At 56.6% G+C, this 56,959-nt stretch carries 54 protein-coding genes and 1 pseudogene (2 of these 55 running past the window's edge); 39 read left to right on the top strand and 16 right to left on the bottom strand.

What is annotated here, in order from left to right; genetic code table 11:
* Positions 1-97: the 3' portion of a small membrane protein YniD gene (gene yniD, locus Q3H59_RS15790; RefSeq protein ID WP_021507251.1), read on the top strand. It extends 11 nt beyond the left edge of the window; 97 of the gene's 108 nt are visible here — the last part of the coding sequence; its start codon lies off the left edge, out of view; it ends in the stop codon at positions 95-97.
* 114 nt (positions 98-211) lie between these two features.
* Here the strand turns inward: yniD and Q3H59_RS15785 are convergent, their stop codons facing one another.
* Positions 212-445 (bottom strand): hypothetical protein, encoded by a 234-nt coding sequence (locus tag Q3H59_RS15785; RefSeq protein WP_110867781.1) that lies wholly within the window; start codon positions 443-445, stop codon positions 212-214.
* Positions 446-556: 111 nt separating this feature from the next.
* The gene (locus tag Q3H59_RS15780; RefSeq protein WP_007887091.1) at positions 557-727 is read right to left on the bottom strand and encodes a hypothetical protein; all 171 of its coding nucleotides are present in this window, start codon (positions 725-727) and stop codon (positions 557-559) included.
* A gap of 212 nt (positions 728-939) precedes the next feature.
* Here Q3H59_RS15780 and Q3H59_RS15775 point away from each other — a divergent pair, with 212 nt between their 5' ends.
* Complete coding sequence (locus Q3H59_RS15775; protein WP_167391189.1) at positions 940-1,107, top strand: hypothetical protein; 168 nt, start codon at positions 940-942, stop codon at positions 1,105-1,107.
* Between the two features lie 33 nt (positions 1,108-1,140).
* Here Q3H59_RS15775 and Q3H59_RS15770 read toward each other — a convergent pair whose 3' ends face one another.
* Positions 1,141-1,521, bottom strand: coding sequence for a helix-turn-helix domain-containing protein (locus Q3H59_RS15770; RefSeq protein WP_309835764.1), 381 nt, complete (start codon positions 1,519-1,521; stop codon positions 1,141-1,143).
* Positions 1,522-1,620: 99 nt separating this feature from the next.
* Between Q3H59_RS15770 and Q3H59_RS15765 the strand changes: the two genes are divergently transcribed.
* Positions 1,621-2,352, top strand: coding sequence for an SDR family oxidoreductase (locus tag Q3H59_RS15765; protein ID WP_309835761.1), 732 nt, complete (start codon positions 1,621-1,623; stop codon positions 2,350-2,352).
* Positions 2,353-2,393: 41 nt separating this feature from the next.
* On the opposite strand, the gene Q3H59_RS15760 is transcribed toward Q3H59_RS15765, so the two are convergent.
* Entirely contained in the window at positions 2,394-3,041 is a 648-nt protein-coding gene (locus Q3H59_RS15760; RefSeq protein ID WP_101762487.1) for a CPBP family intramembrane glutamic endopeptidase, read from the bottom strand.
* 219 nt (positions 3,042-3,260) lie between these two features.
* Between Q3H59_RS15760 and Q3H59_RS15755 the strand changes: the two genes are divergently transcribed.
* From Q3H59_RS15755 to Q3H59_RS15745, 3 genes are all read left to right on the top strand, one after another.
* Complete coding sequence (locus Q3H59_RS15755; protein ID WP_309835757.1) at positions 3,261-5,849, top strand: EAL domain-containing protein; 2,589 nt, start codon at positions 3,261-3,263, stop codon at positions 5,847-5,849.
* Between the two features lie 347 nt (positions 5,850-6,196).
* Positions 6,197-6,496, top strand: coding sequence for an I78 family peptidase inhibitor (locus tag Q3H59_RS15750; protein ID WP_101762485.1), 300 nt, complete (start codon positions 6,197-6,199; stop codon positions 6,494-6,496).
* A 171-nt stretch (positions 6,497-6,667) separates the two neighbouring features.
* Positions 6,668-6,985 (top strand): hypothetical protein, encoded by a 318-nt coding sequence (locus Q3H59_RS15745; protein ID WP_101762484.1) that lies wholly within the window; start codon positions 6,668-6,670, stop codon positions 6,983-6,985.
* Positions 6,986-6,997: 12 nt separating this feature from the next.
* Here the strand turns inward: Q3H59_RS15745 and Q3H59_RS15740 are convergent, their stop codons facing one another.
* A complete protein-coding gene (locus tag Q3H59_RS15740; RefSeq protein WP_192415359.1) occupies positions 6,998-7,249 on the bottom strand; it encodes a biofilm development regulator YmgB/AriR family protein in 252 nt (83 codons plus the stop codon).
* 392 nt (positions 7,250-7,641) lie between these two features.
* Here Q3H59_RS15740 and Q3H59_RS15735 point away from each other — a divergent pair, with 392 nt between their 5' ends.
* Positions 7,642-8,946: a multidrug efflux MFS transporter gene (locus Q3H59_RS15735; protein WP_309835754.1), complete on the top strand. Its 1,305-nt coding sequence runs from the start codon at positions 7,642-7,644 to the stop codon at positions 8,944-8,946.
* Here the strand turns inward: Q3H59_RS15735 and Q3H59_RS15730 are convergent.
* Positions 8,885-11,965, bottom strand: coding sequence for a beta-galactosidase (locus Q3H59_RS15730; RefSeq protein WP_309835752.1), 3,081 nt, complete (start codon positions 11,963-11,965; stop codon positions 8,885-8,887). The genes Q3H59_RS15735 and Q3H59_RS15730 overlap by 62 nt on opposite strands.
* Positions 11,966-12,218: 253 nt before the next feature.
* Between Q3H59_RS15730 and Q3H59_RS15725 the strand changes: the two genes are divergently transcribed.
* The 7 genes from Q3H59_RS15725 to Q3H59_RS15695 all read left to right on the top strand — a co-directional run bounded on the left by Q3H59_RS15725 (position 12,219) and on the right by Q3H59_RS15695 (position 18,636).
* Positions 12,219-12,362 carry a hypothetical protein gene (locus Q3H59_RS15725; RefSeq protein WP_218168197.1) on the top strand — a complete coding sequence of 48 codons (144 nt, stop codon included), beginning with the start codon at positions 12,219-12,221 and terminating at the stop codon, positions 12,360-12,362.
* 210 nt (positions 12,363-12,572) lie between these two features.
* Positions 12,573-12,827 (top strand): anti-adapter protein IraP, encoded by a 255-nt coding sequence (gene iraP, locus Q3H59_RS15720; protein WP_101762480.1) that lies wholly within the window; start codon positions 12,573-12,575, stop codon positions 12,825-12,827.
* A 102-nt stretch (positions 12,828-12,929) separates the two neighbouring features.
* Entirely contained in the window at positions 12,930-13,232 is a 303-nt protein-coding gene (locus Q3H59_RS15715) for a PsiF family protein (protein ID WP_101762479.1), read from the top strand.
* 288 nt (positions 13,233-13,520) lie between these two features.
* Positions 13,521-15,044 carry a sodium:solute symporter family protein gene (locus Q3H59_RS15710; RefSeq protein WP_309835747.1) on the top strand — a complete coding sequence of 508 codons (1,524 nt, stop codon included), beginning with the start codon at positions 13,521-13,523 and terminating at the stop codon, positions 15,042-15,044.
* A gap of 1 nt (position 15,045) precedes the next feature.
* On the top strand, positions 15,046-15,819 hold the full coding sequence (locus Q3H59_RS15705) for a 6-phosphogluconolactonase (protein WP_309835744.1): 774 nt from the start codon (positions 15,046-15,048) through the stop codon (positions 15,817-15,819).
* Positions 15,812-16,981, top strand: coding sequence for an amidohydrolase family protein (locus Q3H59_RS15700; protein ID WP_309835742.1), 1,170 nt, complete (start codon positions 15,812-15,814; stop codon positions 16,979-16,981). The genes Q3H59_RS15705 and Q3H59_RS15700 overlap by 8 nt, the downstream gene beginning before the upstream one ends.
* 125 nt (positions 16,982-17,106) lie before the next feature.
* Positions 17,107-18,636, top strand: a complete 1,530-nt coding sequence (locus Q3H59_RS15695) for an FAD-dependent oxidoreductase (RefSeq protein WP_309835740.1) — start codon at positions 17,107-17,109, stop codon at positions 18,634-18,636.
* A 141-nt stretch (positions 18,637-18,777) separates the two neighbouring features.
* On the opposite strand, the gene proC is transcribed toward Q3H59_RS15695, so the two are convergent.
* Positions 18,778-19,590 (bottom strand): pyrroline-5-carboxylate reductase, encoded by an 813-nt coding sequence (gene proC / locus Q3H59_RS15690; protein WP_110867772.1) that lies wholly within the window; start codon positions 19,588-19,590, stop codon positions 18,778-18,780.
* 147 nt (positions 19,591-19,737) lie between these two features.
* On the opposite strand from proC, the gene Q3H59_RS15685 reads away from it, so the two are divergent.
* Positions 19,738-20,181, top strand: a complete 444-nt coding sequence (locus Q3H59_RS15685; protein ID WP_008106050.1) for a YaiI/YqxD family protein — start codon at positions 19,738-19,740, stop codon at positions 20,179-20,181.
* On the opposite strand, the gene Q3H59_RS15680 is transcribed toward Q3H59_RS15685, so the two are convergent.
* The gene (locus tag Q3H59_RS15680; protein WP_217547419.1) at positions 20,182-20,874 is read right to left on the bottom strand and encodes a DUF2076 domain-containing protein; all 693 of its coding nucleotides are present in this window, start codon (positions 20,872-20,874) and stop codon (positions 20,182-20,184) included.
* A gap of 283 nt (positions 20,875-21,157) precedes the next feature.
* On the opposite strand from Q3H59_RS15680, the gene aroL reads away from it, so the two are divergent.
* From aroL to ppnP, 7 genes are all read left to right on the top strand, one after another.
* Positions 21,158-21,682: a shikimate kinase AroL gene (gene aroL, locus Q3H59_RS15675; RefSeq protein ID WP_110867770.1), complete on the top strand. Its 525-nt coding sequence runs from the start codon at positions 21,158-21,160 to the stop codon at positions 21,680-21,682.
* 108 nt (positions 21,683-21,790) lie between these two features.
* Positions 21,791-21,982, top strand: a complete 192-nt coding sequence (locus Q3H59_RS15670; protein ID WP_101762471.1) for a YaiA family protein — start codon at positions 21,791-21,793, stop codon at positions 21,980-21,982.
* 357 nt (positions 21,983-22,339) lie between these two features.
* Complete coding sequence (locus Q3H59_RS15665) at positions 22,340-23,092, top strand: IclR family transcriptional regulator (protein ID WP_192413994.1); 753 nt, start codon at positions 22,340-22,342, stop codon at positions 23,090-23,092.
* A gap of 189 nt (positions 23,093-23,281) precedes the next feature.
* Positions 23,282-24,841, top strand: a complete 1,560-nt coding sequence (locus Q3H59_RS15660; RefSeq protein ID WP_110867769.1) for an OPT/YSL family transporter — start codon at positions 23,282-23,284, stop codon at positions 24,839-24,841.
* 15 nt (positions 24,842-24,856) lie between these two features.
* The gene (locus Q3H59_RS15655) at positions 24,857-25,789 is read left to right on the top strand and encodes a DUF1177 domain-containing protein (RefSeq protein WP_309836726.1); all 933 of its coding nucleotides are present in this window, start codon (positions 24,857-24,859) and stop codon (positions 25,787-25,789) included.
* 2 nt (positions 25,790-25,791) lie between these two features.
* On the top strand, positions 25,792-26,469 hold the full coding sequence (locus tag Q3H59_RS15650; RefSeq protein ID WP_192414239.1) for an AroM family protein: 678 nt from the start codon (positions 25,792-25,794) through the stop codon (positions 26,467-26,469).
* Positions 26,470-26,573: 104 nt separating this feature from the next.
* Positions 26,574-26,858, top strand: a complete 285-nt coding sequence (gene ppnP / locus Q3H59_RS15645) for a pyrimidine/purine nucleoside phosphorylase (protein WP_101762466.1) — start codon at positions 26,574-26,576, stop codon at positions 26,856-26,858.
* A gap of 127 nt (positions 26,859-26,985) precedes the next feature.
* Here ppnP and rdgC read toward each other — a convergent pair whose 3' ends face one another.
* Positions 26,986-27,897 carry a recombination-associated protein RdgC gene (gene rdgC, locus Q3H59_RS15640; RefSeq protein WP_008106069.1) on the bottom strand — a complete coding sequence of 304 codons (912 nt, stop codon included), beginning with the start codon at positions 27,895-27,897 and terminating at the stop codon, positions 26,986-26,988.
* 145 nt (positions 27,898-28,042) lie between these two features.
* Between rdgC and mak the strand changes: the two genes are divergently transcribed.
* On the top strand, positions 28,043-28,954 hold the full coding sequence (mak, locus tag Q3H59_RS15635; protein ID WP_110867766.1) for a fructokinase: 912 nt from the start codon (positions 28,043-28,045) through the stop codon (positions 28,952-28,954).
* A 246-nt stretch (positions 28,955-29,200) separates the two neighbouring features.
* Here mak and eat read toward each other — a convergent pair whose 3' ends face one another.
* A complete protein-coding gene (gene eat, locus Q3H59_RS15630) occupies positions 29,201-30,565 on the bottom strand; it encodes an ethanolamine permease (RefSeq protein WP_061717487.1) in 1,365 nt (454 codons plus the stop codon).
* A 259-nt stretch (positions 30,566-30,824) separates the two neighbouring features.
* Here eat and Q3H59_RS15625 point away from each other — a divergent pair, with 259 nt between their 5' ends.
* Positions 30,825-31,829: a phosphotransferase gene (locus Q3H59_RS15625; RefSeq protein WP_309835735.1), complete on the top strand. Its 1,005-nt coding sequence runs from the start codon at positions 30,825-30,827 to the stop codon at positions 31,827-31,829.
* A gap of 151 nt (positions 31,830-31,980) precedes the next feature.
* Positions 31,981-33,072 (top strand): AraC family transcriptional regulator, encoded by a 1,092-nt coding sequence (locus tag Q3H59_RS15620; protein ID WP_309835733.1) that lies wholly within the window; start codon positions 31,981-31,983, stop codon positions 33,070-33,072.
* On the opposite strand, the gene Q3H59_RS15615 is transcribed toward Q3H59_RS15620, so the two are convergent.
* Positions 33,002-33,421: a cell envelope integrity protein TolA gene (locus Q3H59_RS15615; RefSeq protein ID WP_309835732.1), complete on the bottom strand. Its 420-nt coding sequence runs from the start codon at positions 33,419-33,421 to the stop codon at positions 33,002-33,004. The two genes, Q3H59_RS15620 and Q3H59_RS15615, sit on opposite strands and share 71 nt — an antisense overlap.
* A 154-nt stretch (positions 33,422-33,575) precedes the next feature.
* Here Q3H59_RS15615 and Q3H59_RS15610 point away from each other — a divergent pair, with 154 nt between their 5' ends.
* The 3 genes from Q3H59_RS15610 to Q3H59_RS15600 are packed head-to-tail and all read left to right on the top strand — an operon-like array spanning position 33,576 to position 35,274.
* A complete protein-coding gene (locus Q3H59_RS15610; RefSeq protein WP_222233075.1) occupies positions 33,576-34,253 on the top strand; it encodes a CsgG/HfaB family protein in 678 nt (225 codons plus the stop codon).
* An 11-nt stretch (positions 34,254-34,264) separates the two neighbouring features.
* On the top strand, positions 34,265-34,624 hold the full coding sequence (locus Q3H59_RS15605) for a DUF4810 domain-containing protein (RefSeq protein WP_101762458.1): 360 nt from the start codon (positions 34,265-34,267) through the stop codon (positions 34,622-34,624).
* Complete coding sequence (locus Q3H59_RS15600; RefSeq protein WP_137385252.1) at positions 34,621-35,274, top strand: DUF799 domain-containing protein; 654 nt, start codon at positions 34,621-34,623, stop codon at positions 35,272-35,274. The genes Q3H59_RS15605 and Q3H59_RS15600 overlap by 4 nt, the downstream gene beginning before the upstream one ends.
* Before the next feature lie 57 nt (positions 35,275-35,331).
* Here Q3H59_RS15600 and Q3H59_RS15595 read toward each other — a convergent pair whose 3' ends face one another.
* Both Q3H59_RS15595 and sbcD read right to left on the bottom strand, forming a co-directional pair.
* A complete protein-coding gene (locus tag Q3H59_RS15595; RefSeq protein ID WP_309835728.1) occupies positions 35,332-39,015 on the bottom strand; it encodes an AAA family ATPase in 3,684 nt (1,227 codons plus the stop codon).
* Positions 39,012-40,229, bottom strand: coding sequence for an exonuclease subunit SbcD (gene sbcD / locus Q3H59_RS15590; protein WP_309835726.1), 1,218 nt, complete (start codon positions 40,227-40,229; stop codon positions 39,012-39,014). Before sbcD ends, Q3H59_RS15595 begins: the two co-directional genes overlap by 4 nt.
* Positions 40,230-40,426: 197 nt before the next feature.
* Here sbcD and phoB point away from each other — a divergent pair, with 197 nt between their 5' ends.
* The 6 genes from phoB (at position 40,427) to proY (ending at position 48,446) form a co-directional block, all read left to right on the top strand.
* Positions 40,427-41,116, top strand: coding sequence for a phosphate response regulator transcription factor PhoB (phoB, locus tag Q3H59_RS15585; RefSeq protein WP_007887040.1), 690 nt, complete (start codon positions 40,427-40,429; stop codon positions 41,114-41,116).
* Positions 41,117-41,136: 20 nt separating this feature from the next.
* Positions 41,137-42,447, top strand: a complete 1,311-nt coding sequence (phoR, locus tag Q3H59_RS15580; protein ID WP_137385254.1) for a phosphate regulon sensor histidine kinase PhoR — start codon at positions 41,137-41,139, stop codon at positions 42,445-42,447.
* A 657-nt stretch (positions 42,448-43,104) separates the two neighbouring features.
* Positions 43,105-44,031 (top strand): phosphate ABC transporter substrate-binding protein PstS family protein, encoded by a 927-nt coding sequence (locus Q3H59_RS15575; RefSeq protein ID WP_309835723.1) that lies wholly within the window; start codon positions 43,105-43,107, stop codon positions 44,029-44,031.
* 166 nt (positions 44,032-44,197) lie between these two features.
* Positions 44,198-45,301 carry a cobalamin-independent methionine synthase II family protein gene (locus Q3H59_RS15570; RefSeq protein WP_192414007.1) on the top strand — a complete coding sequence of 368 codons (1,104 nt, stop codon included), beginning with the start codon at positions 44,198-44,200 and terminating at the stop codon, positions 45,299-45,301.
* Positions 45,302-45,703: 402 nt separating this feature from the next.
* Positions 45,704-47,023, top strand: a complete 1,320-nt coding sequence (gene brnQ, locus Q3H59_RS15565; RefSeq protein ID WP_101762451.1) for a branched-chain amino acid transporter carrier protein BrnQ — start codon at positions 45,704-45,706, stop codon at positions 47,021-47,023.
* A 67-nt stretch (positions 47,024-47,090) separates the two neighbouring features.
* Positions 47,091-48,446, top strand: coding sequence for a proline-specific permease ProY (gene proY / locus Q3H59_RS15560; protein ID WP_101762450.1), 1,356 nt, complete (start codon positions 47,091-47,093; stop codon positions 48,444-48,446).
* A gap of 334 nt (positions 48,447-48,780) precedes the next feature.
* On the opposite strand, the gene Q3H59_RS15555 is transcribed toward proY, so the two are convergent.
* From Q3H59_RS15555 to Q3H59_RS15545, 3 genes are all read right to left on the bottom strand, one after another.
* On the bottom strand, positions 48,781-49,590 hold the full coding sequence (locus tag Q3H59_RS15555; RefSeq protein WP_277974589.1) for an inositol monophosphatase: 810 nt from the start codon (positions 49,588-49,590) through the stop codon (positions 48,781-48,783).
* A 190-nt stretch (positions 49,591-49,780) separates the two neighbouring features.
* Positions 49,781-51,031, bottom strand: a complete 1,251-nt coding sequence (locus Q3H59_RS15550; RefSeq protein ID WP_192236718.1) for a mechanosensitive ion channel family protein — start codon at positions 51,029-51,031, stop codon at positions 49,781-49,783.
* A gap of 92 nt (positions 51,032-51,123) precedes the next feature.
* Positions 51,124-51,705, bottom strand: coding sequence for an ACP phosphodiesterase (locus Q3H59_RS15545; protein WP_309835718.1), 582 nt, complete (start codon positions 51,703-51,705; stop codon positions 51,124-51,126).
* 183 nt (positions 51,706-51,888) lie between these two features.
* Between Q3H59_RS15545 and queA the strand changes: the two are divergent.
* The 5 genes and pseudogenes from queA to secF form a co-directional block, all read left to right on the top strand.
* Positions 51,889-52,960: pseudogene (gene queA / locus Q3H59_RS15540) on the top strand (tRNA preQ1(34) S-adenosylmethionine ribosyltransferase-isomerase QueA).
* A 34-nt stretch (positions 52,961-52,994) separates the two neighbouring features.
* Positions 52,995-54,119 carry a tRNA guanosine(34) transglycosylase Tgt gene (gene tgt / locus Q3H59_RS15535; RefSeq protein ID WP_061717469.1) on the top strand — a complete coding sequence of 375 codons (1,125 nt, stop codon included), beginning with the start codon at positions 52,995-52,997 and terminating at the stop codon, positions 54,117-54,119.
* Between the two features lie 24 nt (positions 54,120-54,143).
* Complete coding sequence (gene yajC, locus Q3H59_RS15530; protein ID WP_008103990.1) at positions 54,144-54,476, top strand: preprotein translocase subunit YajC; 333 nt, start codon at positions 54,144-54,146, stop codon at positions 54,474-54,476.
* Positions 54,477-54,501: 25 nt separating this feature from the next.
* The gene (secD, locus tag Q3H59_RS15525) at positions 54,502-56,349 is read left to right on the top strand and encodes a protein translocase subunit SecD (protein WP_101762445.1); all 1,848 of its coding nucleotides are present in this window, start codon (positions 54,502-54,504) and stop codon (positions 56,347-56,349) included.
* Positions 56,350-56,359: 10 nt separating this feature from the next.
* Positions 56,360-56,959 carry the 5' portion of a protein translocase subunit SecF gene (secF, locus tag Q3H59_RS15520; RefSeq protein ID WP_101762444.1) on the top strand. Its footprint extends 369 nt past the window's final position, so 600 of the gene's 969 nt are visible here — the first part of the coding sequence; it begins with the start codon at positions 56,360-56,362; its stop codon lies off the right edge, out of view.

The following is a 56,959-nucleotide window of genomic DNA, read 5'->3' as shown; positions in this document are numbered from 1 at the left end:
ACTGGCTGCAACCAAACACTGGAAAATGATCGTGGTGCTGTTGTGCATCTGCGGGGCGTTGATGCTGATTCGCTGGGCAGCGATGATATGGGGATGAAAGAGTGGATCAGCAGCCACAAGCTTGGCGTGTTGGTGATGGTGATTTTGGTGCTGGAGTTACTGCACTACCTGCTCACGGCGTCATGGTTCCCATGGCAGATTGGCTAATCAATCAGGCGTACTCACCGTCTGTCTGGCGTACGTTACGCGCACTGCTGCGCGCAATGCGATACGCCTTGCGTGGATCGCCCGCCACGAACTCAAACGTGGGCGAGAAATAGAATGGCAGCCAGCCGCCGAAGCCGCTTTCCCATTCCCAACGTACGGGGCAGGGCCAGAGAATGCCATCATACAAAATGTAATAAACCCAGCGTCCGTTTGGACGACGGGGGCGAGATGTTTTCATTGGATTCACAACGATGATAGTGAAAAGCAGCTTATATTTTGAACGCTACAACCCATTCTTGCAATGCCGTTTGGCTACTATTTGCGCAACTTTAATCAAGCTGGCACCGAATTAACGGTGCACTTCGCCACAAAGTAAGACCACATTTGGCCGCACTTTATGGATGCGATCGGCCATCTGCTCACAGGCCACTTTGGTCGGATAGATACGCTCCGAAACCGGTAAGGCATCACAGGCATCATGCCCACATGCGCTCACTAATAAAACAAAACCAATCAGCATAATCAGACTCCTTTAACACCTTCTCGCTGGTACGGAATGTGTGGCTGGTCGTTCCCTTTTTTGATCCAGTATAGCTAAACGAGTTGAGAGTCAATTATCACCCTGAGCGGCTTTCTTGTCCGGCTCGCAAGATTATACGTATCGCAGTGCGCAACCGTAGCTCAATCTGGGCTAAACTATGCGGCCCTGATAAAAACGATGAGTGAGTTAACATGTCGAACGAAATTGCCCAACCAGCCAGCAGCCCAAAACAAGCCGCCTTGCAACTGGTGATTGAACTGGTGCGCGCGGGAAAACTGAGCCCGCTGCACGGTGATGCTTCCAACATGATTTCAATCTACGAACAGTTCAAAAACCATTTCGAAGCGGAAAAAGAGTAATTTTTGTGCCAGCGGTCGCCATGAATGGCGGCCCTAGGCGATCTCATCCGTGTGGGTGCGGTCGTACTCTTCCTGCGCGCGTTCCAGTGATGGACCGTGCTCCAGCGCCCAGTCATACAACGCGACAAACGGTTGTTGCAGCGTCTGTGCCAGCGGCGTCAGGCTATATTCCACACCGATCGGCGCGGTGTTCAGCACTTCGCGATTCACAAGCCCATTACGCTCCAGCCGCTTTAACGCATCCGCCAACGCTTTGTGAGTGATGCCATCCAGCCGACGACGAATCTCGTTAAAACGCGACGGCTTAGTACAAAGCACGGTGAGAATTAAAATCGACCATTTATTGGTGATGTGCTCCAGCACCGGCCGGGTTTTTCCTACATCTCTCAAGCTGCTACCGTCGATCTCTGCCATGGCGATATACTCCGCGATATCTGGTATAAATGAAGTGCGTAATTGTTATTAAGTATAAAATATATACCATCAGCTTTCTACCCAAACAGGAGAGAGCAGATGAGCAGACTGGATAACAGAGTGGCAGTGGTACTGGGCGGCGCAAAAGGAATTGGTCTGGCAATCAGCCAGCGTTTTGCCAGTGAGGGCGCTACCACCTGGTTTACCTCGCGCCGTGACGAGGAGTTACAGACCGCCAGCAGCAGCATCAGCGGCAACGCGCATCCGCTGCGTGCCGATGTGAGCCAGCAGAGTGAATTGACGCGCATTATTGAAACGATCACGCGTGAATCCGGCCAGCTGGATGTGTTGGTGATCAACGCTGGGATGGCGGAGTACGCCACCATCGATGAGATTAGCGCTGAGCATTTTGATCACATCTTCGGCCTCAATGTGCGCTCGCCGGTGTTTGCTCTGCAGGCCGCGTTGCCGCTGCTGAAGCCCGGCGCCAGCGTGGTATTGATTGGTTCGATTGCCGATGTGATTGGCACCGAAGGTTACGGCGTTTACAGCGCCAGTAAAGCCGCACTGCGATCTTTTGCCCGTACCTGGACGCGCGAGCTCTCTGCGCGCGGCATCCGCATTAACGTGGTGGCGCCCGGCCCGATCGATACCGATATGATGCGGGCGGCTTCTGAAGAGGTGCGCAACGGCATCACCAGCACTATTCCGCTCAGCAGAATGGGCAAGCCCGAAGAGGTGGCCAACGTCGCGCTGTTCCTCGCCAGTGACGAGAGCAGTTACATCGCGGGCGCAGAAATCTGTGTGGATGGCGGTTTGACACAGGTGTAAGCATCATACATAGCCATCTTAGGATGGCTGTTTTGCTTTGCTCAGGCGAAATACCAGGCGGGCAGGATAGCGATTAAATTGTTCAGCGTGTGCAGGAAAATCGGTAGCGCCAGGCTGTTGCTGCGCAGGCGCGCGTAGCACAGCAGCATGGAAAACAGCGTTAAGGCAACCAGCGTTTCCCAGTGCACATATTGGGTATGCATCGCGGCGAACAGCAGGGAGGTGAGCAGCATGCAGGCAAAACGGCTTCTCGGCGCCCACAACAGAAAACCTTGCAGTAAAAATCCCCGGAACAGCACTTCTTCAAACACCGGCGCCAGCAGCACGGCGGTGAGCAGCAGAATCAACATCGAGCTGCGTCCCTGCTGCGATTGCGCAATCAGCCAGCCTTCGGGTTGCAGAAACTGCGTCTGCGCCACCATCAAAGCAAACAGTAAACCAATAAACAGCAGCGCCTGCATCGGCCGCACAAAGCCCAGCGGAATGTCGCTGCGACGCTGACAGTAAAAACGGTACAGCGGATAAATCACCGCAAACTCCACCAGGCAAAGCACCGGCATCAGCAAGCCGTTGGTACGCAGCATCCCGTAATTGGGAAACAGCGTAACCAGCATGGTCACAAGGTAATAGACCACAAAGCTACCCACGTAGAACAGCGTTAACGTAACTTTGTCGGATTGGGTGTCCATAGGCGACTCAGCGAGCAGAGGAGAGCGCATAGTAGCAACGCCGATCATCCCTGTCGAGGTGGCGTGCTGCACATTTGCGCTGCTCAAATATTCCACCAACAAGACTAAATCTGCGGCGCTCGGGGCCGATAACCGATCAAACCCTTACAGGGTGGAGATGTGCGCAGTCTGCGTTGTCATCCGCCTTTTTTTGCTGCCTGTATTCTACGAGCAATGCGCATGAATTCTGAGTTTCACCGGCACACGGCACTGGCCGCCAGGACCAATATGGAAGCACACACGGTAAGGCTGACGCGGCGCAGTCTGCGCACCTTATCCTCGCTGCTGTTTGGCGTGCTACTTCTTTCTGTGGTGATGGTGTTAGTTATCGCCCATCGACAAAACATCGACTCAATCCAGCAGGATGCCAATCTGATGCGTCAGGCGTGGCAGCAACAGCAGCAACAGATGCTCGTCGATGCGCGCGATTATGCTAACTGGGGCGAAGGCTGGAAGAACCTGCATCTGACGGTCAATAAGGTTTGGGCGTGGGACGAAGAGAACTTTGGTCCGGGGCTTTACAAGGAGTATCACTACGACGGCGTGTTCGTGGTCGATGGCAATGGGAAAACCCGCTATGCGGTGATTAACGGTGAATTATCGGATGCTTCGATTGAGAGCTTGTTAGGCGCACAAAGCAACGTACTGCTAAGCGCGGCGCGCTCACGGCATGACGCCGTTGCAGGCAATGCGCTGGTGGAGAGTAACCCGGCGATTGTCGTGGCCGCGCCGATTACGCCGGGCAAAGGACAGGATTTGCCGACGATGCCCGGCCCCGCTTCGGTCATGGTGTTCGTTAACACTTTCACGCCACAAAAATTGCAAACGCTGGGCAAAGCCCTGAATGTGATTGAACCGCGCATCGCTAGCGATTTAAACGATGCGCGGTTTGAGCCACGGCTGGTGGAGCCGGTGCTGCAGGGCGAACCCCTGGTGCTGCGCTGGCAGCCGAAAAATCCCGGCTTCGGTGTGATGTGGCTGATGATGCCGCTGCTGCTGTTCACCGCGCTGGCGGTGGCGCTGGTGACGCGTCGCGTGCTGCGGCATGCACTGCACAACGCGGTGATCTCCGATCGTCGCTTTGAAATGCTGGCGATCAGTCAGCGTGAGTTGGCCAACAGCGAAGAGCGTTTTCGCGATCTGGCGGAAGCCGCGTCGGACTGGATTTGGGAAGTCGACGCACAGGGCCGCCTCTGTTATCTCTCGTCGCGCTTTGCTGCGGTGACCGGCCATGAAGTGAAAAGCTGGATTGGACGTCCGCTCGATCAACTGCTGAGCCATCCCAGCCATTCGCTGGTCTCCTGGCTGATACGTCAAGGCGAAGAGGTGAAACATGTGCCGCTGCGCTGCCAGTTTATGTCGGCCAACGGCGAGCGCCGCATTGGGCAGTTAATGGCGAAAGCCATTCGGCGTAATGGCTTGCGCTCGGGTTTTCGCGGCACGGTGTCGGATATCACTCATGAAGTGGACGCCGAAGCGCGCATTCAGTTTCTGTCACGTCATGACATGCTGACCGGCCTCGCGAACCGCATGCAGCTGCAGGAGTATTTAACCGCGTATCTGGAGTGCGTCAGCGCGGATGATCCGCTATTTGTCATCAGTTTCGATCTCGATCAGTTCAAACCGATCAACGACACGTGGGGCCACGCGGTCGGTGATGACGTTTTGAATGAGATCTCGACACGGCTGAAAAGCTTGCTGGCGCCGAATGAACTGGCGGCCCGGCTCGGCGGCGATGCCTTTATTTTGCTGCTGCGCGAAAGCACGCGGGCGGGTGTGGAATATCGCTGTCGTGCGCTGCAGCGCATGGTGCATCAACCGATCATCAGCGGATCGCATCAAATCAGCCTCACCGCCAGCATGGGCATTGTATCAGCACCGCAGGATGCGGCTCAGCCGGAAGCGCTGTTACGCCTGGCCGATATTGCGCTGGCTCAGGCGCGCAGTGCCGGACGCGATCGGTGGGTTTGGTACTCCACCGATATGGCGAACCATCTGCAGTCAAAACGCGACATGGTGCAGGCGATTGAAGGCGCGCTGCACAATCACGCCTTCACGCTGCATTACCAGCCGCGCTATCAGCTGCAAAGCGGGCAGCTGGCTGGCGCTGAAGCGCTGATTCGCTGGCAGATAGCCGACGACCAATGGATCACACCCGATCGCTTTATTCCGTTAGCGGAAGAGAACGGCCTGATCGCTGCGATCAGCGATTGGGTGCTGATGCGCGCATGCGTGGACGCCCGCGACTGGGGCGAACAGCGCTATGTTTCCGTGAATATTTCGCCGGTGGAGTTTCGTAATAACGATCTGGTGCAGCGCGTGGCGCATGCGCTGGAGGTGAGTGGATTACCGGCCACACGGCTGGAGCTGGAGATCACCGAAAACGTCACTTTTGAGAATCCGGATCGCGCATTGGAGATCATGCAAGGCCTGCGCGCGCTCGGCGTGCGGCTGACGGTGGATGATTTTGGTACCGGCTATGCGGCGTTGGGCTATCTGAAAACCTTCCCATTCAACGGCTTGAAGATTGATCGTTCATGGATGAAGGAGTTCCCGGAATCGCAGCAGGCGCAATCGGTGGTGGCGGGGATTGTCGGCCTGGCGCGCGCGTTTGCGCTGACCATTACCGCTGAAGGGATTGAAACCGAAGCACAGCTAAAGGCGCTGAAAGCGCTGTCGTGTGAAGAAGGGCAGGGATATGTCCTTGGCCGACCCATGTCGCTGGCAGCCTTCAATGCGCGGTTACAGGAAGAGGAAACCGTCAATTGATTTTGCACACATTGTAGCGGCGCAATGCATTGCGTGATAAATCGCGCCGCTACGAAATGTGCGCGGCTTTTTAACGCACTCTGATCGCAACAAACGTCATCAGAGCGGCGAAGCCAACAAAAATCACCAGTTCCATCATTGCCTCCTCGCTAAGAAAATTCTTAGTTAATTGTAGTGGCTGGCGGATTGATTTTTAGACAGTGCGTGCGATTAATCCTAACTTTTGAGAAGAAGATCGCCCTTTTGAGCTGATTAGTGCGACCAATCTGCTGTAAAAATTTCCGTTTCACGGTCACGCTTTGCTACTCTCAAAAACCGGTTGTCTATTTATCCAGGAGGAGAAACTTGTGACCCATTATGGAAAAGCGCTACTGGTAACGGCCTTTTTTGCCCTGACCGCGTGCCAGTCAGCCAGCAAACCTGACGCCAGCGCGGCTGCCAGCCACGATCCGGAAACCGATCAGTGCGGCGCATCGCAATACCAAAACTACGTTGGTCAGCCATTATCGACGCTCGACAACAAACGCTTCGCGGTGCCCGTGCGTGCTATTCCGTGGAATTCAGCGGTAACGATGGATTTCAATCTGCGTCGGATAAATTTCGCGGCGGATCAAAGCGGTAAAATTTCCCGGGTGTACTGCGGATAACAAAAAAACGACATTGCATTGTCATCTGGCTGTCACAGCGCCGGGCGAGGATAACTGCGCACTACGGAGATTTCCTCGTCACTCTCGAATATGCAATGTTCGTCTTATTTCTTCCCGCTGCGGCGGGAATTTTTTTATCTTTCGGCCTGCAAGGCTGATGGAGGAGTGATGATGAGAACGCGTGGAAAATTGCTGCTGTTAACGCTGTTGTTGAGTCCGCTGGCGCAGGCGTCGAGCGAAGCCGCATGGCAGCAGAACGACAAAAATATGCAGCAAAGCTGTCTCAAGGCCAGCGGCCTGAAGACAGCGAAAGTGGTGGGTAAGCCGATTCAGTATGATGACAGCGTGGGCTTTGATGCGCTGCTGCTGGAAGGTCGCTATCCGCAAAAGCACATGAAAAATCAGGTCGGACGCGAACTCTGCCTGTACCAGCGTCAAAGCGGCAAGGCATTTGTCAGCGAAGCCGACCATCTGCGTGCGGTAAAATAGTGGCGTGGGCCGCTATTTCTGCGGCCCCGATTCCAGCAGTTTTGCCAGTAAGTTGCGGTAGCTCTGCAGCTGCTGTTCATCCCCTTCAAATTCCAGCTTATCAATCACGCGCGCAATAATCGCTTTGCTGGTGGCAGGCTGTCCGTCATCCATCAGTTCGCGCATGATCGCCGCTAACAGGTCGCTCTCATGCGGTGCATGCCAGGCTGGGCTATTAAAATAGTCGGTAATCGCCCGACTGGCGCTGTTTGGCTGGGTTCTCATAGCTGACCTCCGCAGAGACAACGATGCCCACCGCCGGATAATGGCAGCATGGGGAAATTGGGTTTAATCATGCGGACTGTCCAGAACAGACAGCGCGTCGCCAGTGATAACTGGTGGTTTTTTAAACATAGATGCGGTGTGGAATATTGTCAGTAACGTGTAGACATATTTTTTCACGTTTGCCTGCCATTGCGATGCGCTTATCTTGCGGCAGGCTGGGTTTCAGCACATAAAGACACTAAAAAACGGCTTTCAGACATGATTTGCTGTGAGCAAAATCACGCTCGACAGTGTAAAACTGCGTTTTTTCGCCCATGCCATGTTTTGCCGTCCGGTAATGTTATGAGATTGTTAGACTGAACTCTCGTTTCATTCTGCTGATGCCCACGCCCATGTTACGCTCCATCGAGTCCTGGAAAGTTAATCTGATATCCGTTTGGTTAGGCTGCTTTTTTACCGGCCTTGCTATCAGTCAGATCATTCCCTTCCTGCCGCTGTATGTGGAAGAACTCGGGATTCGTGGCGGTAACGCGCTCAGCATTTGGTCTGGGCTCACTTTCAGCGTCACCTTCATTGTTTCTGCCGCCGTCGCGCCGTTGTGGGGCAGCCTTGCTGACCGTAAAGGGCGCAAGCTAATGCTGCTGCGCGCCTCTTTCGGCATGGGCGCGGTGATTCTGCTGCAGGCGTTTGTCACTCAGGCGTGGCAGCTGTTGCTGCTGCGCGCGCTGATGGGCCTTACGTCCGGCTACATTCCCAATGCGATGGCGCTGGTGGCGGCGCAGGTGCCGCGCGAGCGCAGCGGCTGGGCGCTCAGCTGTGTTTCCACCGGGCAGATCAGCGGCATCATTCTCGGGCCGATGATTGGCGGTTTGCTGGCGGACTGGCTCGGTTTACGCATGGTGTTTATCGTCACCGCCGTGCTGCTGATGGTGAGCTTTCTCGTCACCTTATTTCTGATAAAAGAGACCGGTTATACGCCGGTTAGCAAGCAGGACAAGCTGAGCGGGCGCGACGTGTTTCGTACCCTCGATAATCCGCGCTTAATGATCTGCCTGTTCTTCACCACCATGGTGATTCAGATGTGCAACGGCTCGGTGAACCCAATCCTGACGCTGTTCGTGCGCGAGCTGGCACCGAATGCGCAGAACATCGCGTTTCTCAGCGGGGTGATCGCCGCGCTGCCGGGCGTATCGGCGCTGATCTCCGCGCCACGGCTGGGTAAACTCGGCGATCGTATTGGCACGCAACGCATTCTGCTCGCCACTATGATGGTTTCATTATTGCTGCTGGTGGCGATGTCGTTCGTCACCAGCGCGACGCAGTTGGGCGTGTTGCGTTTCCTGTTGGGGTTTGCCGATGGTGCCATGATGCCGGCGGTGCAAACGCTGCTGGTGCGGCATTCACGCGATAACGTCACCGGGCGCATTTTCGGCTACAACCAATCGTTTATGTACTTGGGTAACGTGGCGGGTCCGCTGCTGGGCGCGGCGGTATCGGCGGCAACCGGCTATCGCTGGGTGTTCTTCGCCACGGCTATGGTGGTGATGGTTAACGTGATCTTCCTGCGCCGCTTTTATCGTCGGCCGAAAACCACGCTGACTCCACCTTTGAGCCAGCGTGAAACCGCAGAAAAATCTACTGACGCAACGTCAGCGCGTAGTGCCAGCGCTGCTGAGAAAGCAAAAACTCCGGGCTAACGCTGGGGCTCCATGAATCATCACCGCCGACGCCCATGTGGAAGCCATCGAGGTGCAGCCAGCAGCCATCCTCTTGCTGCAATAAGTGGCGATGCGAGGTGGCACGCAGCTGTTCAAGGCTGAAGCGACTGAGCGAAAAGGCGAAGTCGCCGCTCACCTGCAAGCCATTGCTCTGTAACTGACGCGTGCCGCAGCGCAAACCATTTTCACCGGGGAACACATACGCGGTGCTGAGCGCTGCCAGCGGCAGCTGCCAGCGCGAGAACTGCGCCGCCAGTTGGCGATCCGGATAGTTCTCGTGCGGGCCTAAACCGAGCCAGCTCACCTGCTGCGGCGACTTCGCCAGTTGGCAGCGCAGCCCGATGCGTGCCGGCGCCGGCAGACCGGGCGCCTGTTCCACATTGACGCTAATGGACAACTCACCGTTAGCATTAATTTGATAGCGTTTGTGGCTGGTGAAAGCCAGCTGACCGTTGGCCAGCCACTGATGCCAGGTTTCAATCAGCACGCTGTGTTTCAGGCTATCGACCTGCATATCCACCAGCACCGCTTGCAACTCATCGTAGCCCGCACGTTTCCAGCGCTCGACCCACGCATTGGGATCAACATTGGCAGCTTCGCTGGTGCCGATATCGTTATCAATCGGTGCACGAATAAAGCACTCCTGCAGCGGCGTGAGCAGCGTTTCTTCATCATCGACAAACCATTGCATCAGCTCGCCGCTGCGGCGCGAGAAGTGCCAGCGCTGCTGCGGCACAACTACCGCCACCAGATCGTGATTAGCAATCAGTTCCGGCGCGGTGGCACCGAGCTCTGCAACGCGCACTGGCAGCGCAGCGGGCAGCGGCCACTGATCCCAGGCGACGCGCGCATCCGCTTCGGACCACGGCGTGGCGTTGATTTGATGCACCGCCAGATTCAGCCACGCGTTGCCCTGCAAATCTTCACTGGCGGGCAGCGTAAAGGTCTGGCTGCCTTGAGCGGCGAGATCGAGCGGCAATTCACCGCTGGCGATGGCAACGCCATCCTGCTCGATTGACCAGCGCAGCACTTCGTTATCGCTGCGGCGGAACAGATATTCGCTGCTGACGGTAAAGCGATACGGCTCGTTAGCGTCCCGCTGAAACTGGAAGAACTGCTGCGCGCGCTGGGCTTCAAACAGCGCCGGATGCGGTGAGCGGTCGGCAAAAACCAGCCCGTTCATGCAGAACTGGCGATCGTTCGGCGTATCGCCAAAATCCCCGCCGTAGGCTTGCCAGGCTTCACCGTTGCCGTCGTAGCGCGTCAGGCTTTGATCGACCCAATCCCAGACAAAGCCGCCCTGCAAGCGCGGGAACTGGCGGAAGGCTTGCCAGTATTTAGCGAAACCGCCAAAGCTGTTGCCCATCGCGTGGGCGTATTCACACAGAATCAATGGCCGCGTCTCGCCCGGCAGACCAATCCACTTTTTCAGCGACCACTTTGGCACCGCCGGAAAAGGCTGATCCTGATCGACGCGCGCGTACATCGGGCAGACGATATCGGTGGCGGCGGTGTTGGCGCCGCCGCCTTCGTACTGCACCGGACGCGTCGGATCGCTGCTTTTCACCCAGTGATAGAGCGCATCGTGCGTGCTGCCGTGACCTGATTCGTTGCCCAGCGACCAGATAATAATGCAGGCATGATTGCGGTCGCGCTGCACCATGCGCGTGACGCGCTCGCTGTAGGCGGCGAACCAGCGCGGATCGCTGGAGAGGCGATTCATGGGCTGCATACCGTGCGTTTCGATATTCGCCTCATCCACCACATACAAACCGTATTGATCGCACAGGCGATACCACAGCGGATGATTAGGATAGTGCGCGCAGCGTACCGCGTTAAAGTTGTGGCGCTTCATCAACTCGATGTCGCGGCGCATGCTGGCTTCATCCACCACCTGACCGTTTTCCGGGTGATGTTCATGGCGGTTCACACCACGAATCAGCAGCGGCTTGCCGTTGAGGCACAATTGGCCCTGTTCAATGCTGACGCGACGGAAACCGACGTCGTAAGCTTCGGCTTCGAGCACGGCACCGTTTTCATCCAGCAGCGTCACCACCGCGCGATAGAGATGCGGCGTTTCGGCGCTCCACAGCAGCGGCTGGTTGACCGGCAAAATCAGCAAAGCGCGTTCGGGATAATGTCCGCGCTCGTCGATAATCGCACTGCCGAGGGCCTGTTCCTGCTCGCCAATGCAGCTGTCGCCGCGCCACAAACTGACGCGCAAACGGCACTGCGCGGGCTGACGATCGCCGGCGTGGATCTTGACGCTGACACGCAGATCGCCGCGCAGGTATTCCGGGCTCAGCGCGGTTTCAATCTGCACATCGGCCAGCTGCGTCTCCGGCTTATGCAGCAAGCTGACATCACGGAAGATGCCGCTCATGCGCCACATATCCTGATCTTCCAGATAGCTGCCATCGCACCAGCGCAGCACCATCACGGCTAAGCGGTTCTGGCCGGGCTGCAAAGCGTGAGTGAGATCAAACTCGGCGGGCAGGCGGCTGTCCTGCGAATAGCCGATCCACTGGCGGTTACACCACAGGAAGAAGGCCGAATTTACGCCGTCGAAGATAATGCGCGTCTGGCCCTGTTGCAGCCAGCTAGCATCCACTTTGAATGTGAGCGAGTAGCATCCAGTAGGATTCTGTTGCGGCACCAAAGGTGGCGTTACCGGAATTGGATACTGCACGTTGGTATAAATTGGCGCGTCAAAGCCGTGCAGCTGCCAGTTTGCGGGCACCGGCAGCGCATTTGCGCCAGGCAAATCCTGCAGCAGCCAGCTTTGCGGTACCGCTTCCGGCTGCGTGAAGTAGCTGAAGCTCCATTGGCCGTTCAATAGCTGGCGCGAAGGCGAAGGGCGGTCATCGCGCGCGCTGATTTCGTCGCGCCAGCTGGCAAACGGCGGATGCGCATCCAGTCGATTAAGGCTGGTGATCACCGGATTTTCCCAGTCACGGCGCGCCAGAATTTCACTCAGGGAGACAGCAGATAAGCTCATGATGAGATCTCATTTATTGTAATGCGCTCACATTGCGTGAAATTGCACCGGCTGTAAAGCGATCAACAACGATTTTGCGCAGCGCGTTGGCAGCAATCCAGGCCGCCCGTGTGATGTTTTTGCCGCTTTAGTGCCAGTAAATTGTTAAGCGTGGTGAGCAGAGATGAATAGCGCCGGGTTGCGGAGAATTCTGTATTGTCGTGCCCGATGCGGCCTCATACACTCAGCCCGATTTCACCATTCCGAGGTAATTATGGTCCGTATGTTTAAAATCGCCGCAGTTGTGGCATTGGTGACCGCGCTGAGCGGTTGTATTTTCCCACCTCCGGGTGGCGGCGGTTGGGGCGGCGGTCATGGTGGCGGCGGTCCGGGTCGCGGCTTTATGGGGCCCCGCTAATTAGCACCAGCGTTAATTAATAGAATAAGCGAAACGTTTCAATAAATCTTTGAACGTCCAGTGAAACGTTTCGCTATTAACTATTGAAATCTAGCTGGTTTTTTTATTCTGCCGTTTGGCTGTTTTTTCTCTAAAACGGCTTAAAAATCCTTGTTGTTTTATTCAGCGCAATGCTAACGTCTGTTTTTCTTCTCTCATTGAGCTTGTCGCATGAAAAACCTGATTGCGGAACTCCTTCTAAAGCTGGCTGAAAAAGAAGAAGAGTCTAAAGAATTAGTGGCTCAGGTTGAGGCATTAGAAATCGTGTTAACCGCGATGCTGCGCAAACTGAATCCCGATCAATTCCACGACATTGAGGCCGCTATTAAATTAGCCATGCCGCCCGTCGCTCCCGCGGCTGAAACGCCCGATACCACCATGCTGCGTAATTACGTAGAGAAGTTGCTGCATCATCCGCGCGTATAATGGCTATCGCCTGTTTTTGCAGGCAATTGTCATTATCGATTTCTCGTATTTGCTTATTCCGTGCCATGCTTAGAGAGCAATAATGCTACGGAGAATCCGGTAATGAAATCGTGTCTTTTGGCAATAATGACAGCAGGCTTGCTGATTGCAGGCGGAGCGAGTGCGGCAGAGAAAACCGCACAGCAGGAAAAAATGACCCAGTGTAACCAGAGCGCCGGTACACAAAATCTGAAAGGCGATGCGCGTAAAAGCTTTATGAGTGACTGTCTGAAAAAAGACAGCAAAATAGGCAGTATGACGCCGCAACAAATGAAGATGAAAACCTGTAATGCTGATGCGAGCGATAAAAAGCTCACCGGCGATGCACGTAAAACGTTTATGAGTTCGTGCCTGAAGAAAAGCTGATTTAATTAGCGATAAATCGTCGCCGTTTTTAAATCACTCATGCGTGAAAAGGAATAAGGGTTCATGTTTAGCGTGAACCCTTTTTTTATTGCTGTAAGCTGCGGCGCAGACATATTCAATTTTACTTATCACGTCAGAGGAAAAACTCATATCAGGATCCTCATCACAAAACCGCACCGATAACGCTGCCAGGATGCTTTAGTCCTAAATGATGACTAATTATTCCATCCGCTCAATCCCCGCGAAGCCAGAGCGTTCGTTGGGCAGCCTTTACCTGTGGAGTCTGCTATGAATGTGCTTGATTATGCTGTGATGGCACTTTATGCGCTGATGATTGTGGCTATAACCTTGTGGGCGATGCGCAAGGTGGGCAGCACGCGTGATTTCTTTGCGGCTGGCGGCAAAATGCCGTGGTGGCTGTCGGGCGTGTCGCATCATATGTCAGGATACAGCGCGGCGGTGTTTGTCGCCTATGCGGCGGTGGCTTACAACATGGGCATCACCATCTATTTTTGGTGGGCGTTTCCCATCGCGATCGCGGTGTTGATAGGTTCACGCCTGTTTGCGCCGCGCTGGGCGCGCTTGCGCATCTATATGAACATCGAATCGCCGATGGAATATCTCGCCACGCGCTACAACCTGCCAACGCAAATGGTGCTGGCGTGGAGCGGGGTGCTGCTGAAAACCTTTGACGTCGGCGCGAAGTGGGCGGCGATTGCGGTGATCATCAACGTCTTCACCGGACTCGATCCGCTGATTGGCATCTGCGTTTCCGGTGCGCTAAGTTTGTTTTACACCGTGATGGGCGGATTGTGGGCGGATGCCTGCAACGACTTCGGCCAGTTCGTGGTGCAGTTTGTGGCCGCGATTGTTATGGTGGTGGCGGTGGCGGTGCATCTCGGCGGCTTTGCTGAGCTGTTCACCATCTGGCAGCGTTTGCCGCCAACCCACACCCAGATCATTCAGGAGCCGTACAGCATCGGCTTTATTCTCGCCTATTTCGTCATCTACACGCTGAGCTACAACGGCGGCACCTGGAATCTGGCGCAGCGCTTTATTGCCGCGCCCGCCGGCCGCGATGCACGCAAAGCGGCGCGCCTCTCCGCCGCGCTCTATCTCATCTGGCCGCTGATTCTGTTCTGGCCGATGTGGGCAGCGCCGCTGTTGTTTCCCAATCTCAGCGATCCGTCGCGCTCTTATTCGATGATGGCGATGGAGCTGCTGCCGAATGGTCTAGTGGGTTTGGTGCTGGTGGCGATGTTTACCCACACGCTGTCGATGACCTCGTCGGATGCCAACGCCATTACGGCGGTGGTGACGCGCGATATTCTGCCTAGCATGCTGCCGAAACACTTTCAGCGCGGTAAAAGCTCGCTGCTGGTGGCGCGGCTCACCGCTTTTATCTTCATTATCACCACGCTGGTGATTGCCATGAACGCCAGCCACTTCGGCGGCGTGCTGTCGCTGCTGATCATCTGGTTTGGCGGCTTAGTCGGCCCGATCTCCATTCCCATGCTGCTGGGTTTGCTGCCGGCATTTCGTCGCAGCGGCAGCGCCGCCGCGCTGGTGAGTTGGGCGATCGGCGTCGGCACTTTCTTCTGCGTGAAATTTGTCTTTACCGATGTCAGCACCGCCACCGTGGTGGCTGCGCCGGTGATGTCCTCGCTGGTGCTGTTTGTGGTGATGGGCTGGTTACGCCGCGCGCCGGTGCGCCCGGAAGTAGATCAGCTGCTGAACGCACTCAATCAGGATCAGGATGCGCCTGCCGCACAGCGCTGGGCGCATAAAAGCAACGTCTCTCAGGAGGGATAATATGACGCTCTTACAACAGGGAACCCGAGATCGCTTACGGATAAAACGCTTCGCCAGCCGCGCGGCATTAGGTGCTGCTGCTGCGCAGGATGTGGCCGCGTTTCTGCGTCAACGGCTGAGTGAACAGCATGTGGTGCGCATGGTGTTTGCCGCCGCGCCCTCGCAAAACGAGTTTCTCGACGCGCTGGTTGCGGCTGGGGATATCGACTGGTCGCGTATTCACGCTTTCCATATGGACGAGTACATCGGGCTGGAGGCGGAAGCGCCGCAGCGTTTCAGCCACTTTTTACGCCAGAAGCTGTTTGATAGGGTGCAGCCTGGCGAAGTCCATTTGATTCCTTCTTGCGGCGATCCTGCCGCGATCTGTGCGGATTACGCGGCAAAACTTGCCGCTGCACCGATTGATGCAGTGTGCCTGGGTATTGGCGAGAACGGCCATTTAGCCTTCAACGATCCGCCAGTGGCCGACTTCAACGATCCTTTCTCCGTTAAGGTGGTGCAGCTGGATAATGCCTGCCGCCAGCAGCAGGTCAACGATGGCTGTTTCGCCAGTTTCGAGGCGGTACCGACGCATGCCGTGACGCTAACGATTCCCGCCTTGATGAGTGGTGCGCGGCTGTTCTGCATGGTGCCGGGTGCCAGCAAACGCGCGGCGGTGCGCGCAACGCTTGAGGATGCGATCTCCATCGCGTGTCCGGCGACGTGTCTGCGCCAGCATGCCGATTGCACGCTCTATACCGACAGCGATGCCTGCCCGGAGGTGACCTTTGACTAACCTCATTTTGCGCGGTCGCGATTACCGCACGCTGCAACCGATTGAGCTGGAGATTGAGTACGGCACCATCAGTGATGTGCGCGCGCTGAATAAACTGGAAGAGGAGATCATCCTCGCGCCGGGCTTGGTCGATCTGCAGGTCAACGGCTTTCAGGGCGTCGATTTTAACCATTTTCCTTTCAGCGAAGAGGATGTGCTAAACGTCACGTGCGCGCTGTGGCAGCAGGGCGTCACCTGCTTTCTGCCAACGGTGATCACCGCTATGCCGGAGGAAATTGCGCAGGCGATGCAGCGACTCGCCAGCGCCCGTCAGCATCATCCTGACGTGGCACGCGCCGTTCCGGGGTTTCATCTGGAAGGACCTTTTTTGTCGCCTGAAGATGGGCCGCGCGGTGCGCATCCGCGCGAGGCGATTCGCGCACCGGATATTGTGCTGTTCGACAGCTGGCAGCAAGCCGCGCAGCAGCATATTCGCCTGCTCACGCTGTCGCCGGAATGGCCGCACAGCGATGCGCTGATCAAACATTGTGTGGCGCAGCAGGTGCGCGTCGCCATTGGGCATACGTCCGCCACGCCAGCGCAAATTCACGCGGCGGTTGACGCGGGCGCCACGCTCTCCACCCATCTCGGCAACGGCGCGCATCTGCAACTGCCGCGTCATCCCAATTACATCTGGCAGCAGCTGGCGGAAGATGCGCTGACGGCCACGTTGATTGCCGATGGCGATCACCTGCCGGCGGACGTGTTGAAAGTGTTCCTGCGTGCCAAAGGCGAGCAGGCGCTGCTGGTCAGTGACGTCACCTCGTTCGCTGGGCAGCCGCCGGGCATCTACGACACCGCGATTGGCGGCCGCGTGCAGCTTAGTGCCAGCGGACGCCTGAGCATCGCCGACGCGCCGCAGCTGCTGGCGGGATCGGCGCGTGGTTTGCTGGAGGGCGTGAACTTCCTGCTGCGCCATCAGCTGGCGACGCTGGCGCAGGCGATTGAGATGGCGTCTGTTCGTCCGGCGCGGCAGCTCAATCTGCCGCAGCAGCAAGGTTTGGCCTGCGGTGCACCCGCCGATGTGCTGCTGCTGGCTGCTCAGGCGGACGGCGGCGTGGCTTTACGCGGCTGTGTGAAGCAAGGCGCTGTCGTGTGGCGGGATGGTGAAGATTATCTTTAGCGAATAAACAATAACTTACCTACCGTAGCGCGTTGTCGATGCGGACAAATCACCATGCTTTGCCAGGCTTACTCTTTGTAGGGATTTGCTGATTACCTCAAAAACCACAAGAAAGGAGGCCTAACGTGAGCTATCAAACTGTCGTGGAACTCAAGTCGCTGGCACAGCGCAAACCCACCAAATTTACCGTCGGCGACACCGATGTGGTACTGATTCGTGACGATGAGCAGGTGCAGGCGTTTCAGGCCAAATGCCCGCACGCCGGGGCGCCGTTAGAGCAGGGCGCGGTGTGTGGCGACAAGCTGATCTGTCCGTGGCACAAAGCGGTGTTTCAGCTGCAGGATGGGCAGATGTGCGAGCCGCTGGCGCTGGCGAATCTCAAGCGTTATCCGGTGCGCATCGAACAAGGCAAAGTGCTGGTCAGTCCGCAGGCGATGTCGCCCGCCAGTGCGCCCTCCGCACAAGGCGAGTCACCGGTATGCGTGATTCTCGGTTCGGGCGCGGCGGGGAGTGCGGCGATCTGGACGCTGCGCGATGAAGGTTTTAAAGGGCATATTGTGTTGATCGAGCGGGAATCGGCCGCACCTTACGATCGCACCGCACTGAGCAAATTCGTGCCGTCCGGCAAAATGGCGATTGAGGATGTACCTAAGCTGCTGCAGCAGGATGTGCTGGGTACGGTGGAGCGGATTCAGGGCGATGTCGAGCAGCTCAAAGCGCTTGAGCAAACGCTGGTCCTTAAAGGCGGTCAGCAAGTGAAGTTTGACCAACTGCTCATTGCCAGCGGCGGCGTGCCGCAACCGCTCGATATACCGGGTAACGATCTCGACGGCGTGCATCTGCTGCGATCGCTTAATCAAGCCGATGAGTTACTCAAAGAGGTGGATAAAACCGAGCAGCTGGTGATTATCGGCAACAGCTTTATCGGTATGGAGATGGCAGGTTCGCTGCGTAATCGTGATGTTGATGTCACGGTGATTGCGCGCCAGCCGCTGCCGTTTGCTAAACAGTTTGGCGAAGAGATTGGCCGCCACTTTTACGATCTGCATCGCAGCAACGGCGTGAAGTTTGTCGAAGGCGATCCCGTGGTGCTGGAAGGCGAGGGCAAAGTCACTGCCGTGCGCCTGAAGAGTGGCAAAAAAGTTGATGCCAGCCTGGTGCTGTTTGGCACGGGCGTGGTGCCAGCGACCTCATTCATCCACGACCTGCCGCTGGAGGACGATGGCAGCTTGCTTACCGACAGCCAGCTGCGCGTGGCCGATAACATCTGGGTGGCCGGTGATATCGCCAGTTATCCGTCAGTGCAGGGCCCACAACGCATTGAGCACTATCGCGTGGCGCACCAGCAAGGGCGCATCGCGGCGCTGAATATGTTAGGGAAACAGATCCTGTATGACCGCGTGCCATTCTTCTGGACCGCGCATTACGGTACCCGCTATGAGTATCTGGGGCATGCGGAAGAGTGGGACGATTACCGGCTGCTGGGATCGCTACAGAATAAGCAGTTTATCGCTTTATATTGTCAGGAGGGGATGATTGCGGCGGTGTGTTCTGCCGGGTTATATACGCTGACGGCAGCGCTGGTGCAGGAGATGCAGCAGCCCATGACGCTGGCGCAGGGTATTGCGCTGTATGAGGCGTACGCAGCGGCCTGATGCCCTCTCCTACAGGAAGAGGGAGACGCAGCCACATGCCCGATCGGACCCCTCTCCCGCATGCGCGAGTTCGCCACATGCTCGATCCGTTCCCTCTCCCGCTTGCGGGAGAGGGTTAGGGTGAGGGGCAAAGCGCACCGATCACTGCTTACTCAACGCCTCTGACTTCGCCATACACTGCTGCATCGCATTAATCACCGCGGCGCGGAAGCCTTTCTCTTCCAGCACTTTCACCGCTTCGATGGTGGTGCCGCCTGGCGAGCACACCATATCTTTCAGCTCGCCAGGATGCTTGCCGGTTTCCAGCACCATCTGCGCCGAACCTTTGACCGCCTGCGCCGCAAACTGATATGCCTGCGCACGCGGCATGCCGCCGAGCACCGCCGCATCGGCCATCGCTTCGATAAACATAAACACATAGGCTGGCGCTGAGCCGCTCACGCCAACCACCGCGTGAATCAGGTATTCATTTACCACCGCCGCTTTGCCGAAGCTTTCGAAAATCCCCACCACTTCATCCACTTCATGCGCTTCCACTAGCACGTTTGGCGTCACCGAGGTCATACCTTCGTTAACCAGTGATGGCGTATTGGGCATCACGCGGATGATTTTGCGATCGTGGCCGAGCACCGATGCCAGAGAATCCAGCGTCACGCCTGCGGCAATCGAGACCACCAGCACATCTTTCTTCAGCTGGCCGGCAAGATCTTTCAGCACTTTGAGAATCACATTGGGTTTCACCGCGCCAAACAGAATATCCACTTCGCGCGCCAGACTTTCCACGCTGTCTGCGGCGGTGACGCCATATTGCTGCGCCATCGCTTGATTGGTGGCGGGCTTACGGTCGAATACCCAGATATTGGCGGGGGCGATCTGCCCGCTGTTGACCAGTCCGCTAATGATGGCTTTCGCCATATTGCCGCAGCCGACAAACCCGATTTTTTTATCCAGCATCGCTTTATCCTCTAAGTGGTTCATTTTCTGTGGGGGTAAGCTTACGTCAGCGAGGATTAATAACAAGGCGGGCGGCCAGCAAAAACAGTTGCCATTCTGCCGCAGCACGGCAAGATCAGCCTCATTGTCTGTGAAAAAGGAGTCATCATGTCGATTTGGGTTGATGCCGATGCCTGTCCCAATGTCATCAAAGAAGTGCTGTACCGCGCGGCTGAGCGCACCAAAGTTACCGTGACCTTTGTCGCCAACCAACCGCTGCGCGTGCCGCCGTCGCCGTGGCTGAAAACGCTGCAGGTTGCTGCCGGGTTTGACGTGGCGGATAACGAGATTGTGAAACGGGTGCAGCCCGGCGAGCTGGTGATCACCGGCGATATTCCGCTGGCGGCAGAAGTACTGGAGAAGGGCGCTGCGGCGCTGAATCCGCGCGGAGAGCGTTATTCGACAGACACCATTCGTCAGCGCTTAACCATGCGTGACTTTATGGAAACGATGCGCGCCAGCGGGATTCAGAGTGGCGGCCCGTCGACCTTAAGCCAACGCGACCGCCAACTGTTCGCCAATGAATTAGATAAGTGGTTACGTCAGCGCTGATCAGACGAAGCTATCATCGTCGTCAAAGTCGCCGCCGCTGCCAAAGTCACCGAAATCATTGTTGTCCGCCAGGTTGTTATCCCAGCCCGAGTTATCATTCAGGAACGCATTGTTGCTGTCGTTGCCGTTAAAGGTGTCGAGGCTGTTATCGACCTGCGGCAGCGCCGGTTCGTTGATGATGTTAACGATCTCTTCCGGCTGCGAATGGTGGAACATGCTGGTCAGCATATCCGCCATCACCACGCCGCCCGCCACGCCAACGGCCGTCTGCAATGCGCCGCCGAGGAAGCCGGTGCCGCGTGCCGCAGGCGCAGCAGATTGCTGCTGTGGTGGCGCATATTGCTGTTGTGGCTGCGGCGGTGGATTCCCCCACGCTTGCTGATGTTGCGCCGCCGGGCGCGATCCGCCACCAAACAGGCTGGAAAGAAAACCGCCGCTGCTCTGCTGCGGTGCCTGTTGCTGCTGCGCCTGCGCCAGACGATTTTCCAGATCCGTAACCTGCGCATTAAGCTTTTTCAGCGCCGCTTCCTGAATCAGGATCGCCTGTGACATGTAGTAAGGCGCGCCGGGCTGATTCTGTAAATGCTGTTTGATTAACTGCTCTGCGCCAGCATCACGCGGGCCGCTTTGCGTCTCAGCCTGTTTCAGTCGGCTGAACAGGTTTTCAATAAGTTGTTGTTCTTCGCTTTGCATGGGGAACCCTCCGTTAAGGTATGCCTCATATATGAGGGCGCGACCAGAGAAAGTAAATCAGCGGCCTGGTAAGGAAATGTTGGCCGCTGTTACATTTGGCCCGATGCACGATTCATGCATTGTTTTTTGCAGCTTAATCAAAAGACTAGCTTAGGATGTGACTGAAATACGCGTAAATCGTGCCTCGCGGGTGGCTGATAAAATAAAATCCAGGTATTATGCGACGCATTATTGACCTGATGACGTTGCCCGTGCGGCACATTACGGCGGAGGATGAGCCCGGATGTCATTACCCATCTATCTGATCGGCGCACGCGGTTGCGGTAAAACCACGGTTGGCCAGGCGCTGTCGCAAGCGCTGGGCTATGCCTTCAACGATACCGATCACTATTTGCAACTCACTACGCAACGCAGCGTGGCGGAGATTGTCGCATCTGAAGGGTGGGATAGCTTCCGCGCCCGCGAAACGGAATCGCTGCGCGCAGTCACCGCTCCGAATACGGTCATCGCCACCGGCGGCGGCATGGTGCTGGCGGAAGTGAATTGTCGCTTTATGCGCGAACACGGCCAGGTGATTTGGCTGAACGCGCCTTCAGACGTGCTGGCCGATCGTCTGGAACATCAGCCGGAAGCCGCGCAGCGTCCCACCTTAACCGGCCGCCCGATTGCCGAAGAGATGGGCGATATTTTGCGTGAGCGTGCTCATTTGTATCGCCAAACTGCGCATCATGAAGTCAACGCGATGCAATCGCCCGATCGCGTAGTAGAGCAAATTCTGCAATCGCTCTCTTTAGCGCGCGCCAGCTAAACCCTCAGATTTCTCTCTGTTTCTTTGCAGCGATCCTCAGTTGTCTATACTTAGCGTTAGGCAGAGGATCACCGCTGTCTGTGGACAACTGATAGAAGAGGGAAAACAATGCCAACGAAACCACCCTATCCGCGCGTCGCGCGTATTGTCGCCGTTGAAAAAGGTTCGGCGGATCAAACCGTCACCTGGTATGAATTACGTGCCGACCATCCCAAACCCGATACATTAATAAGCGAACACAAAAGCGAAACCGAAGCGCAAGATGCCAAAGAGCGCTACGAAGACGCTGAAAAAGATTAAGTTTACCCGTCATATTTCAAGCTGCAGGTGCGTTGGCTGCATGTGTTCACCCCAGTCACTTACCTAAGTAAGCTCCTGGGGGATTCACCCATTTGCCGCCTCCCTGCAACTTGAACTCTATAGGGTAAATAATTCAGCCGAAAAACTGCAATATTCCAAAAAAGTTACACACTTTCCTGCGGAATATTTAACTCACCTGATTACGTCATTTATTTCCCACTTCACGCCGTATTTTATTCTGCCTTAAATTCCCTCAGAAACGTCCGGCTTAAAATTTGCGCTTGACCGTCAAAGCGTCGCGCTTTACTTTCTGGTTATTGAAAGAGGAACTGTGTTCCATATAGTGAAACCAACGCCATGACCACACTCGAAAATGCCTCCGCTGTACTGAAGCTCTTTCAGCGCTTTGGCGTGACGCAGGGCCATCCCGGCTTGACCTTTACCGAGGTGGTGGATGCGTTAGGCATGCCGAAAAGCACGGTCTCGCGCCTGTTAGCGACCATGGAGAGTGAAGGCTTACTTGAGCGTGACACTGAAAGTCGCTGCTTCCAGATTGGTCGCGTGCTGCTGTCGGTGGCGGGTCACTATCTGTCGACGCCGCTAGTGGATAGCGCGTCGGCGCCGATGGCGCGCCTGGCGGCCAGCAGCGGTTGCATGGGTTATATCTCGGTGTTGGATGGCGACGATGTGCTGGTGATGCGCATGTATCACGGCCGCTTCTTCACCCAGCTGGTGACGCCGCCGGGCACGCGCGTTTCATTGACCGGCACTTCGACCGGACGCGTGCTGCTGGCGCAGCTCAGTGATGACGAGGTTCGCGAACGTTTTGCCAGCAACTGGCAGGCGGCTTCGATGAACTCGCCGCTGAGCGTCGATGCGTTATGCAAAGAGTTAGCGGTAATTCGCCAGCAAGGCTGGGCACTGGCGCGCAATGAGACGCTGCCGGGCATCAGTTCGCTGGCGGTCGCGGTAACCAATAAACATCGCGGTGAAAGTGCCGCGCTCTGTCTCTCGTTTTTATCGCAAGAAGCGGCGCCCGGATATCCGGAGAGGCTGCTCAGCGAACTACGCGCAACGGCTGCACTGATGGCCGAAAAATACGGCGCATAATCCTGTCCAAAACAGGAAACCCTATTTTAGTTTTGAAGGCGTTTATTCGCGCCACACCAGGGAAATAGCAGGTCTTCGGACCTGCTTATTTCAATAATCAGGGAACGATTAATATAAAAACGTTGATGTCCCGCGTGTCGGGCACTTCGAATTAAAGCGTTTTCTACAGGGTGAAAATACGGGGATCTCATGCGTCAAAATAATCCAATAAAAAGCGTTGGCGTTGCCTTAATGCTGGTTCTGCTGTCCGTTGCCGGCGCCATCATTGGGGTTCAGCTTATTACCACCATTGGGGTAACACCCAATACCTCTATTATCGGCGCGCTGTTTGCCATGCTGCTGGCGCGTATTCCGCTGCAATGGTTTCGTCGCTATCGCTCCATTGAAGTACAAAACCTCGCGCAAACCGCCATCTCCTCGGCCACCTTCGGTGCGGCCAACAGCCTGTTGATGCCGATTGCGGTGCCGTGGGCGCTGGGTGAGCCGCAGCTGGTGCTGCCGCTGTTTGTTGGCGTCAGCGCGGCGATGCTGCTCGATGCTTATTTACTCTATCGTCTATTTGATACCCGCGTCTTCCCGGCCAGCAATGCGTGGCCGCCGGGCGTGGCGGCAGCCGAAGCGATCAAAGCCGGTGACAAAGGCGGTCGTCAGGCTTGGCTGCTGGTGGTGGGGATTGTTGGCGGCATCGTGGGTTCGATGCTAAAGATCCCGATGTCGGCATTTGGTACCGCGTTTATCGGTAATATCTGGGCGCTCAGCATGCTCGGTATGGGTTTCCTGCTGCGCGCCTACGCGCAACCGGTTGCTGGCATTGATATCAACGCACTCTATATTCCGCACGGCGTGATGGTCGGTGCCGGTTTGGTGGCGTTAATTCAGGTGGTGCAGGTGATTCGCAGCCGCCGCAATGATCAGGTCAACGTCAGCCGTAGCGACAGCGAAGTCAAACGTTCGCTGGGTTTCGGCACCGTCGGTTACATCGTCATCTCCACGCTGCTGGCGCTGGCGGGCGGTCTGTGGAGCCAGATGGGCCTGCCGATGCTGGTGCTGTTTATCCTTTACGCCGCCTTTGCTGCCTTCGTGCATGAATTGATTGTTGGTATCGCCGCCATGCACTCTGGCTGGTTCCCGGCCTTTGCGGTGGCGCTGATTACCCTGATTCTCGGTATTCTGCTCGGCTTCCCGCCGTTGGCGTTGTGCCTGCTGTGTGGTTTTACCGCCGCTACCGGTCCGGCGTTTGCCGATATGGGTTATGACCTGAAAGCCGGCTTTATCCTGCGCGGTAACGGTGCCGATGTGCAGCAAGAGCTGTGGGGCCGCCGTATCCAGCTGATCGCCGCGATGATTGCCTTTGTGATCTGTATTCCCGTGGTGTGGTACGCGCACACCATTTTCTTTGCCGAGAATCTGCTGCCGCCGGTGGCGCGCGTCTATGCCAAAACCATTCAGGCCGGTGCGGAGCCGGGGATTGCCGGCAACCTGCTGATGTGGGCGATTCCGGGCGCGATTATTCAGTTGATCGGCGGACCGAAGCGTCAGCTTGGCGTCCTGCTGGCGACCGGCTTGTTAATCAACAACGCCGCGGCAGGTTGGGCGGTGATGGTGGGCATCGCGCTGCGCATTATCATCCTGCGCGTGTGGGGCGAGCGTGGACGTTCACCGATGGAAGTGATGGCCGCCGGGTTTATCGCGGGCGACGCGCTCTACAGCTTCTTCCATTCACTTTTTGCCAGCGGCAGCAAAAAATAATCCAGGAAATTGATGATGAGTTTACAGCAGACACTGCAGGTCTTTGAGTTACTCGATAGCGCTTACATCGATGGCCAACAGGTGGTCGATCTGTTCGCGGCCTATCCGGGCGTCACCACCAGCACGAAACGCGTTAGCGGGCCAAAAGGGCGGACCGATTTCGTCCGCATCGATATCCCCGGTGCGCAGGGCAAAAGCAACGGCGGCAGTGCGCCAACGCTCGGCATCATTGGCCGTCTCGGCGGTATCGGTGCGCGTCCAACGCGCATTGGTATGGTGTCGGATGCCGATGGCGCCGTCGCGGCGGTGAGCAGCGCTCTGAAGCTGGCGCAGATGCAGACCAAAGGCGACGTGCTGGCCGGTGATGTGATTATCACCACCCACATCTGCCCGGATGCGCCAACCCGTCCGCACGAGCCAGTCGATTTCATGGATTCGCCGTGCGACGACATCACCATGAATGACAATGAAGTGATCGCTGGCGTTGATGCGATTCTGTCGATCGATACCACCAAAGGTAACCGCATCCTTAATCACAAAGGCTACGCGCTGTCGCCGACGGTGAAAGAGGGCTACATCCTGCGCGTATCAGAAGATCTGTTGCGCATCATGGAGATGACCAGCGGCAAACCGGCGGTTACCTTCCCGATCACCACGCAGGACATCACGCCATACGGCAACGGGGTTTATCACCTCAACAGTATTTTGCAACCTTCCACCGCGACGGATGTGCCGGTGGTCGGCGTGGCGATCTGTGCCGAATCGGTGGTGCCGGGCTGCGGCACCGGCGCCAGCCACGAAGTGGATATCGCTTTAGCCGTGAAGTTTGCGGTCGAAGTGGCGAAAGAGTTCGGGCGTGAAACCTGTCACTTCTACGACCCACAAGAGTACGCGCTGCTGCTCTCTTTGTATGGTAGTCTCAGCCATCTGCGCACCCGGAAAGCCTGATGATGAACATCTCCCTGGTCACACTGACGATTGGTCAATCACCGCGTAGCGACATTCTGCCGCTGCTGCTGGAACATCTGCCCGCCGATCAGGTGGCGCATGCCGGTTTACTCGACGGCCTGACGCTAGCCGAAGTTGAGCTGCAGTATGCGCCCGCGCCGGGCGACAAGGTGCTGGTATCGCGTATGACCAGCGGCGAGCAGGTGCGCCTGTCCGTAGCAAAAGTGGAGCTGGGACTGCAACGTAAGATCAACGCGCTGGAGCAGCAGGGCTATGACACCATTTTGCTGCTGTGCACCGGCGAGTTTGGCGCGCTGAAAACCCAATCCGCTCTGCTGCTGGAGCCCGATCGCATCATCCCACCGCTGGTACGCGCGATTGTGCAAGATCATAAGGTCGGGATTGTGGTGCCGGTGGAAGAGCAGATTGCCGAGCAGGCCAACAAGTGGCGCAACTTGATCACTCCACCATGTTTTGCCGTTGCCAGCCCGTATCTGGCGGAGCAGGCCAATTTGGTGGAAGCGGGATTGTCGCTGCAGGAGCAGGGCGCGGATGTGGTGGTGCTGGATTGCATCGGCTATCACCAGCAGCACCGCGATTTCCTGCAGAAAATGCTGGGCATTCCGGTACTGCTGTCGAACGTGCTGGTGGCCAAGCTGGCGGCAGAATTGATCGTCTAACGCAGGGAGATCACAAGTTGCGATCTGTGGCGCTAATTCGCGTGACAGATCAGCGAGTTCCTTAGTAATCTGCCAGTCACGATAATGTGCTGTGAGGAAGTAATATGCTCAATACAAGTGAGTATTTCGACGGAAAAGTGAAATCTATTGGTTTCGACAGCGTGACCATTGGCCGTGCCAGCGTTGGCGTGATGGCCGAAGGTGAATACACCTTCGGCACCAATCAACCGGAAGAGATGACGGTGGTGAGCGGCGCGCTGAAAGTGCTGCTGCCGGGCGAAACCGAGTGGAAATGGTACGAAGCCGGCACCAGCTTCAACGTGCCAGGCCAAAGCGAATTCCATCTGCAGGTGGCAGAGCCTTCTTCTTATCTGTGCCGCTACCTCTAAACTCAAGCTTTAGAACATCTTAAACCTGCGACTTCTGTTGAAGCGCAGGTTTTTTTATTGCGCACCCCACGAAAATCCTGCGGGTTTGTCGTGGGGTCACCCTTAATGGCGACCAGGATCGAGAGGATTAACGCTTCGCTTCGCCGCCTAACGCTTCGACCAGATTGCTGATCAGTGCGGCCAGTTCGCTGGTCATCAGAATGAAATCGGCATCGAAACGCTGGGCGAAATCATCGCGGTCGATGTCATCATTCTGCTCACGCAGCGTGTCGCTGAACTTCAAACGCTTCACTGAAGCATCATCGGCGATAACGAACTGAATGCGTTCCTGCCAGTCAAGCGCTAGCTTAGTGACCACTTTGCCGGCTTCAATGTGTGTAGCGATTTCGTCGGAAATCAGATCCTGCTTCTTACAGCGGATCACGCCGCCATCTTCCAGCATGGCTTTCAGCTCGGCTTCATCCATCAGGGCAAAACCGGCTGGCAGCTCACCTGAGCGCACCCATTCGGTCAGCGTCAGCTCGATCGGATTCTCCAGCGTCAGCGGTACCACCGGCAGTGAACCGAGGCTTTTACGCAGCAGCGCCAGCGTGTCTTCGGCTTTCTTGGCGCTGGCACAGTCGACGATGATCAGATTGTTAACGGTGTCGATCCACATATACGTCTGGCTGAAACGGCTAAACGCGCGTGGCAGCAAGCTGTGCAGCACTTCATCTTTCAGCGAATCTTTCTCGGTCTTCTTCAGCTTGCGGCTCTGTTCTGCTTCCAGCTTGTCGATTTTGGCTTCCAGCGCCTGCTTCACCACCGGCGACGGCAGAATCTTCTGCTCGGTGCGTGCACAAATCACCATCTGACCGTTGATTTCGTGCGTCAGCGCTTCGCTGCGGTTGCCCATCGGTGAAACCCAGCCGGTTTTCGCCATATCCTGGCTGCCGCATGGCGAAAAGGTAAAGGCGTCGAGCTGTTTTTCCAGATCGTCTGCGGACAGCGGAATGTCACGATTCAGACGATAAACCATCATATTTTTAAACCACAACATCGGGATTCCTTACCGTGGGTGCGATCGGGCGCACAAGTCTCAAAGTCAGCGCGCATGATAGCGAAACATCGGATTGGTTTCATTGCCTTTCCCGATTCAGCCTTCTACTGTATTGGTCACCAGAACGAATAATGAGGAATAAATCGTGCGCATCGGGATTGATTTAGGCGGGACCAAAATTGAAGTGATTGCACTGTCTGATCAGGGTCAGGAACTGTTCCGTCATCGCGTTAACACGCCGCGTGACGACTACGCTGCCACGGTTCAGGCGATTGTCGATTTAGTGCTGCTGGCGGAGGAGAAAACCGGCCAGCAGGGCACGGTCGGCATCGGCATTCCCGGCACGATTTCGCCCTACACGCAGCGGGTGAAAAACGCCAACTCCACCTGGCTGAACGGTCAGCCGCTGGATAAGGATTTAGCGCAGGCGCTGAATCGTGACGTGCGCATCGCCAACGACGCGAATTGTCTGGCGGTTTCCGAAGCGGTAGATGGCGCGGGCGCGGGTCAGCCGCTGGTATTTGCGGTGATTATCGGCACCGGATCGGGCGCGGGCGTAGCGATTGGCGGTGAGTCGCGCATTGGCGGTAACGGCAATGCCGGTGAGTGGGGCCACAATCCGCTGCCGTGGATGGATGAGGATGAATTGCGCCATCGCGCGGAAGTGCCCTGTTACTGTGGCTTGCAGGGCTGCATTGAGACCTTTGTATCGGGTACCGGCTTCGCTATCGATTATCAGCGTCTGAGCGGTAAAGCGCTGAAAGGCGCGGAGATCATCAAGCTGATTGAGCAGCAGGATCCGGTGGCGGAACTGGCGATGAATCGCTACGAAATGCGTCTGGCGAAATCACTGGCGCAGGTCGTGAATCTGCTGGATCCCGATGTGATTGTGTTGGGCGGCGGCATGAGTAACAACGATCGCCTGTACCAAACCGTGCCGGCGCTGATGAAGCAGTGGGTGTTTGGCCGCGAGTGTGAAACGCCAGTGCTGAAGGCGGTACATGGCGATTCAAGCGGCGTGCGCGGGGCGGCGTGGTTGTGGCCGTTGAAAGGGTAGTTTCTGTTACGCACCTCTGTATGTGCTCGCTTTCCCCCTCCTCGGTTTGTACTCGCTTTCCCCCTCCTCGGTCCTCCCCCATAAATGGGGGAGGAAGATGCTGCCACATGTCAGTGAGGAAGCTGCATGTGGCAGCGTCTCCTTCCCCCGCTTGCGGGGGAAGGCCGGGATGGGGGACAGCGTGCACATCTCCTTCCCCCGTTTACGGGGGAAGGCCGGGATGGGGGACAGCCAGCACTAACCCACTCACTCACCCACTAACATCGAATCCTGCGGCGCGTTATCGCGCTGGGCTTTAGTCGCCAGGAAGTAGACATATCCCACCGCCATAATCGCCACAAACAAGCCGCCAATCACCGGGTTAAACCACAGCATCGCCACCAGACACACCAGCGACAGCACCAGCGCAATGCCCGGCACAATCGGATAGCCAGGCGCACGGAAGCTGCGTTCCATCTCCGGCGCAGTGCGACGCAGTTTAAACAGGCTCAGCATACTCATTAGATACATCACAATCGCGCCGAACACCGCCATGGTGATCATCGCAGCGGTCAGCGTCATGCCTTGCAGATTAATGAAACCATCGCTGTAGATCGCGGCGATCCCGATTAAACCCCCGGCGATAATCGCGCGGTGCGGCGTCTGGAAGCGCGACAGCTTCGCCAGACTCTGCGGCAGATAACCGGCGCGGGCGAGGGCGAAGAACTGGCGCGAATAGCCGAGAATAATGCCGTGGAAGCTGGCAATCAGGCCAAACAGACCGATCCACACCAGCATGTGCATCCAGTTGGAATTTTCACCGACAATCATCTTCATTGCCTGCGGCAGCGGATCGTTGATGTCCGACAGCTTGCGCCAGTCGCCAGCGCCACCGGCCAGCAGCATCACGCCAATCGCCAACACCACCAGCGTCAGAATGCCGGTGATATAGGCTTTGGGAATGGTGCGTTTGGGATCTTTGGCCTCTTCGGCCGCCATCGCCGCGCCTTCAATCGCCAGGAAGAACCAGATGGCGAACGGAATCGCGGCAAAGATGCCAGACATCGCCGGCATGCCGAAGTGATCGCTGCCCGCCCAGCCGTTAGCGGCAAAGTTGGCGATGCTGAAGCCCGGCGACACCACGCCCATAAACACCAGCAGCTCCAGAACCGCCAGCACAGTGACCACCAATTCGAACATCGCCGCCAGCTTAACACCGAGAATGTTCAGCGTCATGAAGACGATATAAGCGCCGACCGCAGCGGTTTTCGGATTGAGATCGGGATATTGCACGTTGAGGTAAGCGCCAATCGCCATGGCGATCGCCGGCGGTGCGAACACGAACTCAATCAGCGTGGCGAGGCCCGCGATCAAGCCGCCGGTTTCACCGAACGCGCGGCGGCTATAGGCAAACGGACCGCCCGCATGTGGAATCGCGGTGGTCAGTTCGGTAAAGCTGAAAATGAAGCAGGTATACATGGTGGCGATCATCGCGGTGGTGATCAGAAACCCAAGCGTGCCTGCTACGCCCCAGCCGTAACTCCAGCCAAAATATTCCCCGGAAATCACCAGTCCAACCGCAATGCCCCACAAATGCAGGGTGCCCAGCGTGGGTTTGAGCTTATTCGTCATCATCTTCTCCCCGTCGTCATTGTTGGTGCGGCAGCTTCACCGCGCTTTTTTATCTTTGCGCTACAGTGAAGTGATAATGCCGCTGCCGGGCGCGGGAAAACTTGACGCGGGCGCAGTGAGTTTTGTCCTCCACGGTCAACTCTGAGGCAAGAAAAGTGCCAGATGCACGCTGCGGTCAACTTTGGGTTGTCTGCGGTCAAGCAGTCAGGACGACGTCATCCCATGCTGATACCACTTGCTTGATGCTGGAGATTGATGAATGAGTGCCGAACAATCCGATACCTTAACCGATACTGAAATCACCCTGCTGGCGCATCAGGCGCTGGCCCGTTATCCCGCGGCACTGCGCGGCGAACTCAAGCTGCTGTGCCGGTCGGAAAATGCCACCTTCCTGTTGCAGGCGGCGGGCAAACGCTACGCGCTGCGTCTGCATCGTCCTAACTATCACAGCAAAGCGGACATTCAGAGCGAGCTGCAGTGGCTGGATGCGCTGCGTGACATTGGCATCATGGTGCCGCAGGCGATCCCGGCCAGTGAGGGTGAGACCGTGCTGACGCTGCCGATGGCAAATGGCGCCCAGCGCTATGCCGTGTTGTTCCACTGGATTGAGGGTGACATGCCCACCACCGATGTCGATCCCAAAGCGTTTCAGCAGCTGGGTCACATCACCGCGCGCTTGCACCAGCACAGCCGCAGCTGGCAGAAACCGGCCGGTTTCCAGCGCATCATCTGGGATCATCACACCATGGTCAGCGATCATAGCCATTGGGGACGCTGGCAGGATGCGCCGAACCTCAATCCGGCCGATCATGGCATCGTCGCCGAAGCGGTAGCGCGCGTCGGGCAGGAGCTACAGGGCTTTGGCCAAGGGGCGGATCGTTATGGTTTGATCCACGCCGATCTGCGTCTGACCAACCTGCTGCTGCATAAAGGCGAAACGCGGGTGATCGACTTTGATGACTGCGGACTCGGCTGGTATCTGCACGATCTGGCGGCAGCGATCAGTTTTGTTGAGCACCATCCGCGCGCCGCCGAATGGGTGGATAACTGGATCCTCGGTTACGAAAAAGTGGCGCACATCAGTGATGACGAGATGGCGCTGGTGCCGACGCTGCTGATCCAGCGCCGCATTCAGATGACGGCGTGGATGGGATCACACGCGGAAACGGAAATGGCACTGAGCCTTGGGCCGGGCTGGGCCGATCACTCGGTGCGCCTCTGCCGACGTTATCTGGAAACCAATCAGCTGCCGGTTGGCGTCTGATGCACCAGCAGTGAGCAGCTTTGCGCTGTCGCGGCGCAGCAAAGGTCGCCATTCATGGCGACCCTGCGACAAAATCCGCAAATCATCCGCCTGGTACGAATATTGCTGGAATCCTCAACCTGTTTCACTCGCGCCACACGCAGAGGTTCCGATGCAATCACTCATAACACCCACTGAAGCCTTTAGCGCCTTGTCCGTCAGCGCCAGCAACCGCGGCGTTTTGGCGGCGGCGGCCACCGGACTGAGCGGGTTTATCACTGACAAAGGCGGCGATGTCGATCGTATTTTTGGCATCAGCGGCATCAACTCCGAACTGCTGGCGAGCCCCACGCTAAGCCTGGGTTTGGTGAACTACTGCCGCGTGATGGAAGAGGCAGCGCGTCATTCCGGTTTTGATAACTTCGGTTTGCATTACGGTAAGCAGTTCAAACCGCAGTCATTAGGCTTGATTGGGTATATCGGCCTCTGTTCGCCCACGCTGGAGCAGGCGCTGCACAACGTGGTAAATGCCTTTCCGTGGCATCAGCACGACACGCTGACGCGGCTGGTGGATAAAGGCGAGTGCTGGCGGCTCGATTATCAGGTGCGCCACGGCGCGATCCTCTCCAGACGTCAGGATGCGGAGCTGACGCTCGGTATGTTTCTCAACTTGATCCGCCACGTTGCCGGCAAAAACTGGGCACCGCGTGAAGTGCACTTCGAACATCCGCGCCCGGAGCAGTGGCACGAGCACTGCAAAGTGTTTGATGCGCCGGTGTGGTTTGATCAACCGTTCAACTCATTACTGATCCCGAAACGCGATCTGCTGCGCAGCATGCCGGAACAAGATCCGATGTTGCTGATGGTGATGCAGGATGCTATCCGCCGCCTGAACAGTTGTGCCAGCCTGCAAAGCGTGGTGGAGCAGGCGCGATCGCAGGTCAATCTGTCACTGATGCAGGGCGAACCGGTGCTGGAAGAGATTGCCGAAAAAATGGGCCTGTCGAGCTGGTCGCTGCAACGGCGGCTGCGTGAAGAAGGCATCAGTTTCACGGCGTTGGTGGACAAGGTGCGCTGCGAGATGGCGACGCACTATCTGCAACAGAAGCAGCTGCCGATCTCAGAGATGGCGCTGCTGCTCGGCTATTCCGAAGTCAGCGCCTTCTCCCGCGCCTTCCGCCGCTGGTTTGGCATCAGCCCGCGCCAGTGGCGCCAGGATGGCTCGGCGTTGCCGGGGCAAAACCGAACCACGCTGGCTGGTTAGCGTCCGGCGGCGGCGGTAAATGGTTGCTTTGACCAATCAACTGCCAGGCGCGCAGGCACAGCGTTTCGTCGCCTTGCGTCTGCGTCACCGCGTAGCGCCCGCTGTTTTGCCACTCAAGCCGCACCAGACATTGCTGACCGGCATAACGGCGCGCATCGCGGAAATGCTGGTTGAGCTGATGCTGCATCTCATCAGCCCACTTGCAGGATGCGCTGCCCGGCGCGCTTTGCGGCTGACACAGGTTGGCGATGCTATCCTGTTGCTTTGGCTGAGAATGCTGACAAGCGCTGAGGCCCACAACAATCATTAACCCGCCCAATAATCCCGCCATTCGATTAATTAAATTCATTAATATGCCTGTGTTTTCACTAAAGTTCCTCTCCCTCACTGCCGACAGTCTACAGACCGACTCAACCAATGCTATGGCATTACTCTGACTATCGGCAGAACCAGAATTTGCCGCAGCCTTGCGGCTTTATCTCCTTTTGATTCATGGATTAGAAATGCAGAAAAAATATGCCCTTGCGGCACTCTCCTTGTTAAGCGCCACGCTGCTCAGCGGCTGCGCGACCGAATCGTCACGCGCCATTGAAGCGCCACAGGTGCGTGCGGCCAGCCAGCCCGCGTATCAGGGCGTGCGCAGCCCGATTGCGGTTGGCCAGTTTGATAACCGCTCCTCGTACATGAACGGCATCTTCTCTGATGGCGTGGATCGTCTTGGCAATCAGTCGAAAACCATTTTGGTCACGCACCTGCAGCAGACCAATCGCTTCAACGTGCTGGATCGCAGCAACCTGAAAGAGTTGCAGCAGGAAGCCGGCTTTAAGAAGAGCGAGCAGAACATCAAAGGTGCGACTTACATCATCACCGGCGATATCACCGAATTTGGTCGCAAAGAAGTGGGCGATCAGCAGCTGTGGGGCATTTTGGGGCGCGGTAAGAACCAGATTGCCTATGCCAAAGTCAACCTGAATGTGGTGGATGTCACCACCTCAGAAGTGGTGTACAGCGCGCAGGGCGCGGGTGAATTCAAGCTGTCAGCGCGTGAGATCGTCGGTTTCGGCGGCACCACCAGCTATGACTCCACTCTCAACGGCAAAGTGATGGATCTGGCGATTCGTGAAGCGGTAGATCATTTAGTGGATGGCATTAACAGTGGCGCATGGCGTCCGGCGAAATAAGGATATTGAGCATGAAAGGGTTGCAACTGAGTGCGGCGCTGATCGCTGCGGGTGTGCTGGCTGGCTGTGCGCCAAAAGGGCCGGAACCGATCTATTACTGGGGCGATTACCAGCAGCAGATCTATAGCTATTACAAAAAAGATAGCGATCCGCAGAAGCAGATCGAAGCACTGAATCTGGATATTGAAAAAGCCAAATCGGTCAACAAACCGGTTGCGCCGGGCCTGCACGCGCAGCTCGGCCTGCTGTACGCCAAAACCGGTGCTACCGATAAAGCCTTCGGCCAGTTTGCCACCGAGAAGCAGCTGTTCCCGGAATCGGCGCCCTATATGGACTTTCTGATGAAGAAAAAACAAGGAGTTGCCCAGTGAAAAAGCTGATTGTGTCTTTAGGCGTGCTGGCCACGCTGCTATTGACCGGCTGCGCGCATAAAAAACCATACGATTACAGCGCCTTCCGCGCCAGCAAGCCGGCCTCAATTCTGGTGCTGCCTGCGGATAACCGCGCGCCGGATGTGAACGCGGCGAACAGCTTCACCTCGCTGGTGACGCGTCCGCTGGCGGAAGCGGGCTATTACGTGTTCCCGGTGGCGGTGGTGGATGAAACCTTCCAGCAGAACGGATTGACCAACGGCCATGAAATTCAGGCTGTCAGCCCGCAGCGTCTGCATGACATCTTCCACGCCGACAGCGCGCTGTACATTTCAGTGACCGATTACGGCAGCAGCTATCAGGTGATCCAGAGCGTGACCAGGGTGTCGGCGACGGCGCGTCTGGTGGATTTGCGCAGCGGTAAAGAGCTGTGGCAAGGCATTGCCACCGCCAGCGACGCGGAAGATGGCAACAACAATAATGGCGGTATCATTGGCATGTTGGTCTCTGCTGCGATTAAGCAGATCGCCAGCAATGTATCGGATAAGGCACACACCATCGCCGGTGTGACCAGCGCCCGTCTGCTGGCGCAGAACGAGCAGGGCGGTTTGCTGGCCGGCCCTCGTTATAAGTTGGTGAGTACGCGATAAAAGAACGCAGTGAATCGTAGCGGCGCGAATTATCGCGCCGCTACCAATTGTGCGTTTTTAAGCGAGATCGCCCGGCAGCTCCAGCTTGCTGTAACCCAGGCCATTCATCTTGCGGACACGGATCTGCACCGGAATACGCTCCTTCATCGCTTCGACATGGCTGATCACGCCGATGGTTTTGCCGCTGGCGTTGAGGGCATCGAGCGCATCCAGCGCGGTATCCAGCGTCTCGGCATCCAGCGTGCCGAAGCCTTCATCGAGGAACAGCGATTCGATGCGCGTTTTATGACTCACCAAATCTGACAGCGCTAACGCCAGCGCCAGGCTGACGAGAAAACTCTCGCCGCCCGATAGCGTGCGCGTATCGCGCGTGGCGTCAGCTTGCCAGGTATCAACCACTTCCAGCTCCAGTTCTTCACTGATGCGGCGTTGCAGTAGATAGCGACCGTGCAGGCGATCGAGCTGACGGTTCGCCAGCCACACCAGATGGTCGAGCGTCAGACCTTGTGCGAAGCGGCGGAATTTATCGCCTTTGGCCGAACCTACCAGATCGTTCAGACGGCCCAGCTGTGCCAGTTCCACTTCATCGGTGGCGATTTGCGTCAGCAACGATTGCTGCTGCAAACGCTGTTGTGCATCGCTGTGTAACTGCTGCTGCGCTTCGCCCTGTTGACGGGCATTGTCACGTAACGTCACGCGCAGCTGTTCCAGCTGCTGCTGAATCGTGGCGGCGATCTCGTCGCTAAGTTCCAAAGGCCGCTGCTGCTGATGCGCCGTCCAGCGCTGCATAAGCTGTTCGCTGAGGGTGAGCTGCTGCTGGCGCTGCTGATCGAGCGTCTGTAACTGCTGGCGCAGCTGCTGCACCTCGCGCTCCTCCAGCAGGGCGGCACGCAGCGCGCGCTCATCGTCAAAATCACTCTGCTGCAGCGCGGCGAGGAAGGCGCTTTCTGCGGCGGCAGCGCGCTCACGCAAGGTGTGTTGCTGCGCCGCGATCTGCTCGCACTGGCCATTCAGGCCGTGCAGCATGCTTTGCGCCTGTTGCCACTGCTGAAGCTGCTGCGCCAGCGCCTGTTCACACTGTTGCAGCGCGGCATGCTGCTGCTGCCGGGCTTCTGCCACCAGACGATCGCCAAACAGCTGTTGACGCTGTTGTTGCTGCTGCTGGCGCTGCTGCTGCAAAGTGCTGAGCGTCTGCTGCAGCTCATCCAGCCGCTGCTGTTCACGCGCCAGATTCTGCTGCAGGCTGCTGCGCTCGCTTTCGGCTTTCACCAGCTGTGGCTGCAACTCGCCGTGTAACCGTTCATTTTCCTGCCATGCGGTCCAGCGTTGCTGTAAGGTGCGCAGCCAGCTTTCCCGCTCAGCGACATCTGGCAGGACGAGCTGATGCTGCGTCAGCTGCTGTTCCAGCTGCTGCGCCAGTTGCTGCATGGCGCTGCGTTCGCTGGCCTCGCGCTGGCTGATTTCATCCAGCGTCTGCTGCGTGCTGGCGATCTGCTGCTGCGCCAGCTGCTGCTGATTCTGATGCTGCTGCCACAGCTGCTGCTGTTGCAGATGCGCATCCTTTGCCTGCTGCAGCGCACGCGCAGCGTTTTCCCGCGTCTGCAGCTGCTGTTGCTGCAGCTGTTCCCGCGCATCCTGCTGCTGTTGCCACTGCGCAAAATCGTCCTGCTGCTCCAGCGTGCAGGTAAGTGCCAGCTCACCGCTCAGCGCTTGCCATTGGGTGTTCACCGTCGCCAGTTGCTGATCGTAATCGCTGATCTCCTGCTGCAACGCCTGCTGCTGTTGCAGCGACAGTTTCTGCTGCTCGCCTTTGGCGGTGCCGGACTCTTTTAGCTGCGCCACGCGCGTTTCCAGCGCGGTTAAACGCTGCTGATTGGCACCGGGCTCAAGCTGCTGATATTGCGCAATCGCCGGATGCTGGCACGAGCCGCACAGCGGGCAGGGCTGATCCGGCTGCAGTTTAGCGCGCTCGTCGGCCAGCTGGGCGATGGTGCGCTCCAGCTCGCAGATTTTGCGCACATCGAGCAGCGCCTGATGTTCCCGTTTGTACTCCTCGCGCAGCGCCTGCAACGTCTGTTCCGCGTCCTGATGCTGCTGCTGGAGCTGCGCCAGTTTCTGCTGACGCTGTAACCGCTGCGGTTGCAGCGCGCGCCACTGCGCGGCGAGCAGGTTAAGCTGCTGGCGCGCAGGGCGTTGGGTTTGATGCTGCGTCAGGGCGTCGCGCAGTTGTGCGCTGCCGATCTCCGCCTCAAGTGAAGTCAGTGCTTGCTCCGCTTGCAGACGCTGCTGTGCGGCCTGCGTTTCGGCTTGCTGCAACGGTTGCGCCGCCTGTTCACGTTGAGCCTGCGCCTGTTGATGCTGCTCCAGCTGGCTGCGCTGCTGTTGGTGCTGTGCGATCAGCTGCGTCAGCGTCTGCTCGCGCTCATCCAGTCGGGCAATCTCCGCCTGCCAGCGCGTTAATTCCACGCCCCAATGGGCGACAGCGGCTTCGCGGGCACGAAATTCCTGCTGCTGCGCCAGCTGTTGTTGTAAACGTTCACTTACCTGCTGTTGCTGGCTGAGTGCGGTTTGGCTGGATTGCAGCGCCTGTTGCTGCTGCAGATGCAATCGCTGCTGTTCATCCAGCTGCTGCGAGAGGGTGGTGATGCGTTGATCGAGCGGGATAACCTGCTCGGTGAGCAGCGTTTCAAGCTGCTGCTGTTGCTGTAACGCCTGTTCGCGCGCCTGCTGCGCGGCCTGATAATGGTTTTCGCCCTGTTGCAGCGCGGTTTTGGCTTGCTGCCGTTGCGCCTGCAGCTGCTGCGATTGCTGTTCCAGCGTACGCAGATCGCCCTGCAACTGTTCGCGCTGCTGCAACTTCTCGCGCAGTTTTTCTGCCGGTTCGGCGCGCGCCAGCCGCTGACGATCACCATCCGCCTGCTGCCAGGCCTGTTGCGCGGCAAGCAGCGTCTGTTCGGCCTGCTGCTGCTCTTGCGTTAGCTGTTGCTGCTGCACCAGCCATTGCTGCTGATGCTGCGCCAGCGTCAGCTGTTCGCTGAGAATTTTCTCCTGCGCGCCAAGTTCCGCCAGCTGCTGCGTCAATTCTGCCCGGCGCGCTACATCGAGCAGCGACATGCCACCGGCGCGGGCGCGCAGCGTATCCAGCTCGCTGCGCGCGGTGCGCCAGCGCTCGTAGATCTGCACCGAGATTTGTCCGTAGATTTCGGTGCCGGTCAGCTCTTCCAGCAGCTCGGCGCGTTCGCCGGGTTTGGCATTCAGGAAGGCGGCAAACTGGCCTTGCGACAGCATCATCGAGCGGGTAAAACGGGCGAAATCGAGCCCCGACAGGGTCTCAATCGCTTTCAGCTTGTCGCCAACTTTATCGGCGATGATCTGATTATCGGCCACACGCGCCAGCTCGACGCGCGGTGCCTGCAGCTTACCGTCGGCTTGGCCGCGCGCGCGGTTCTGGCTCCAGAAGGCGCGCCAGGCTTCGCCTTTGATCTCAAACTCCACTTCCGCCAGACACTCGGCGGTGTCGCGGGTGATCAGCTCGTTCTGGGTTTGCGACAGCGTGCCGAGGCGCGGCGTCTGATGATAGAGCGCCAGGCAAATCGCATCGAGTAAGGTGGTTTTGCCCGCCCCGGTGGCGCCGGTAATGGCAAACAAGCCGTTGCTGGCAAAGGGCTCACGACGGAAATCGATAAACCATTCGCCGCGCAGCGCATTGAGGTTCTTAAAACGTAGCGTCAAAATTTTCATGCGGATGGATTCTCCAGCGCGGCAAGCTGGGTGCGGAACAGCTGCGTTAACTGCTCGGCCTGCCCGGCATCCAGCTGATCTTCCTGCGCCAGTCGGCGAGCAAACACGTCTTCCACTTTTAGTTCGCTCAGGGTTTCGTTCTCCAGCCGTTCGAGGCTGCGCTGCCGCTGTTCGCGGCTGCGGCGCACCAGCAGCACTTCGACCGGCAGATTTTCGGTGAGCGCTTCAATGCGACGTTGCAGATCGCTGAGATATTCCTGCGTGGTGATCTCAATATCCAGCCAGACTGGCTGTTCGCTGGCGCTCGCGCTGAACTGCGCCAGCTGATGTTCAATCTCCGCCATCGAGCCTTTCAGCATCTGCATCGGCTGGAAGTGCGGGATGGTTAGCGGCGTAACGGTATCGAGCGTGGTGCTGAATTCCAGCAGGAAGACGCTTTTCTCGCGGCCAAGCTCATCAAAACTGAGCGGAATCGGCGAGCCGCTGTAACGAATGTGCTCGCTGTTGGCGATGCGCTGGGCGCGATGGATGTGACCGAGCGCGATGTAATCGGCGGGCGGAAACGCCTGCGCCGGGAAGGCATCCAGCGTGCCGATATAGATGTCGCGCACTGAATCGCTTTTAGTCACGCCAACGGTGGTGAGATGGCCGGTGGCGATGATCGGCAGCGTAACGTCCTGCGCATCGCGCTGCGCCTGCGCGGCGGCAAAACAGTGCTGATAATGCTGCTCGATCGCCTCCAGCAGCGAGATCTGCTTCTCGCGGCCGGATTGGCCGGCCTGGCTGCGCAGAATGTCGCGCGGACGCAGATAAGGAATGGCGCACAGCAGCGCACCCGGCGCGCCATCACGCTGCTTCAGGGCTAACACCTGCTGTTCGCCCTGCGGCGTGGCGCTGGTGATCACCTGCGTATTCAGGCATGCCAGCAGCTCGCGCGATTCATTCAGCGTCGCCACCGAGTCGTGATTGCCCGCCAGCACCACCAATTGGCAGCCGCTTGGCTGCAGCGCCACCACAAAACGGTTAAACATTTCACGCGCGTAGCTCGGCGGCGAACCGGTATCAAACAGGTCGCCGGCGATAATCAGCGCATCCACCTGATGCTGCACAATCTGATCCAGCAGCCAGTCGAGAAACGCCTGATGTTCCCGCGCGCGACTTTTGCTGTAAAAGAACTGACCGAGATGCCAGTCAGCGGTGTGAATGATGCGCATGTTTGCTCCGTGCTCTATTTAGCGAAGACGAATTATAACCACTTAAGATCACAAAGAAAAAAAGCAGAATTTTATTGTGACATTTCTGTTTTTTATCTATCTATCTTAGGGCGGTGTTTTCATAAAAGTGTCACAAAACTGACGCATAATGGCGCCGCAAATCCCAGTGACACGGTGTCACACTAGCAGGAGTTACAATGGCTAAGCGCATTTTGGTTGTGGAAGACGAAGCTCCCATCCGTGAAATGTTATGTTTCGTGCTGGAACAGAATGATTACCAGCCTATTGAGGCGGAAGATTATGACAGCGCGATTGGTAAGCTGATCGAACCCTGGCCTGATTTGATTCTGCTGGACTGGATGTTGCCCGGCGGCAGCGGGATTCAGTTTATTAAGCATTTGAAGCGTGAAGCCATGACGCGCGACATTCCGGTGATGATGCTGACGGCGCGTGGTGAAGAGGAAGATCGCGTGCGCGGTCTGGAAGTGGGCGCGGATGATTACATCACCAAGCCATTCTCACCGAAAGAGCTGATGGCGCGTATCAAAGCGGTGATGCGCCGTATTTCGCCGATGGCGGTGGAAGAGGTGATTGAGATGCAGGGCCTGAGCCTGGATCCTTCCTCACATCGCGTGATGTCGGAAACCACGCCGCTGGAGATGGGACCGACCGAGTACAAACTGCTGCACTTCTTTATGACCCACCCGGAACGCGTGTACAGCCGCGAACAGCTGCTGAACCATGTTTGGGGCACCAATGTGTATGTCGAAGATCGCACCGTCGATGTGCATATTCGCCGTTTACGTAAAGCACTGGAATTAACCGGCCACGATCGCATGGTTCAAACCGTGCGCGGAACAGGGTATCGTTTCTCTGCCCGCTACTAAACGTAAACGGAGTGTTTACCGTGCTGGAACGACTCTCCTGGAAGAGATTGTTGACCGAGCTGGCGCTGGTCTGTTTACCTGCGCTGGTGTTGGGTCTGTTGTTCGGATATCTGCCGTGGCTGCTGCTGATTGCGGTGACCGGCGTGATGTTCTGGCACTTCAGAAATCTGATGCGTCTGTCGCACTGGCTGTGGGTCGATCGTTCAATGACGCCGCCCACCGGACGCGGCAGCTGGGAACCGCTGTTTTATGGCCTGTACCAGATGCAATTGCGCAACCGGCGGCGGCGGCGCGAGCTGGGCAATCTGATCAAACGTTTCCGCAGCGGAGCAGAATCGCTGCCGGATGCGGTGGTGCTGACCACCGAAGAGGGCACTATTTTCTGGTGCAACGGCCTGGCGCAGCAGCACCTTGGCTTGCGCTGGCCGGAAGATAACGGCCAGAACATCCTCAATTTGCTGCGTTATCCTGAATTTTCCCGCTATATCCGCCAGCGCAAGTTCGACATGCCGCTGACGCAGATCCTCAATAATCAGCATCATATGGAATTCCGCGTGATGCCTTACAGCGAAGGTCAGTGGCTGATGGTGGCGCGTGATGTCACCCAGATGCATCAGCTGGAAGGCGCGCGACGCAACTTCTTTGCTAACGTCAGTCATGAACTGCGCACGCCGTTAACGGTATTGCAGGGTTATCTGGAAATGATGGACGACTCGGTGATGAACGAGCGCACGCGCAGCAAGGCGTTGCATACCATGCAAGAGCAGACGCGCCGCATGGACAGTCTGGTGAAGCAGTTGCTGACCTTGTCGCGTATCGAAGCGGCGCCAGCCATCGATCTCAAAGAGACGGTGGATGTGCCGGGCATGCTGATGCTGTTGCAGCGTGAAGCGGAAACGCTGAGTCAGGGACGTCACACCATCCATTTCCATACCGATCCGCATCTGAAAGTGTTCGGCAATGATGAGCAGCTACGTAGCGCCATTTCCAATCTGGTCTACAACGCGGTGAATCACACGCCCGATGGCACGCGCATCGACATCAGTTGGCTGCGCACTAAACAAGGCGCGCAGTTTAAGGTGTGCGATGACGGGCCGGGCATTAGCGAGCAGCATCTGCCGCGCCTCACCGAGCGTTTCTATCGCGTGGATAAAGCGCGTTCGCGCGCCACCGGCGGCAGCGGATTGGGGCTGGCGATCGTGAAGCATGCGTTGGGACATCACAACGCGCGGCTGGAGATCACCAGCGTGCCGCATCAGGAAACCTGTTTCAGCTTCCTGCTGCCGCCACGCTTGATTGTGGCTAACGTGATGCAAGAGCGGGTTAATTAAGGTCGTAGGATCGCTATTCATGGCGCCATACTTATCAGTTAATAAAGCCTTTTTGGTGCGGGCGCTGACACATCTGCTGCGTCACGGGCCGTCCTCGCGCCGCTAGCGCGGTACCTTCGGCTTCCACGTTGTGCCGACGGACCGTTCGCGGATCGGCCTTCCCTGGCCGACCCCGAACTGCCTCGCGCATCCATGCGCGAGGCTCCTGGCCCAACGTAAAAGCCTCAGCGCTGCGAATGGCCCTTTTGCCGCAGCAGACGCGCCAGCGCCTGAAGCGAATGAGTCCTTTTCAACAACACGCACTGAAGCTTATGAGCAGGCCGGGGGCACTTTTGGCCTGGCAATCCGCAGCGCTGAACGAAGCGAGGAAGCCAGGAGAGCCCGCAGGACGCGGGCGAAAGGCGGAGCCGGGACAAGGAAGTCCCGTCTCCGCCGGTCCGTCAGGCAGACGAGCGAAGTGAAGGTACCGCGTAAGCGGCGCGAGGACCGCCGGACCAAAAGTGACACCGGCCTGCGCACTCGTCGTTGGTTTAACTGACAAGCATTACGCCATTCATGGAGACCAATTCCCGCCTCATTAACAACCCATACGCAATGTATTGCGTGATAAATCGCACCGCTCCAGAATAGGCGTCTTACTGAATTGCGGAATCGCCAATGAAATCGCTGTTGATCTCCCTCTTGCTGCTTTGCTCTGCTTTGGCACACGGCCAACAAACCATGCTAACCGGCAATCTGAGCAGCGTTGGATCGGATACGCTGGGTTATCTGATGACATTATGGGGCGAGGATTTCAGCCGCCAGTCGCCGGGCGTCAACGTTCAGGTGCAGGCGGCGGGATCTTCTACTGCGCCGACGGCGCTGGCGGCAGGTGCTGCCCAGCTGGGCGCGATGAGCCGGCCGATGCAGATCGACGAACGTCAACTTTTTACCGCGCGCTACGGCTATCCGCCGCTGGCGGTGCCGGTGGCGATGGATGCGCTGGTGGTAGTGGTTAATCAGGACAATCCGCTGTCGCGCATCGCGCCGCAACAACTCGATGCGCTGTTCTCCATCACGCGTCTGTGCGGCGGGCAACAGGTGCCGCAGCGCTGGGGCGATCTCGGCCTGAGCGAAGGCCAGTGGGCCACGCGCAGCATCCAGCGCTATGGCCGCAACTCGGCGTCGGGAACGTGGGGCTTCTTTAAGCAGCAGGCGCTGTGCAAAGGTGATTTCCGTGCTGATGTCGCTGAATTCCCCGGCTCTGCGGCGGTGGTACAAGCCGTTGCCGCCACGCCCAACAGCATCGGTTATGCCAGTTTTGGCTTTCATCTCAGCGGCGTGAAAATGCTACCGGTGGCCACGGCGAACGGCGACAGCGTGATGCCGGATGCCGAATCGATTCGCAACGGCCGCTATCCGTGGTCGCGCCCGCTTTATATCTACGTCAACAAAGCACCCGGCAAACCGCTGCCGCCGCTGGTGAATGCCTTTCTGCATCAGGTGTTATCGCCACAAGGTCAGCGTCGGGTGAGCGAAGCGGGTTATCTGCCATTATCAGATAGCCAGATGGCGCAAGCGCGAGCGGCAATTGAGGGAAATTGAAGAACGTGCATCTGAACATGAAATAGTTTCATGTAAGCTGAATTTTCTTCCGTTGCCGAAAGGGTAACAGCGTGGCATTCTTCGTGGACATATAGCCGTCCAGATGGCTGAAATAACCCAGCGAAATTATACCCTGACGCAACTATGCGCTCAGCCAGGAGATAAAATGCCACGTCATAACCCGTTCCGCGCCGATACCGTCGGCAGTTTTCTGCGTCCCGCAGCCATCAAGCAGGCGCGTGTGCAGTTTGCCAATGGCGAAATCAACGCTGATCAACTGCGTCAGGTTGAAGATCGCGAAATCCGCCATGTTGTGGAGCAGCAGCGTGCCAACGGCCTGCAGATCGTTACCGATGGTGAATTCCGTCGCGCTTGGTGGCACTTCGATTTCTTTGGCGATTTGCACGGCGTCGAGCTGTTCGAAGCGGAGCAGGGCATTCAGTTCAACGGCGTGCAGACCAAAGCGCACGGCGTGAAAGTCACCGGTAAAGTGGCCTTTAATCCTCAACACCCGATGCTGGAGCACTTCCGCTTCCTGCAAAGCGTGGCGGGCGATGCGGTTGCCAAGATGACCATTCCCAGCCCAAGCGTGCTGCACTTCCGCGGTGGCCGTAAGGTGATCGATGCCACGGTGTATCCCGATCTGAAAGAGTACTTCGCCGATCTGGCGCAGACCTACAAAGACGCCATCAAAGCGTTTTATGCGGCTGGCTGCCGTTATCTGCAGCTGGATGACACGGTGTGGGCCTATCTGTGCTCTACCGAACAGCAGCAGCAGATCCGCGAGCGTGGTGAAGATCCACAGGAACTGGCGCGCATCTATGCTGAAGTGCTGAATGCTGCACTGGAAGGTAAGCCAGAGGATCTGACCGTTGGGCTGCATGTTTGTCGCGGCAACTTCCGCTCAACCTGGATTTCCGAAGGTGGCTATGAGCCGGTCGCCGAAGTGCTGTTTGGCGGCGTGAATATCGATGCTTTCTACCTTGAGTATGACAACGAACGTTCAGGTGGTTTTGAGCCGCTGCGCTTCCTCAAGCCGGGTCATCAGCAAGTGGTGCTGGGTTTGATCACCACCAAAACCGGCGAGCTGGAGGATGCGCAGCAGGTGAAAGCGCGTTTGCAGGAAGCGTCACAGTTCGTGAGCCTTGATCAAATCTGCCTCAGCCCGCAGTGTGGCTTTGCCTCAACCGAAGAGGGCAACAGCCTGAGCGAAGAGCAGCAGTGGCAGAAGATTCGTCTGGTGGTCGATATAGCAAGAACAGTCTGGTAATGCTGTAAAGTTAGCCAAACAGGCGCGTAAATCGCGCCTTTTGTGCATCTGCAGGCTGATTTATGCAAAGAGATCTCTCGCATCGAGGAAACATTTAGCAAATCATCTGAGGTGTTTTGCCGCTATTCCACCGTGATTCACTGCTTTCTTCCACTATCTTGTTATATCCTTCTGGTTTTTCGATCCTGTATTGCCTTTCTTCGCTATAAACGTTCTAATTTGCGCCGTTGTCGATTTATCCCTCTGCGAACAGAAGAAAAGTAGATTAAATCACCTGCGCTTTAACGATTAGTCCCGCATAACACGCTGGTCTTGCCTGATAAGCCCTTGTTTTAGCGCATCCAGAGGACAACACGAACTCAACTTCCACCGCAACATCAGCTACAGGCAGTACAGAAGTTTATGACACATCGTTTAACCTCCAAGGATATCCTGGCGCTGGGCTTCATGACGTTTGCCCTGTTCGTTGGCGCAGGAAATATCATCTTCCCACCGATGGTGGGGATTCAGTCTGGCGAACACGTTTGGATTGCGGCTTTCGGCTTCCTGATTACGGCTGTTGGCTTACCGGTGATCACCGTCATCGCGCTGGCGCGTGTGGGCGGCGGCATTGATGCGCTAAGCTCGCCGATTGGTAAAGCCGCAGGCTTGCTGCTGGCGACCGTGTGTTACCTGGCTGTTGGCCCGCTGTTTGCCACGCCGCGTACCGCCACCGTTTCCTTTGCCGTGGGTATTGCACCGCTGACCGGCGACGGCACGCTGCCGCTGTTCATTTACAGCCTGATTTACTTCGCGCTGGTGATTGGCATCTCACTGTATCCGGGCAAACTGCTGGATACCGTCGGCCACTTCCTCGCTCCGCTGAAAATTCTGGCGCTGATTGTGCTCGGCGTTGCCGTGCTGATCTGGCCGGCCGGTGGCGTTTCGCCGGGCACCGAAGAGTATCAGCGTGCCGCCTTCTCCAGCGGTTTCGTTAATGGTTATCTGACCATGGATACGCTGGGAGCGCTGGTGTTCGGTATCGTCATCGTCAATGCGGCGCGCTCACGCGGTGTTGAAGATGCCAAACTGCTGACGCGCTACACCATGCTGGCGGGCATCATCGCCGGTATCGGTTTGACGCTGATTTACCTGACGCTGTTCAAACTCGGTAACGATAGCGGCGCATTGGTGGCGCAAAGCGCGAACGGTGCTGAGATTCTGCATGCTTACGTGCAGCAGACCTTCGGCGGCATGGGCAGCTTCTTCCTTGCGGCACTGATCTTCGTCGCCTGCATGGTAACGGCGGTGGGCCTGACCTGCGCCTGTGCAGAATTCTTTGCGCAATATGTTCCGCTGTCGTATAAAACGCTGGTATTTATTCTGGGCCTGTTCTCGATGGTGGTGTCGAATCTCGGTCTGAGCCATCTGATTCAGATTTCGATTCCGGTGCTGACGGCGATTTATCCGCCATGCATCGTACTGGTGGTGCTGAGCTTCACGCTGAAGTTCTGGAACAAAAGTTCGCGTATTATCGCGCCGACCATGCTGGTAAGCCTGCTGTTCGGTATCGTTGATGCCATCAAAACCACCAGCTTCAAAGATGTGTTGCCGCTGTTCAGTCAGCATCTGCCGCTGGCCGATCAGGGACTTTCCTGGTTGCCGCCATCGCTGGCGATGCTGGTGATTGCCGCGGTAGTTGATCGGGCAAAAGGACGTGAGCAGGTCGCGGTTCATCAGTAAGCGACATTGCTGTTAATTCCAACCACGGGCTTGCCCGTGGTTTTTCATTTTCAAGGTACTGAGTGTTATGCAAGAAACCAATAAGCTCAAACGCGGACTGAGCACGCGCCACATTCGCTTTATGGCGCTGGGATCGGCGATTGGCACCGGGCTGTTTTACGGCTCGGCAGATGCCATCAAAATGGCGGGCCCAAGCGTGCTGCTGGCGTACATCATCGGCGGTGCGGTGGCGTACATCATCATGCGTGCGTTGGGGGAAATGTCGGTCAACAATCCGCAGGCCAGCTCATTCTCGCGCTATGCGCAGGATTATCTCGGCCCGCTGGCCGGATACATCACCGGCTGGACCTACTGTTTTGAAATCCTGATTGTGGCGATTGCCGACGTAACGGCTTTTGGTATCTACATGGGCGTGTGGTTCCCCGATGTGCCGCACTGGATTTGGGTGCTGAGCGTGGTGCTGATTATCGGCGCCATCAACCTGATGAGCGTGAAAGTCTTTGGCGAAGTGGAGTTCTGGTTCTCCTTTTTCAAAGTCGCCACCATCATCATCATGATTCTCGCCGGCTTCGGCATGATTTTCTGGGGCATCGGCAACGGCGGCCAGCCGACCGGCATTCACAATCTGTGGACCAACGGCGGTTTCTTCGCGCACGGCATTGTCGGCATGCTGCTGTCACTGCAGATGGTGATGTTTGCCTACGGCGGCATTGAGATTATCGGGATTACTGCCGGTGAAGCGGAAGATCCGAAGACCTCGATTCCACGCGCCATCAACTCCGTACCGATGCGTATTCTGGTATTCTACGTTGGTACGCTGTTCGTCATCATGTCGATTTATCCATGGAATCAGGTGGGCACTTCTGGCAGTCCGTTCGTGCTGACCTTCCAGCATTTGGGTATTGCGGCGGCGGCATCAATTCTTAACTTCGTGGTGCTGACGGCGTCGCTGTCGGCGATTAACAGCGATGTGTTTGGCGTGGGGCGTATGCTGCACGGCATGGCGCAACAGGGCCACGCACCGAAGGTATTCCAGAAGGTTTCGAATCGCGGAATTCCGTGGGTGACCGTTTTGGTGATGATGCTGGCGATGCTGATTGCGGTGTATCTCAACTACCTGATGCCAGAGAAAGTGTTCCTGGTGATCGCCTCGCTGGCGACCTTTGCTACCGTTTGGGTGTGGATCATGATTCTGCTGTCGCAGATCGCCTTCCGCCGCAAGATTGGCAAAGAGCAAGCCGGTAAGCTTGATTTTGCCATGCCGGGCGGTAGCGCTACCGCATGGTTCGGCGTGCTGTTCCTGGCCTTCATTATTGGGCTGATTGGTTACTTCCCGGATACGCGCGTGTCGCTGTACGTTGGTTTTGCGTGGATTGCGCTGCTATTACTGGCGTGGCCGCTAGTGAAAAAGCGTAAAAGCTGATGATATTGTAAGGTCGCCATTGATGGCGACCTTTTTTATCGATGACGATTAAACATAATATAAAAAAATAATCACGCTATCCCTAAATAATAAAATGCCAAAAAATATCTCGGCGCATCCTGGCGCCGAAAAAGAACAACAAAAAAGGAGAAAATAAGTATTACTAAGGGATGTTTGACTTGCGCAGCATATCGTATTTTTATTGATGCCGGGATGTTTAAGAAAAAAAGAGAAAATTCTCACTTCGGAATAGAATATTACTTACAGCGCGCTTAAGTAATTTTGCATGAAGGTTAAGTTCGCATAAATTAACGAACTTAACCGATTACGGAAATTATAACGATAAATGCCCAGGCAGCAGCGCTCTCAGCTGCGGATAAATCACCGCATTAGCCAGCAACACCGGATTGCCGTTCTGCAAGCCGTGATTAGCCAGATAATCGTTGGTAATGCCGCCCGCTTCGCGCATCAGCACAATGCCCGGCAAGCCATCCCACGGATTCATATGCGCTTCGTAGTAACCAATTAAGCGACCGGCCGCCGCCCATGCGCTCATCAACGCCCCCGAGCCATTGCGGATAAACATGCCGCCCTGCGCCAATAATGCGCTGATAAAAGTGGTCAGCGGTTCAATCGGTTGGCTGTTGGAGCTGCTCAGACCAAGCAATCCCTGATCAAGCTGCTGCGCGCTGTGCGCCTGGATGCGCTTATCATTAACCCATGCACCTTTGCCGCGGCAGGCGTGAAAGGTTTCATGATGATTGGGATCGCACACCACGCCAATCACCGCTTCGTTTTCACAAACGATCGCCAGCGATACGCACCAGTTGTGCAAGCCGTTAAGAAAGCTGCTGGTGCCATCAATCGGATCGAGCACCCAGATAAAGCGTGCGCCAGCAGTATTGCCGCCGCTCTCTTCACCCAACACCGCATCGTCAGGAAAGCGTTCGTGGATCAGATGCTTGACCAATGCCTCAACGTTGCGATCGGCTTCGCTGACCACATCCTGCAGATCTTTCTTATGCTCAACTACTAATTGATGACGTTGCTGATACCAGGATAGAGCCCGGCTGGCGGCGGTTTTGGCAACATCACAGGCGAAATGATAACGTGCGTCGAGTTCGGTAAGCGAAGCTGATGACATCTTTCCCTCTTATGATTTTCAGGCTGGCGAAGCAACAACAGACGCCAAAAATGGCGTATTGGCTGTGTGACGAAGTTAACAAAAGTTAAGAAAGGCTTCATTAAGCCGCAGATGGCTGCGCGTGACAAGAGGGGGAAAAGCCCGCCAGTGAAATTTTTCTTCTTACTGGCGGGTAATACGGGATGAAGCCTTAATGGCGGGTTCTTACGCCAATTTGACGCATGTCATTACCGGTTGGCGATTGATGGACGCGCAGACCGAAAGTAGGTAGCACCGCGTAAATATGGTCAAAGATATCCGCTTGAATATTCTCGTACTCTTTCCACACCGTGGTGTTGGTGAACACATACACTTCCAGCGGCAAACCGTTTTCACCTGGTGCTAACTGCCGCACCATTAACGTCATCTCTTGATGAATACGCGGATGCTGCTCCAGCCAGCTCTGCAGCCAGACGCGGAAGGTACCGATATTCGTCAGGCGGCGACCGTTGAGTGGCGAATCTAAATCACAGCCCAGTTGCGCATTCCATGCGGCCACTTCTTCGCTTTTGCTATCCAGATACGGTGCCAGCAGATGCGCACTTTTCAGCTGCTGCATCATGGCATCATCAAGGAAGCCAATACTGGTGGTATCAATATGAATGCTGCGCTTAATGCGACGCCCACCGGATTCCGACATACCGCGCCAGTTTTTAAAGGAGTCGGAAATTAAGGCGTAAGCGGGAATGGTAACAATGGTGTTATCCCAGTTGCGCACTTTTACCGTGGTTAAAGAAATATCGATGACCGCACCGTCCGCACCATATTTCGGCATTTCCAGCCAGTCATTCATTTTCAGCATATTATTGGCCGCCAACTGAATACCGGCCACCAGACCCAGAATTGGATCTTTAAATACCAGCATCAGCACCGCGGTCATGGCACCGAGTCCGGTGATCAATACGCCAGGCGATTTACCCAACAGCAGCGAAATAATCATGATTACCATTAAAATGGCGGCGATTAATTTCACGCTCTGGATAATACCGCGCAGCGGCAATTGCTGCGCTAGCATGCTATTCGCGCTGAGCTGCTGCAGTAAATCCAGCAAGGAGAACAACATCAGCAGGGCGAAGATCATCATCCACAGCTGGGCGAAAATCAGCAGCGCTGCATAGATCTGAGCACTGTCGTGCAGGAAGAGTTCAGTCTGTAATTTGAATAGCACACCTTGCATCAGCCAGACGCTGCGGCTAAACAGGCGACTGTTAATCAGCGCTTTTGGCCACTGACGGCTACTTTTCTCGGTGTAGCGACGCAGCAGCGGCAAGATAGCGCGGTGCAGAATGGCGTGAGTAAGCAGTGAGATGGCAAAGATTATGGCAATCACTATCCCCAACGCCAGGATGTGCGTGTAGCTAAGACCGGCTTCTGCGAGCCGGTTGGCAATAAGATGCTGCATGAGATTTCCCTGAGTGTGACGAAGATTAAGGTCACGCAGGGTAGGTGATGGGAAATTTCCCGTCCAACAGACGGGTCTTGAATTACCTAATATTACAATTCCTGCGCGCGCGCGGCGGCCATTAAGCGCGGATAAAACTGGAAGAACAGCGGCTCAAGTTGCTCGTAGTGATCAACAAAATCCTGATAGGAGTCGCGCAGCGCGGCTAAGCGCGGACGGCGATGCGCCATGCCGTTGAGCACGCGTGCCAGCCGCGTTGGTTCGGCATAGTGCTCAAACCAGCGTTCGCGCCACATCACGGCGTTCAGCTCGACGAAACCTTCCGGCGTGCCCGCCAGCTGCGGCACGATGTTTTGTTCAGCCGCCGCGGTAAATGCCACCAGCGACTGCGTTGGGTTGAATTTATCCCAGTGCAGCGCGAGGAAATGGTCCCAAATCACGTCGAGCGTGATGGGGGCCACGCGGCGCGTTTCCGGACGAAACAGCGCACGCGCAATCCGCACTTCGGGCAGGTTATCGGTCAGGACGTCGAGGCGACGATGCATGGCAATGCCATCCACCACCGGTGCAGGCCATTGTGATTGCACGTTGCCGCGCACGAAATCGGCCATGAGATTGCCCAGCAGAGAGCTGTTAGCCAGCTGCGCCAGGTGAAGGTGAGCGAGAAAGTTCATGGCGCATTATATACACGTCATACATCAAGTTACAGGTGCGTGGGCTGCTCTCGTTTGCCGCCTGCCTGCACCTCGAATTATTTTGTGTATTCGCAGAATCACAGAAGCGCAGCCAGTTGTTCAGAATTTGCCGCTTTTCCGCTAGACTATGCCGCCTGATTTTAAGTCCTGAAGAAGTGAAGCATGCGCGTAGCCGATTTTACCTTTGAGTTGCCAGAATCCTTAATCGCCCACTATCCGCAGGCGCAGCGAAGCGGTTGCCGCTTGCTGTCGCTGGATGGTCCAAGCGGCGCGTTAAGCCACGGCGTATTTACAGACGTGATGGATAAGCTCAATCCGGGCGATCTGCTGGTGTTCAACAACACCCGCGTGATTCCGGCGCGCGTCTTTGGGCGTAAAGCCAGCGGCGGCAAAATCGAGATGCTGGTTGAGCGCATGCTGGACGATAAGCGCGTGCTGGCGCACGTGCGCGCCTCCAAAGCGCCCAAGCCGGGCGCAGCGCTGCTGCTGGGCGATGACGAAAGTGTCAAAGCCACGATGGTGGCGCGCCATGACACACTGTTTGAGATCGCCTTCGAAGACGATCGCGCCGTGCTGGATATTCTTAACAGCGGTCGGCCACATGCCGCTGCCGCCGTATATTGATCGTCCGGATGAAGATGCTGACCGTGAGCTGTACCAGACCGTGTACGGCGTGCGTCCCGGCGCCGTCGCCGCACCGACCGCCGGTTTGCACTTTGACGAGCCGCTGCTGGAAGCGCTGAAAGCTAAAGGCGTCGAGATGGCGTTTGTCACGCTGCACGTCGGTGCCGGGACTTTCCAGCCGGTGCGCGTTGAAACCATCGAGGATCACATCATGCATGCCGAATACGCGGAAGTGCCGCAGGATGTGGTGGATGCGGTGCTGGCGTGTAAAGCACGCGGCAACAAAGTGGTCGCCGTGGGCACCACCTCAGTACGTTCGCTGGAGAGCGCCGCGAAGGCCAGCCAGGATGCGCTGATTGCACCCTTCTTCGATGACACACAGATTTTCATCTATCCCGGCTATCACTATCAGGTGATCGATGCGCTGATCACCAACTTCCATCTGCCGGAATCGACCCTGATTATGCTGGTTTCGGCCTTTGCTGGTTATCAGCACACCATGGCGGCTTATCACAGCGCGGTGGCAGAGCAGTACCGTTTCTTTAGCTACGGGGATGCGATGTACATCACCCGTAATCCACAAGCGCCTGACGAAAGCGTCGGCGCATAATTGAATCAGACTGTTTCTCTGATCAGAGGTTAATGTGAAATTTGAATTAGATACTACCGACGGGCGCGCACGCCGTGGCCGTCTGGTCTTTGATCGTGGCGTTGTTGAAACCCCAGCATTTATGCCCGTGGGCACTTACGGCACGGTGAAAGGCATGACGCCGGAAGAAGTGAAAGAGACCGGCGCGCAAATCCTGCTCGGCAACACCTTCCACCTGTGGCTGCGCCCAGGTCAGGAGATCATGAAACTGCACGGCGACCTGCACGATTTCATGAACTGGCAAGGACCGATCCTTACCGATTCCGGCGGCTTCCAGGTGTTCAGCCTTGGCGATATCCGTAAGATCACCGAAGCGGGCGTGCACTTCCGTAACCCGATCAACGGCGATCCGATTTTCCTCGATCCGGAAAAGTCGATGGAGATTCAGTTCGATCTCGGTTCTGACGTGGTGATGATCTTCGACGAATGTACGCCATATCCGGCGGATTGGGATTACGCCAAACGTTCGATGGAGATGTCGTTGCGCTGGGCACAACGCAGCCGCGATCGCTTCGATTCACTCGGCAATAAAAATGCATTATTCGGCATTATTCAGGGCGGTGTTTACGAAGATTTACGAGATGTCTCGGTTAAAGGTCTGGTAGAGATTGGCTTTGATGGGTACGCTGTGGGCGGCCTGGCGGTGGGTGAACCTAAAGAGGACATGCACCGAATCCTGGAGCACGTCTGTCCGCAAATTCCGCAAGACAAACCGCGTTATTTGATGGGCGTCGGCAAGCCAGAAGATCTGGTGGAAGGCGTTCGCCGCGGTATCGATATGTTTGACTGCGTTATGCCAACGCGCAATGCGCGCAATGGTCATCTGTTTGTTACCGATGGCGTGGTGAAAATTCGTAATGCCCGGTATAAAGATGACACCGCAACGCTGGATGCAGAGTGTGATTGTTACACCTGTCGCAATTATAGCCGCGCCTACTTGCATCATCTTGATCGCTGTAACGAAATACTGGGCGCACGCCTGAATACGATTCACAATCTGCGCTATTACCAGCGTTTGATGGCCGGTTTACGTAAGGCTATCGAAGAGGGTAAATTAGAGCACTTTGTTAGCGAGTTCTACCAACGGACGGGGAAGGCGGTTCCTCCGCTGAACGTCTGATAATTCATCAATGAGGGAAATTTAATGAGCTTTTTCATTTCTGACGCCGTAGCCGCAGCAGGCGCACCGTCTCAGGGAAGTCCGTATTCTCTGGTGATCATGCTGGTGGTATTTGGTCTGATCTTCTACTTCATGATTCTGCGTCCACAGCAGAAGCGTACTAAAGATCACAAGAAACTGATGGATTCCATCTCTAAAGGTGATGAAGTGCTGACCAGCGGTGGTTTAGTTGGCCGTGTGACCAAAGTGGCAGAAACTGGCTATGTTTCTATTGCCCTGAACGACACCACTGAAGTAGTTGTTAAACGTGATTTCGTGGCCGCCGTTCTGCCGAAAGGTACTTTGAAGGCGCTGTAATTTTTTCTTCCCGAAGGGAACTGCCGTGTTAAACCGTTATCCTTTGTGGAAGTACATCATGCTGGTCGTCGTGATTCTCGTCGGCCTGCTCTATGCGCTTCCTAACCTTTATGGTGAGGATCCGGCCGTTCAGATCACTGGTGCGCGCGGTGGCGCCGCCAGTGAGCAAACGTTGGATCAGATCCAGACCGTATTAAAACAAGACAATATCGAGAGCAAATCCCTCGCTCTGGAAAATGGTGCCATTCTGGCCCGCTTTGCAACGCAGGATGGACAGTTGCGCGCGCGTGATGCACTCACCAGCGCGCTGGGCGAAGACTACATTGTGGCCCTCAACCTTGCGCCGGCAACGCCTCGCTGGCTGAGCATGCTGTCCGCGGAACCGATGAAACTCGGTCTTGATCTGCGCGGCGGCGTTCACTTCCTGATGGAAGTGGATATGGATACGGCTCTGGGCAAACTGCAAGAGCAGAACGCCGACAGCCTGCGCAGCGATCTGCGCGACAAAAGCATTCCGTATACCACCGTTAATAAAATCGCGAACTATGGCGTAGAAGTGCGTTTCCGTGACGGCGCCAGCCGTGACGCGGCAATCAGCTACTTGTCTACTCGCCACCGCGATCTGGTGATCTCAAGCCAGGGCAGCGATGCGCTGCGTGCGGTGATGAGTGATGCGCGTCTGAGCGAAGCGCGTGAATATGCGGTGCAGCAAAACATCACCATTCTGCGTAACCGTGTGAACCAGCTCGGCGTTGCCGAACCGCTGGTGCAGCGTCAGGGTTCTGACCGCATCGTGGTGGAACTGCCGGGTATTCAGGACACCGCGCGCGCCAAAGAGATTCTGGGCGCTACCGCCACGCTGGAATTCCGTCTGGTGAACACCAGCGTGGATCCAACCGCAGCGGCCAGCGGCCGTGTGCCCGGCGATTCGGAAGTGAAGAAAACCCGCGACGGGCAGCCAGTGGTGCTGTACAAGCGTGTGATTCTGACCGGTGATCACATCACCGATTCCACGTCGAGCATGGATGAGTACAACCAGCCGCAGGTGAACATTTCACTGGATGGCGCGGGCGGCAACATGATGTCCAACTTCACCAAGGACAACATCGGTAAGCCGATGGCGACCCTGTTTGTGGAGTACAAAGACAGCGGTAAGAAAGATGCCAACGGCCGGTCGATTTTGGTGAAACAGGAAGAAGTGATTAACGTGGCGAACATCCAGTCGCGCCTCGGTAACAGCTTCCGTATCACCGGTATCAATAATGCAAACGAAGCACGTCAGCTGTCGCTGCTGCTGCGCGCGGGTGCGTTGATTGCGCCAATCCAGATTGTAGAAGAGCGTACTATCGGCCCAACCATGGGTCAGCAGAACATCACACAAGGCCTCGAAGCCTGCCTGTGGGGTTTGATTGCTTCGATCCTGTTCATGGTGGTGTTCTACAAGAAGTTTGGTCTTATCGCTACCAGCGCGCTGCTGTGTAACCTGGTGCTGATTGTCGGCATCATGTCACTGCTGCCAGGCGCGACGCTCACCATGCCGGGTATTGCCGGTATCGTGCTGACGCTGGCGGTTGCGGTCGATGCTAACGTGTTGATTAACGAACGTATTAAAGAAGAGTTGCGTAACGGACGATCGGTACAGCAGGCGATTCATGAAGGCTATAAAGGCGCCTTCTCCAGTATCGTCGATGCCAACGTCACTACGCTTATCAAAGTGATCATTCTTTATGCGGTCGGTACCGGTTCAATCAAAGGCTTTGCGATTACTACGGCTATCGGTATCGCAACCTCAATGTTTACCGCTATCGTCGGCACCCGTGCCATCGTTAACCTGGTGTACGGCGGCAAACGCATCAACAAGCTGTCTATCTGAGGAGTGCGTTGTGGCACAGGAATATAGTATTGAGCAGCTAAACCACGGGCGTAAAGTCGTCGACTTTATGCGCTGGGATAAGCTGGCTTTCATCATCTCCGGTCTGCTGATTGTGGCATCTATCGTCATTGTCGGTGTGCGAGGCTTCAACTGGGGCCTCGACTTTACCGGCGGAACGGTGATTGAGATTAACCTGGAAAAACCGGCGGATCTCGACGCGCTGCGTGAAGGTTTGGTGAAAGCGGGCTTTGAAGAGCCGCTGGTGCAGAACTTTGGTAGCAGCCGTGATGTGATGGTGCGTATGCCTCCGGCCACCGGCAATGCCGGCACCGAACTGGGCAATAAAGTGCTGGCTTCCATTAGCCAGACCACGCAGCAGAACGCTACCGTGAAACGCATCGAGTTCGTTGGCCCAAGCGTGGGTAGCGATCTGGCGCAGGCCGGTGCGATGGCGCTGCTGTCAGCGCTGATTGCGATTTTGATCTACATCGGCTTCCGCTTTGAGTGGCGTTTAGCGCTCGGCACCGTTCTGGCGCTGGCGCACGATGTGATCATCACCTGTGGCATTTTGTCGCTGGCGCACGTCGAAATCGACCTGACGATTGTCGCC

It is taken from the genome of Pantoea sp. SORGH_AS_0659, from assembly GCF_031453915.1.
GTDB classification, from domain to species: Bacteria; Pseudomonadota; Gammaproteobacteria; order Enterobacterales; family Enterobacteriaceae; genus Pantoea; species Pantoea leporis.
Note: the sequence above shows the minus strand (reverse complement) of the source record. Positions and strands in the feature narration are given on the sequence as shown.

Excerpts from the sequence above, each read along its gene's own strand:
- Q3H59_RS15745 (WP_101762484.1), top strand. The coding sequence starts at position 6,668 with ATGAGAACGCGTGGAAAATTGCTGCTGTTAACGCTGTTGTTGAGTCCG.
- yajC (WP_008103990.1), top strand. The coding sequence starts at position 54,144 with ATGAGCTTTTTCATTTCTGACGCCGTAGCCGCAGCAGGCGCACCGTCT.
- Q3H59_RS15735 (WP_309835754.1), top strand. The coding sequence starts at position 7,642 with ATGTTACGCTCCATCGAGTCCTGGAAAGTTAATCTGATATCCGTTTGG.
- Q3H59_RS15730 (WP_309835752.1), bottom strand. The coding sequence starts at position 11,965 with ATGAGCTTATCTGCTGTCTCCCTGAGTGAAATTCTGGCGCGCCGTGAC.
- eat (WP_061717487.1), bottom strand. The coding sequence starts at position 30,565 with ATGACGAATAAGCTCAAACCCACGCTGGGCACCCTGCATTTGTGGGGC.
- iraP (WP_101762480.1), top strand. The coding sequence starts at position 12,573 with ATGAAAAACCTGATTGCGGAACTCCTTCTAAAGCTGGCTGAAAAAGAA.
- Q3H59_RS15715 (WP_101762479.1), top strand. The coding sequence starts at position 12,930 with ATGAAATCGTGTCTTTTGGCAATAATGACAGCAGGCTTGCTGATTGCA.
- Q3H59_RS15665 (WP_192413994.1), top strand. The coding sequence starts at position 22,340 with ATGACCACACTCGAAAATGCCTCCGCTGTACTGAAGCTCTTTCAGCGC.
- Q3H59_RS15660 (WP_110867769.1), top strand. The coding sequence starts at position 23,282 with ATGCGTCAAAATAATCCAATAAAAAGCGTTGGCGTTGCCTTAATGCTG.
- sbcD (WP_309835726.1), bottom strand. The coding sequence starts at position 40,229 with ATGCGCATCATTCACACCGCTGACTGGCATCTCGGTCAGTTCTTTTAC.
- phoB (WP_007887040.1), top strand. The coding sequence starts at position 40,427 with ATGGCTAAGCGCATTTTGGTTGTGGAAGACGAAGCTCCCATCCGTGAA.
- Q3H59_RS15705 (WP_309835744.1), top strand. The coding sequence starts at position 15,046 with ATGACGCTCTTACAACAGGGAACCCGAGATCGCTTACGGATAAAACGC.
- Q3H59_RS15760 (WP_101762487.1), bottom strand. The coding sequence starts at position 3,041 with ATGGACACCCAATCCGACAAAGTTACGTTAACGCTGTTCTACGTGGGT.
- Q3H59_RS15670 (WP_101762471.1), top strand. The coding sequence starts at position 21,791 with ATGCCAACGAAACCACCCTATCCGCGCGTCGCGCGTATTGTCGCCGTT.
- Q3H59_RS15755 (WP_309835757.1), top strand. The coding sequence starts at position 3,261 with ATGAATTCTGAGTTTCACCGGCACACGGCACTGGCCGCCAGGACCAAT.
- rdgC (WP_008106069.1), bottom strand. The coding sequence starts at position 27,897 with ATGTTGTGGTTTAAAAATATGATGGTTTATCGTCTGAATCGTGACATT.
- brnQ (WP_101762451.1), top strand. The coding sequence starts at position 45,704 with ATGACACATCGTTTAACCTCCAAGGATATCCTGGCGCTGGGCTTCATG.
- Q3H59_RS15780 (WP_007887091.1), bottom strand. The coding sequence starts at position 727 with ATGCTGATTGGTTTTGTTTTATTAGTGAGCGCATGTGGGCATGATGCC.
- Q3H59_RS15775 (WP_167391189.1), top strand. The coding sequence starts at position 940 with ATGTCGAACGAAATTGCCCAACCAGCCAGCAGCCCAAAACAAGCCGCC.
- Q3H59_RS15740 (WP_192415359.1), bottom strand. The coding sequence starts at position 7,249 with ATGAGAACCCAGCCAAACAGCGCCAGTCGGGCGATTACCGACTATTTT.
- Q3H59_RS15655 (WP_309836726.1), top strand. The coding sequence starts at position 24,857 with ATGAGTTTACAGCAGACACTGCAGGTCTTTGAGTTACTCGATAGCGCT.
- Q3H59_RS15765 (WP_309835761.1), top strand. The coding sequence starts at position 1,621 with ATGAGCAGACTGGATAACAGAGTGGCAGTGGTACTGGGCGGCGCAAAA.
- ppnP (WP_101762466.1), top strand. The coding sequence starts at position 26,574 with ATGCTCAATACAAGTGAGTATTTCGACGGAAAAGTGAAATCTATTGGT.
- Q3H59_RS15785 (WP_110867781.1), bottom strand. The coding sequence starts at position 445 with ATGAAAACATCTCGCCCCCGTCGTCCAAACGGACGCTGGGTTTATTAC.
- proC (WP_110867772.1), bottom strand. The coding sequence starts at position 19,590 with ATGCTGGATAAAAAAATCGGGTTTGTCGGCTGCGGCAATATGGCGAAA.
- proY (WP_101762450.1), top strand. The coding sequence starts at position 47,091 with ATGCAAGAAACCAATAAGCTCAAACGCGGACTGAGCACGCGCCACATT.
- Q3H59_RS15650 (WP_192414239.1), top strand. The coding sequence starts at position 25,792 with ATGAACATCTCCCTGGTCACACTGACGATTGGTCAATCACCGCGTAGC.
- Q3H59_RS15725 (WP_218168197.1), top strand. The coding sequence starts at position 12,219 with ATGGTCCGTATGTTTAAAATCGCCGCAGTTGTGGCATTGGTGACCGCG.
- Q3H59_RS15615 (WP_309835732.1), bottom strand. The coding sequence starts at position 33,421 with ATGAATTTAATTAATCGAATGGCGGGATTATTGGGCGGGTTAATGATT.
- Q3H59_RS15620 (WP_309835733.1), top strand. The coding sequence starts at position 31,981 with ATGCAATCACTCATAACACCCACTGAAGCCTTTAGCGCCTTGTCCGTC.
- Q3H59_RS15570 (WP_192414007.1), top strand. The coding sequence starts at position 44,198 with ATGCCACGTCATAACCCGTTCCGCGCCGATACCGTCGGCAGTTTTCTG.
- Q3H59_RS15545 (WP_309835718.1), bottom strand. The coding sequence starts at position 51,705 with ATGAACTTTCTCGCTCACCTTCACCTGGCGCAGCTGGCTAACAGCTCT.
- Q3H59_RS15625 (WP_309835735.1), top strand. The coding sequence starts at position 30,825 with ATGAGTGCCGAACAATCCGATACCTTAACCGATACTGAAATCACCCTG.
- Q3H59_RS15595 (WP_309835728.1), bottom strand. The coding sequence starts at position 39,015 with ATGAAAATTTTGACGCTACGTTTTAAGAACCTCAATGCGCTGCGCGGC.
- Q3H59_RS15685 (WP_008106050.1), top strand. The coding sequence starts at position 19,738 with ATGTCGATTTGGGTTGATGCCGATGCCTGTCCCAATGTCATCAAAGAA.
- aroL (WP_110867770.1), top strand. The coding sequence starts at position 21,158 with ATGTCATTACCCATCTATCTGATCGGCGCACGCGGTTGCGGTAAAACC.
- Q3H59_RS15555 (WP_277974589.1), bottom strand. The coding sequence starts at position 49,590 with ATGTCATCAGCTTCGCTTACCGAACTCGACGCACGTTATCATTTCGCC.
- Q3H59_RS15770 (WP_309835764.1), bottom strand. The coding sequence starts at position 1,521 with ATGGCAGAGATCGACGGTAGCAGCTTGAGAGATGTAGGAAAAACCCGG.
- Q3H59_RS15550 (WP_192236718.1), bottom strand. The coding sequence starts at position 51,031 with ATGCAGCATCTTATTGCCAACCGGCTCGCAGAAGCCGGTCTTAGCTAC.
- Q3H59_RS15610 (WP_222233075.1), top strand. The coding sequence starts at position 33,576 with ATGCAGAAAAAATATGCCCTTGCGGCACTCTCCTTGTTAAGCGCCACG.
- Q3H59_RS15605 (WP_101762458.1), top strand. The coding sequence starts at position 34,265 with ATGAAAGGGTTGCAACTGAGTGCGGCGCTGATCGCTGCGGGTGTGCTG.
- Q3H59_RS15575 (WP_309835723.1), top strand. The coding sequence starts at position 43,105 with ATGAAATCGCTGTTGATCTCCCTCTTGCTGCTTTGCTCTGCTTTGGCA.
- Q3H59_RS15710 (WP_309835747.1), top strand. The coding sequence starts at position 13,521 with ATGAATGTGCTTGATTATGCTGTGATGGCACTTTATGCGCTGATGATT.
- Q3H59_RS15680 (WP_217547419.1), bottom strand. The coding sequence starts at position 20,874 with ATGCAAAGCGAAGAACAACAACTTATTGAAAACCTGTTCAGCCGACTG.